The following is a 57,671-nucleotide window of genomic DNA, read 5'->3' as shown; positions in this document are numbered from 1 at the left end:
AGGTAATCTGGATGTCCCTAAAAACGGAGTTAGAATTAATTGTAAAAGACGCCTTTAAAGCGTGTGGATTTGAGGGTGATGTGGGTCATGTGACGGAATCGAAACGGGTAGATTTATGTCAATTTCAATCAAATGATTCATTTGTTGTCGCAAAGACACAACGAAAGAACCCTAAAGAAGTTGGGGAAGCTGTAGTGGATGTGTTAAATCAACATCCTAAAATTAAAGAAGCGTCATTTGCGCCTCCAGGGTTTATTAATATTACAGTAAGCGATGCGTTTTTAATTGAATGTCTCCATAATATGATCAATGATGCTTTTGTGGGTGTTCCACAAATTGGTGCTGGGGAAACAATTGTTTTAGATTATGGTGGACCCAATGTTTCAAAACCACTTCATGTTGGACATTTACGTTCTGCAGTTATTGGGGAAGCTGTAAAGCGAATTGCACGTGCATGTGGATACAATGCGATTGGGGATGTACACCTTGGTGATTGGGGACTGCCTTTGGGGCTTGTAATCTATGAACTGAAATTGCGCTATCCAGAGTGGCATTGCTTCCAAGAAGGGTTTGGCGGTGATTGTGATGAGAGTATCCAATTAACCCCTGAATTATTATATGAAGTGTATCCAACTGCAAGCACCCGTTCAAAAACAGATGCTGAATATTTAGCACAAGCACGTGAAGTAACCGCGCGATTGCAAGATGGTCACCCAGGGTATACCTTGCTTTGGAATTTGATTGTGAAGACATCGGTCAGTGATATTAAAAAAGACTATGATAAATTAGATGTATCCTTTGATTATTGGTATGGCGAAAGTGATGCGGATCACTACATCCCACAACTGATGGAAATCCTTTACGATAAGCATTTAATTCGCGAAAGTGATGGTGCGAAAGTAGTGGATGTCATCAAGGAAACAGACAAGTCACCGATGCCTCCAGTAATTGTTGAGAAATCAGACGGTTCAAGTATCTATGCAACTACGGACCTTGCTACGATTTTTCAAAGACAAAAAGACTTTAAACCCAATAAGATTTGGTATGTTGTGGATAAACGTCAAGGGCTTCACTTTGAACAAGTCTTCCGCGTTGCACGTCTTGCAAATTTAGTGCCAGAATCAACAGAATTTAAGTTTCTTGGATTTGGTACCATGAATGGACAAGATGGTAAACCCTTTAAGACACGTGATGGTGGTGTTATGAGTCTATCAAGTTTATTGAAACAGGTGGAAGATGCATCGCGTGAAAAATTGGAAGAATCGGATCGAAATGTGAATCATGAATCAGCGCTTGATATTGGTGTTGCTGCCCTTAAGTTTGGTGACCTCATCAACAATCCAAGTTCTGACTACATCTTTGATGTGGATAAGTTCTTATCCTTTGAAGGTAAAACAGGAAGTTATATCCTTTACAACAATGTCAGAATTATAGGAATCTTGAAACGCTTGAATGAAGATCCTGCATTGATTCATCCAATGGCTCAAATTGTCAGTGAACATCAACGAAACCTCGTATTAAAGCTCCTACGTAATCCTGAGCAGTTTATGGCATCAATGGATGAAGGTGCTCCAAACTATATTACCGATAATACCTATCAAATCGCAGCAGCGCTTGCGAAATTCTATGCGGAGCATAACATCATGAAAGAAGTAAATTCTGAAGTTCAAACATCATGGATTAACCTGCTAAAAGCAACGCATAAAGTAATCGAACATAATTTAAATGTGTTGGGTATCAACGCAGTACAAGAAATGTAATGGATCAGGCTGGACACATGTTTCAGCCTTTTATGTGTTGACATACCTAGACACACATAGTATATTATGGGTAGAGGTGATCGTATGAATAATAGAGAATGGTTACGAACAGGATCTCGATATATGTTACTCAGTTTGCTTTCAGAGCGTGAGATGTATGGATATGAAATCATTAAGGAACTTGAGTCTCGATCTGAACATGTCTTTGAGATGAAAGAAGGAACCTTATATCCAATTCTGCATCGTTTGGAAAAAGAAGGGTATCTTTATGCAAAAACAAAGACATCTGAGGCAGGAAAAGACCGCAAATATTATGGCTTAACGCGATTAGGACATAAACAGCTCCAAGAAGAAAAATCTGTGTGGAAAGAATTCTCAGAATCCGTTGAGAAAGTGGTCTCAAGCACACGATTCCAAAATAGTTAACCCTATGGATGCATCAAAAAGTGACATCTTCCTTGCGAAGATTACTGTTCACATTAAAGACAGTCAGGGAAAACGAATCGTTCAAAAAGAGATGAAAGGACATCTTGAAGATCGGATTGAAGATTTTATTGATGAAGGGTATACACCGCAACAAGCAGAGCTCAAAGCCATTGAAGCTTTTGGGGATCCCAAAGAAATAGGGAAAGCCTTTGATAAACTGTACAATCGTTGGACACGAAGACTTCGAAATCTCCTTGTTTTTCTCATTGTTTGGCAATGTTTATGGACAATCATGCCGTATCTTGTTGAGCGTGTTGGTGCGTTACTCAATATTTCATATAGAGACTCTGAGTATCTTATCAACAGGAACCTTGAAAACTTTAAGGTTCTTGAAGATATAAGAATAGAAGACACGTCTTTTATTGTAGGCAATGTTGAAGTGCGCGTTGAACGGGCCATCTTACTGGACAATAACAAAGTCCTTTTATTTGCACGGCAAGTGCGTGTGAGCGATTTAAATGCCTACGGTGCGAGTGTGTTTAGTGCTACAAACATCATGTACAATGAACGTCAAACCACGTTTACACGCTTCATGCCCGATGCGTTTAGTGACACGACAGATGACAATCTCACTAGTGGAAGTGGTGTTTCGCCATATTGGGTTGCAGTACTTCATCATATCGATGCCATTCCCAGTCAGGTGACCCTTCAATATGTGGATATGAATCATGACCAAATCTTTACCCTAGATTTGAAAGGAGCACCATAATGGTACGCAGATCACGCATTCTAATCTTATTGACAGTGCTCCTATGCATCACAACCTTTGTTTCATATCGCTTGTCGGGGTTTTACTTTACAAAACTACAGGCGATTCATGACGCAATACGTGCGTTAGGTCTGGATGATGCTACCATTAGGTATCAGAAGAAACAAAACCTAACATGGTTGGTACTCATTGAAACAGAAGAAGGGTTGGTACCCATCAATATCAACCAACACAACCCAATCAAGTATTCAATCAATGCCATAACCCTCGATAATTTCAGGACACCCCCACAAACAATTGAAAACTATGCGCTAAATCGATTGTTTTACGCATTCTTCGATGCAACAACACAGCGTTTTTTGATTGTTGCACCGGGTGTCGATACCATTGAAGCGATGGTGTTAAATGAAGAAACAAAACAGCTTGAACCCACAGACTCTGAGCATATGTTAAGAAAAGAATCGGATGGAGTATTTGAAACAAGCATTGAAGAGGCTAATCAATATACATATGTATTTCGAGATTCAGATGGAAACCGATTATACACAAGTAAGTTATTTGGAAACAATACTGTTGTTGTGACGCATATAAACCAAGACAAACTAGAACGCGCACGATTTGTGAACCCGTTGGTGCTCTATTCGGGTGATGAACAAACATCCATTGTAGATGATGATGTTATTTTCCATGTGAAGTATCGTAGTGATGCGCAGTCAATGCCAGTGTTCTATGAAACAATTCTTAATGTTGAACGAAACAGTCCTTATAATGATGAAGTGGAACTCTGGATTACACCTTCAATCACACAAGACTATGAACAATGGGTTTACGATGGATTGAATCCAAACTCAAATATCACTTTCACAGTGATTACTAAAACAATGCAATCAAGCGAAGATGATCCGATATTGAATGCTTACACAACCGATGTGATGTCATATTTGAAAATAATCGATACATTTAATCCCTAAAACCATACAGGTGTCTGAAACTAATTACCAATATACCTAAGATGTTTGTTTTACACATATTTTCTTGGTATTATGTTTAGGTGGTATGGAGGACTGTATGCAAAAAGTAGTATTTATTGATATAGACGGAACATTAGTTCATGGGAGTGAAATTGTCCCTGAGAGTGCAATTAAGGCGTGTAAAATCGCACGAGAAAATGGGCACAAGCTCTACTTATGTACAGGGCGGTCAAAAACAGAAATTTATGATCATATTTTAGAAGTTGGTTTTGATGGAATAATTGGTGCAGGCGGTGGATACATCGAATCCGATGGAGAAGTTGTGATGCATCAACATGTAGACATGGATACCTTAGACTATACCTTGAAATTCTTTAATGAACATGGTATTCATCACTGTGTAGAAACAAACGATGGATTATATATTAGTGAAGGGTACCGCGAACATTTGCGCGGTCTGATGAACTATGCGGATGATTTTGATTCACATCCATTTGTGAAAGCACTGCGAGATGGTCAATCATTAATGAGAAACGATGTAAATAAAGTGTGCTTTATGGGAAATCATGAACTTCCATTTAGTAAGCTTAGCGAAATGTTTGAGTCGTATTATGAAGTACATCAATCTACGGTAGCAGTGTTTGGTGAAACAAGTGGTGAACTTGCAATTAAAGGAGTTAGTAAGTCAAATGCGATTGATGTGTTATTGAACCATTTAAACATGTCAAAAGAAGATACTGTTTCTATTGGTGATGGTGATAATGATATCGATATGTTTGAATTTACAAAACTGTCAATTGCGATGGAAAACGCAACTCCGAAACTAAAAGATGTATCCGATTGGATTACAAGTTCAGTTGGTGATGACGGACTCTATAATGCGTTTAAATATGCAAAACTAATCTAAAGATGTGGATCAAACCACATCTTTTTTAAAGCAAAAAAATGCCCTCACCACGATTTCGTGATAAGAGCATTGGGCTAAGTGATATATCTTCGCTTAAAAATTATGACTTTTTCTTAGCGGCTTTTTTTCTTAATAATGAAACGGATACTAGAAGTCCTCCCAACACAACTGAACCCATCGCAATACGCAAGTATAGTTGTGATTGACCCGTGTTTGGAAGATCGACCTGTGGCTTTTCAGTATCTTTAGGGTCAACCGGATTAACAGGGTCAACAGGGTCAACGGGGTCAACAGGATCAACAGGATCAACAGGATCAACCGGGTCAACTGGATCAACGGGATCAACCGGATCAACAGGATCAACAGGATCAACAGGATCAACCGGGTCAACCGGGTCAACCGGATCAACCGGATCAACCGGATCAACAGGGTCAACCGGGTCAACTGGATCAACAGGGTCAACCGGGTCAACAGGATCAACCGGATCAACCGGGTCAACAGGGTCAACCGGGTCAACAGGATCAACCGGGTCAACAGGATCAACAGGATCAACAGGATCAACCGGGTCAACTGGATCAGGATTTTGTTCCCATACTGCAACGAATTCGGTGTTTGAAGTGATTACAAAAATATCGTTTGGTTGATATCGTGTTTCATCGATTCCATTTACAGCCCATCCTTTAAATGTATACCCTTCTCTTGCGAGGGTACCAGGATCTTTTACGACTACATTTGAATCGGATGTATAGCGGTTTGTGTCTACTGGAACATTACCCGTGGAATCTTCATGTGAGCGATAGGTAACAGTGAATGTTTCATTCTCTTCCCAAACTGCAATTAAATCGATGTTTTGTGTCATAACAATCATATCCCCAGGTTGGTACTGGATACCTGCTTCGCCACCTTCAATCCAACCTTTGAATGTATAGCCATCTCTAGAAAGATTGCCTGGACCTTTTACAGTTGCTGTTTCACCACTGAGATAGAGGTTAGCGTCAGTTGGTACATCACCTACAGAGTCCTCATGTGAATGATACGTTACGGTGTATTGTTCTTCTTCATTTTCTTCCGTTGTATCCTTAACAAGCAAGAATCGAATATCGCGTGCTGACATCGCGAATTGGCTGCTTGAATCATCTTTCCAATGAATATTCGGTCCGATTGGTGTATATAAATTAGGGTAAGTACTTTGATCGACAGTATCTCCAAGAAGATATACTGGGTTATTGTCATCATCAAGAGTATAGATATAAGCTTTGTATCCATTAGCATCTATGGATGTTTTTAAATCGCTAAAGCTACCAACGATGTTATTGATACTGAATGCACCACTTGAATCGGTATAGGTATTGTTTTTAACTTCCCCATCAGCAGTACTTTTAATATTCACTGAAATATTCTCAAGTGGCAGTGCTGAATCCCAATCAAGCTCACTTCCTTCTTGGATACGAACTTGTCCACTGATTGCAGGAGAAATCAGTGTGATGTTTGTGGGAAGTGAAACGATACGCGAAGCATTTAGATTGGCAGATATATATTTAAATCCAGATATTGGTGTAACACCATTGAGTTCATCATCGGATAAATTCTCCTCAATAAACTTTGTGCTAATATCACTGATGATATAGATTCGACTAAAGATATCAGTTTTGAGTTCTTTTGAAAACTTGATGCGCGCGATAATATGGGTGACATTTGTGTTTGTAACTGCTTCAAATGGTACATACGTTTGTCCATTATCTTCTGAGTATAAGTACTCAACATTAATTCCAGATGCCTCAAGGTCAAGTGCACCAGGATATGTGTTTTCAATCATTCCTTCGTAAAGGTATATAATATTCGGTCTGGGTTTACCAGTGATAGGGTCATCGTAATAATCTACAGGTTCGATATACATGCGTGTTGAACCATCATTTGTGATTTCAAGTTTATTCGCTGGAACTTGAATTTGAACATCCATAACTGTATTGACGGATGATACAACCGAGCCTGAATAAACAAATTGGAGCATTAATTTTTCATCTTCCATTTGTGGGAAATATCCAAGGTTTGCGTTGAATTCTGCATATTTAGGATCAAAATGAGTCATCGTATAAAGCGACTCAAATGCTACTGAATAGAACCCATTTGCGCCTTGATAGGCATTTGATTTATAGTTGATTGTTAATGATTGTTCATCTTCATCCGTGAATGTGTAATTCAAGGAGTTACTCGTTATATAGTAATTTCCTCCACGCTTTGTTAGCGACACATTTTGACCGGCTGATCCATAGTATATATCATCAGTCGTTATAGGTGCACCATATGTGTCAACATGATGAACAGTTAGTCTATGACTCTCATCGGCTTTTACTATAATCCCACTTGTAGTAAAAACTAATGAAAGACAAGCGACTAAAAAGAACTTTAGTTTCTTTACACTCATTTTCTTCCTCCCAGGGTTTTTAAAACCCAACGTTTAAATAATTGTAGCACGCGAATTATAGAATAATTCTATACACTTTTATCGGTGCTATCGTAAGGAAAGGGTAGAAAATAAAGCGAAAGTTCTATGGTTATTGAGATATATCCAGGTGTAAGGAGTCGTTAAAAAAACAGCATCACTTCACGGATGCTGTTTGCTTTTGAACCGATTAATCTGATTTGTGAATCACAAACAAGATTGGTGAACTACCCGCCACTTAGCATACGCTCGAAGTGGGGGCTTCTTGAGAACAAAGCAAACTTAATCGACATTCCTGTCGACCAGCGGTCACTTTTATTTATCAAGCTATCCCCGATGTCCCATCGGTTTATTGTTTTTCATTCTTAGGATTGATGCGAAAGTCTTAATCCTTCATCCAGGATATTGATGCTTGCATTCAAATCACGATCGTGTGTGATGTTGCAGTTGGAACATTCCCATTGACGTATCTCCAGTGGTTTCTTTCCATCATTATATCCACAGTGAGAACACAGCTGACTGGACGGATACCAGGAATCAATCTTGATTACTTTTTTCCCATACCAACCGGCTTTGTATTCGAGCTTTGCCACAAATCGTGACCACGACACATCTGCAATACTCTTTGAAACCCGCTTCGTCTTCATCATTTCTTTAACTTTTAAGGTTTCTATACAGAGCACATCATGGTTCTCGATTAGCTCCTTACTCACCTTGTTTAAGAAATCATTGCGTCGATTTGCGATCTTCTCATGGATTCGTGCGACTTTTAACTTTTGCTTTTGGTAATTCTTGGCTTCCCTCAGCGGGACACCCCGTTTCTTTGCCTCCCTTTTACGTTTTGATAACTTACGTTGTTCTCGTTTCAGTGTCTGTGCTTCTTGGTTTGTGAACCGTGGGTTTGGAATACGTCTTCCATCAGAGAGCACCGCAAAAGCAATCAATCCAAGATCAATCCCAATCTCAGACCCCGTCTTAGGTAGGTGCTCGATTGTTTCTTCGACTAAGAGTGAGACGTGATAGATTCCTGTTGTACTCCTTGATATCGTTGCGGATTTAATATCACCTTTTGGGTGACGATGCATCTTGATTCTCACAAGACTCTTAAGTTTTGGCAGTTTAAGGTATTTATGATTTTTAACGGATATTGTTCCTTTTTGATTGTTTGTGGTATAGGACTGCTCCATTTTTCTTGATTTATACTTTGGCTCACCTACCTTTGGATCTCGATAACAATTCTTAAATGCTCGGTCAAGATTCAATTGTGCATTCGCTAAGGCAAGACTGTCTACTTCCTTCAAATAAGGGTAATCTTCCTTATACTTTGCAGGTGTTGGAATTTTACCGTTTGTTGGAAGTCCGTTTCGATAATCCTCATTCATTTGAAGCCGCTCTTCAAGCATGAGGTTATACGTCTTACGAACACAACCAAACGTTTTTGCGAAAAAGATGATTTGCTCTTGGTTTGGATAAATTCTAAACCTGTAGGCACGTTTCATCGCTTTTCCCCCTGTGTCTCAATATACTGTTTCAACACTTCTAGAGGTGCACCACCAACAGAAATCAAGCAGAAACTCTTTGACCAAAAAGCATCTTTCCAAAGGGATGCTTTCACTTCTGGAAATTCTTTCTTAATCAAGCGACTGCTTGCACTTTTGTAAGCATTGATAAACTTGCTAAGTGGTGTATTTGGATGGGCTTTGAATAGAATATGAACATGGTCAACATCATGATTCCATTCAATACAGGTGATATTGTAGTTTGGAGCAATGGAAACAAAGATTTCATGAGCCCGTTTCGAAATTGAATCGTTGATGACTTTTCTGCGATATTTTGTGACAAAAACCATATGATATGTCAATAAAAACACAGAATGAGCATTATTGTCTAAAACCTGCATATTATGCACTCCCCTTACATTTCTACTGACTATATTATATCATGATTTAAGGGTTAAAGACAGCCAATTCATCCCCCACTTATAGAAGTCGGAGACTTCTGGGCATTTCTGTTAAATTAAGAATTTCTATGTTTCTTTGATCCAAAAATTAGGATTAAACCAACAATTACAGATACAACTGCAAGACCTCCGCCAACTAAAACTGTCCCCGCGCTAGGTAATTGAGCAGGTGGAGTTGGAACAGTAGGTGTTGGCACAACTGGAGTAGGCACAACTGGCGTAGGCGTAGGTGTTGGTGTTGGTGTCGGAGTAGGAGTAGGCGTTGGTGTAGGTGTAGGAGTAGGCGTTGGTGTAGGTGCCGGAGTAGGTGTAGGCGTTGGTGTAGGTGTAGGCGTTGGTGTAGGTGTAGGCGTTGGGGTAGGAGTAGGCGTTGGTGTTGGTGTAGGCGTTGGTGTTGGTGTAGGCGTTGGTGTAGGTGTAGGTGTAGGAGTAGGCGTTGGTGTAGGAGTAGGCGTTGGTGTAGGTGTAGGTGTAGGAGTTGGTGTTGGAATAACAGGCTTAACGGCATCCTTTTCCCAAACTGCGATAAACTCTACATTTTGATTGATGGTATATTTTGAATTTGGTGTGTATATCGTAGGATCATTTACCACTGACCACCCTTTAAATGTATACCCATCCCTTAAGAGGTTATTTTGTCCAAGAAGGGTTACTTCATCTTGCGGATTATAAAGATTTGAATCAATAGGTACTTTACCTGCTGTTGCACCACCATCACGATATTCCACTGTGTAGGTAACAGGAATAGGGTGTTTCACGAGCAGGAACCTTAAGTTTTGAGCCGCTAATGCGTATTGGCTGCTTGTGTTTGATTTCCATAAGATATTAGGGTAAGGTTGCAGGAATAGACTTGGAACTAGAGCGCTATCAACAGAAAATCCTTGTAGATATTGATCATTCCCCGCAGCATCTTCATAAACAATATAGGGTGTATACCCGGTTCCGTCCACTTCAATCCTAAACTCATCAAAGCTCCTCGATAAAGCATTAAATTCGAACATACCATTTGTGTCGGTTTTATCGGAATCGATCGATTGGTCCGTTTGGTTATCCACAATATCGATAGTTTGGTTTTCTATTGGTTTAGCTGCTGGCCAAGAGGGTGTTTGATCCACTTGTTCACGGACTTCACCTTTTACCGATGAGGAAAGAATATTAAATTTTGTCGTTAAGTTTACCGTTATCGATGAGAAATTTGTTGCCCTATAAGCAAATCCACTAATTTGTGATTGGTTTGCAATGGCAGTTGGGTTAAGATTAGCTTCAAAAGCGCTGACTACATAAATCTTATCTGTGTACATTGACCCACTTGTCGGAATATCAGATGCAAACGTAAGTCGAATAATAATGTCTGTGATTTCTGAAGGGTTAACATTTGAATAGAAATCATAATTAGGGTTATTTAATGTCGCGAACAGATATTCAATAGAGATACCATTAGTTGTAGGATCAAGTTTACTTTGACGTGATCCATCAAGCATATCTACGTAAATCGAATTTAAAGGAGTTGTTCCGTCCTCTTTATAAATATAGGTATCGAAATTACTATCAATATTTAAAACTCCTGAACGTGGCAATGAAATATGCACATCAATTATCTTGTCTTTTGTTGATTCTAGATTTGATGAATAAATATATTTCATCTGCATTTTTTCGTTAGGAATCGTTGGGAAATACCCAAGATCTCCATCATATTCCGCAGATCTATCATTGAATTTCGATTGAGTATGAAGTGTTTCAAAATAGATGGAATGAAAACCGTTGGCTCCCCTATAATAATTTGATGTATAGACTAGGGTATACTCTTGGTCTAATTCCGATGTATATGTATAGCTGAGATTGTGTGGTGCTTTGTAATAAACACTACTACGATCGTTTTAGAGTTACTGTATCTCCAGATAAACCATTATACGTTTCTTCATTTGCAATCGGTGCACCATATTCATCAACATGGTGAACCGTTAACGATACGGATGTTTGAGCTTTTACTGCAGAACCATTAATTAACATAAAAATACTTAATGACAAAAGCATAAAGCCTTTTATGAGCTTGTGTTTCATTCTTTACCTCCCATGGGAATATCCCATTTTCACGCTCATTGTAGCACAGATAGATATATCATAAATTTATAGGTAAACGGCATTTTACTTGATGTTCAGTTCAATTCGATACTGTATAGTAGATGAATTACAGAGTGTTGTTTATGTTGACAATAGAAACATTTGATAACTAAATAAGATAGAAAAGCTTTGTGTTCAATAGGAATCAAAATAAAATCAATTTGTGTCAATAAACCAAATTTGATAAGATTAAAAGAGATAGGGTGGGTCTTATCAAAGGAATGATATTTATGATAAGAAAAATGGAAATATTGCAAACGTTATCCGAAAACAAGAATCAATGGATCAGTTCCAAAGAGCTTTCTTATTGCATTGGCGTAAGTGATAAAACGATTCAATCGGATATCCGAAAATTAAAAGATGAGCTGAAAGACTACAAAACAGTCATTTTAGCAAAACAGGGATATGGATATAAACTTGAATTTGAAAATAGTAAACTCTATGAAAAATATATAAGTGAGCAAAATGATAATATAAAAATGTGTCGAAATTTATGTGAAGAAGACTCACGTGTTATGCATATTCTTTTTCGCTTATTTAATACCCACACTTTTATTTTGAAGGAAACATTACTACGAGAGTTATTCGTGTCAGAGTCCCGCATGACAAAGGATTTGAATCGCGTAAGAGTGGTTCTTTCAGAGTATGAACTCACCTTACGGGTAAAACCTCACTTTGGAATGATAATTGATGGTGAAGAAGCGGATAAAAGAAGATGTATTATACATGAAAACATCAACATCAATAGTTTGCTGTATGATGAACAAGAGATTGTGAAACGTGTAAGTCGCATAGTTGTTGAAGTATTTACCTATAACCGCTATATTGCATCAGATATTGTGATTCAAAATTTGATTGTTCATATATCATATACAATAAAACGTATGAATCAATTGTGCTTTTTAAGCGAAAAGGAAATTGATAATAGACTTGTTGAAGGCGCTGAATATCAAATTGCAAAGGAAATAATGAGCCGCGTTGAAATTGACTTTGATATGGTTATACCAAACGAGGAAATCTTAAGTCTTGCAATAAATATCAAGGGGAAAAGAAACTATGAACATACAACTATTAACAAGGATATTGATGGACTAACGACTTCACTATTTGAAGAAGTTTTTGAAAGGTATAAAATTGATTTAAGAAATCAAGTCGAAAATCGAATTGCATTATCGCTTCATATAGTATCCCTGATTCACCGTGCAAAGTATAACTTTAGTTTATCAAATGAGATGAACGAAGATATAAAGCTTAATTATCCGTTAGGTTATGACCTAGCAGTATTACTTGCCAAAAAAATAGAAGACAAATATGATATTAAAATTGTAGAAGATGAATTAGGTTTTATTGCAGTTCATTTAGTCAAGGCGATTGAAGACAATCATAATCTAAATAGTAATAAAAAGGTATTAATCATTGGACCGTATCAGAGTGGCGAAACACTGTTGTTGCGGCAAAATTTCTTGAACCTATTTTCCCATCTGATTAGCAAACTAGATATTACAAATCTCATAGCCATTTCTGACATTGACCTTTCGATCTATGATGCATATTTTACGACATATGATGACAAAACACCACTTCCCGTAGACGCAATAAAAATTAATTACTTTTTGGAGCCAAAAGACATCAATACAATTCGATATGCTCTTTATGATGGTGATCTTAAAGAAACAAGTTACTTTAGGGAAGAACTTTTTGTCTATTTTGATGAACGAACAACCAAGGATGATATACTAAAGAAATTGTGCAATATTACAATGGAGACTAATATGTGTGATGAAGATCTATTATCTGCATTAAAAAGAAGAGAGAGCATGGGAGATATCGTCTATGGAAATGGCATTGCATTGTATCATCCAGATCATCTCTTATCTGAGAAAACCACACTGAGTGTAGGTGTTTTAAAGTATCCATTAGAGTGGCAAAAAAATAAGCGAGTTCGATTTCTCTTTATCGTGTGTGGATCGAAACATGATGAGAAACAACTCCCCATTTTGTTTGACAAAGTCTCTTCAATCATGCGTAGTAAAGAAGCGTTAAATCAACTATTGAAAACTCCAGATTCTCAAACATTCATGAATATCTTTGAAAATTACTAGCAGCACTTCGCTGCTTTTTTACTTCCTTATTATTCTATATTGATAAGGAAATAATGAATGATGAATTCAAAATTACTCGCGATATACTATGTTTGTAATGAAGCATCATCTTTGATGATGCTTAAAGACATCAGATTTAGTGGAACAAAAAAGCTATGGTGAGGATTGGAGGTGGTATTTTGGTGGGTGTTTCACTAGATGAATAAGAATAATATGGTTTATAAGGATTAAGGGGAAGATTACGATATTACATCGTAATTAAAGAAAGGATAATTATGGAAAAATTTAGTGCATTAATCGAAAGAATATTTATGCCTATTGCTCAAAAACTCAATACAATTAAAGGACTAGTTGCGGTGAGAGATGGGTTTCTACAATTATTTCCACTAACTTTAGCAGGCTCGTTAGTTGTGATGATAAATGTAGTTTTCTTGAGTTCAGATGGATTTGTCGGACAATACCTCGTCAAAGTATTGCCGAATTTAAATAATTTACAAGCAATATTAAGCCCTATATTAAATGGGACGATTGATATCATGGCTATCTTTGCAGCGTTTCTAATCGCACGTAACATGGCAAATCAGTATAATGCTGATGGAACAAAAGCTGGAATTACAGCAATTGCTGCATTCTTTGTATTGTATCCTCCGCGCATTGATGGCAATGTACCAGGGTCATTTTTAGGAGCAAACGGAATCTTCGTTGCTATTATTGCAGGTTTATTTGTCGGATATGCATTCGCAAAGTTGACTGAAATTGATGCTTTGAAGATTAAAATGCCAGAAACAGTGCCACCAGAAGTTATGAAATCATTTATGGTTGCAATTCCAACGATTATAATTCTGATTTCAACGTCAATAATAGCTTATATTGTAGCGTTTGTTGAACCTGAAGGTATAAATGTGTTGATTTACTCTGTGCTTAAAAAACCAGTAGAAACAATTGGCGCAACAGTATGGACACCGCTGGTACTCATTTTTATTGCAATGATATTATGGTCATTTGGTATTCATGGAACGTCGACTGTGTCACCAATCTACATTTCAATCTATTCTGCAATGAATCTACAAAACATTGCCTATGCAGCTCAAGCTGGAACTACTGCAGGATCTCCATACCCGTTCACATGGTTTGTTCTTTTTGAAAACTACGGATGTATAGGAGGAACAGGAAATACATTGGCATTGATTGTCGCAATTTTGATTCTATCACGACGTAAAAATTGGGTAAGAAGTGATTATACAACGATTGCCAAACTCGCGCTCGTTCCAGGACTATTCTGTATTAATGAGCCAATCATATTTGGATTACCGATTGTTTTAAATCCGATAATGGTAATTCCATTCATACTATCTCCAATTATTTCAATGGCCTTAGGCGCATTTATGATTAGTATTGGGTTTGCATCTCCTGGAACACTTGATGTGGGATGGACAACACCACAGCCTCTAAAAGCATTCTTATCTGCTTCTGGATCGTGGCAGACTGCGCTTTCAGTATGTATCGTATTTGTAATATGTGTTGCAATTTATTTACCGTTTGTAGCAATGGCAAATAAATCAGCTCAAAAAGAATCAGTATAAAGAGAAAGAAGGTTGTATATGACAGGTAAATTTCCAAGTAATTTCTTATGGGGTGGTGCCACTGCTGCAAATCAACTAGAAGGTGGATTTGACTTAGGGGGTAAAGGAATGTCTACTGCAGATATGGTCAAGTTTGTTCCACGAACTATTAGTAAAGGTGCAAATACAGAGACCATACCCTATGAAGAAGTGCAACAGATTTTAGAGGGTAATAGAAGTGATGAAAATTATCCGAAGCGTAGAGGAGTTGATTTTTATCATCACTACAAAGAAGATATTGCATTATTTGCAGAAATGGGATTCAGCGTATTTAGAATGTCAATTAATTGGGCACGTATTTTCCCAAATGGTGATGAAAGTACACCAAATGAGTCAGGACTCAAGTTCTACGACGATGTGTTCGATGAACTACATAAATATAATATTGAACCTCTTGTAACGCTATCACATTATGAGATGCCGATCAATTTAGCTGTTAAGTATAATGGGTGGGAAAGCAGGGATCTAATAGCTATCTTTGAAAACTATGCAAAAACAGTATTCACAAGATATAAAGATAAAGTAAAGTATTGGATTCCAATTAACGAAATAAATATGATTCTTCACTTACCATATACTGGTGGTGGAATATTCATTGAGAAGTGTGAGAATGAGCTCCAAACGATATTTCAATCTTTACATCATCAGATGGTTGCGAGCGCTAAAGTTACAAAAATAGCTCGTGACATTAATCCTGAGTTTAGGATTGGCTCAATGGTTGGCATGGCATATTACTATCCGAAGAGTAATCACCCAGATGATGTGTTAGCAGCACAGAGTGGTAACAGAGTGAACTATTTCTTCTTTGACATCCTTTCAAAAGGGACTTATCCTGAATATGCTTGGGCATACTTCAAAAAGAACAATATTACCTTAGTTATCGAAGAAGATGATTTGGACATATTAAAAGAGAATACCGTTGATTTTAATTCATTCAGTTATTACTATTCATTATGCGCTGGATCGAAGGATGAAGAAAGTTCGTTAGTTGCGTTTGTTCCCGAACGCGGGTATGATGAATTTCATCCTCGGAAGGTCCGCAATGAGAACTTAAACGTAACAGATTGGGGCTTCCAAATTGATCCAGTAGGATTAAGAATTGCAATAAATGAAGTTTGGGACCGATATCACAAACCCATTATCATCTCAGAGAATGGTCTGGGAACATATGATAAATTGACCGAGGATAATAGAGTTCATGATCAATATAGAATTCAATACATCAAAGAACATCTAATGGAAATGAAACAATGTTTGGATGAAGGGGTTGATCTTATAGGATATACATCGTGGGGACCCATTGATATTGTCAGTGCAGGAACTACTGAGATGAGTAAACGGTATGGATTTATTTATGTTGATCTCGATGATTATGGTCATGGAACCTATAGACGGTATCGAAAGGATTCATTCTATTGGTACAAAGAAGTAATACGAACACAGGGGGAATCTTTGTTTCGTTAATACGTTCAAATAATATGAAAAGTAAGGTTTAGGTTTATTTAAAAATAAACGAAAGCCTTACTTTTTTATTACATTTAAGTAAATTGAAGTCTCTATATTTATATGAACATTAATTTCAAAATCACGTTGACTTTAAACTGTTTGGTGAAAAATAATGGGTCAATCACTTTTTATGTGGGATTGCCTGTGAATGACATTTGTAAAATAATAACAACTTGAATGAAAAAAGACCTTACTGTAGAATTTATTTTGCAGAATAAACAAACAGGAAGGTCCATACATGAATTATACACAGACACTAACCCAATCACAAGAACTATGTTTAAATCATTTCTTAATCCCTAATACACTCCGTGGATTTCATAACACCAACACCACAATCGAAACAACAAGATCCCAAAGAGATGCTTATTGCATGCATGGTATTTTAGAAGTTCAAGAAACAGATAAAGTATGCAGCGGTTGTGGTAAGGTGATGCATATAAACAATCGTAAACCGTGCACACTAAGGCATTTAAGTATTGGTGCAACACTGATGCATGTTCGTTTTGATAGACCCCAATTCTATTGTGTTTCTTGTAGGAATTCAAAGATGCAGAGTGTACCGTTTAAGGCTGAAAACCACTTTATTACTATTGAACTTGAAAACTATACAAGAGACCTACTCAGTATTGGAACATATACCCTCAAGCAAGTCGCTGAGATTACAGGATTAGGGAAAAACACTGTTAAAGCCATCGACCTCAAACGCTTGAAAGAACTCTATACAATTGATGGCGAGGTACTAAAGAAACCAGAGGACTACACACGATACCTAGGCATTGATGAGTTTAAACTCCATGATGGACATAAGTATGCAACCCATATTATCGATATGGAAACGGGTCACATTTTATGGATTGCACACGGAAAGAAGAAGCAAGTCGTCTATGATTTTATAGAGCATGTTGGCCTAAAGTGGATGGATCACGTTGAAGCTGTTGCATGCGATATGAACTCAAATTACCAAGAAGCGTTTGAAGAAAAATGCGAACACATCCAAGTTGTATTTGATCATTTTCATATCATCAAAAACTTTAATGATAAGGTCATCAACGAGGTTCGCAAGGATGAGCAAAATCGTTTGAAGAATGAAGGGAATATAGAGGCTGCTGCGGCACTTAAGAAGACAAGATACATCTTAATGTCATCACGAGAAACGCTCATTAGAAAAGACAATGAAGCCAGAAATGGAAAGATTATCAAGGAAGGCAGTTCTTTATTTAATATACCCAACATTACGCGTAAAGAAGGTCATGAAGTACGTTACGATGAACTATTGAAAGAGAATGCATTAATCTTCACACTGGATGTGGTAAAAGAGAAATTGCGCTACGCATACACCCTTAATGATGAGAGTAAAATGGCAGATGAAATCAGTTCAATTGTCGAAATCTGTCAAGCTACAAAAAACAAACACTTTCAATGGTTTGGACGACTCTTAGACAATCACTTTGAAGGAATCATCGCTCATGCAACTATTAAGATTTCTGCGGGTAAAATAGAAGGTATCAATAATAAAATCAAGACTCTACGAAGACAAGGTTATGGTTACCCTGATGATGAATACTTCTTCTTAAAGTTAATTGATGCAAGTAGGAAAACCTATGTTAGGAATGTGCCATCCCACAAGATTTGTGATTGAACCAAAATAATCCCAAACTTTGATGAAAATAGCCAAAAAAGTCGATTATAAGGCTTCTAAAGTATAAAAATTGTTTGCACAAGGGGATTTTCCTTACAAAATTTAAATTTTGTTAATGATGTAAACAAAACTTGAACTCATCATTTATTGTTTTAGGTCATATGAGCACTTAAAATGAAGTTGTAACAGAAATATTATTGATGAATGAGAGGCTAGATTATGTTAGGTATTTTAGTGAATGAGGCAATGATTCAGTTTGATGTTGTTGCAGATGACTGGATTGATGCAGTGAGAAAATCAGCGAAACCTTTATTGGAAGCAGGCAAAATTACGGAAGGATATATCCAAGCAATCATTGATTCCGCAATTGAGGCAGGTCCCTATTTTGTAATTGCACCCCATGTGGCATTACCGCATGCAAGGCCAGAAATGGGTGTGAAAGAAAATGCAATTGGGATTACAACCTTAAAGAATCCTGTTGAATTTGGAAACGCGTCCAATGATCCAGTGAAGTATGTTTTTACATTAAGTGCTGTTGACAACTCAAAGCATCTTGATGCATTAGCAACACTCGCTGAGTTACTTGATGATGAAGCATTCTTTAATGTTTTAGATACTGCTTCTAAGCCTCATGAAGTCATTGATTATATTAACAAGTTAAGAAAGGACTGACAAATATGTACAATGCATTAGTTTGTTGTAGAGCCGGAATGGGTTCAAGTATGCTTCTTAAGATTAAAGTTGATCAAGTCATAAAAGAAAAAGGGTATCCAATTAAGACAGAGCATGGGAATCTCGATTCTCTTGTTGGGTTTAAAGGTGATTTAGTAATAACGATGGATGATTTGACTGCTGAACTCTCGGGGAAAGTTCCGTATGCTCTTGGTATTAGAAATATCGTAAATAAAGAAGAAATAAATGAAAAATTAGAAGAATTTTTGAAAACTAAGGAATAACAATAATAGGAGGAGAGAATTATGTTAGACGCAATTCTAGCACAGACTAGAAACACGGCCCTTATCGTTGGGTTAATCGCATTTATTGGTTTAGTATTACAAAAGAAATCTGTGACAGATATCATCTCAGGAACAGCAAAAACAATTATTGGATTTATGATTTTCAGTATTGGATCAAGTGCAATCGGAACGATTGTTGGTAACTTTACGACATTGTTCAATGCTGGATTTAATATTGAAGGGGTAACAACGCAAGTAGAAATTGCAACAGCACTTGCACTTGATACCTATGGTACAGAAGTGGCATTAGTCCTTCTTGTTGGATTTGTTTCAAACTTAGTAATTGCTAAGTTTACTAAGTTTAAAGCAATCTTCTTAACAGGACAACACTTCTTATACTTTGCATGTGTTATTGCACTTGTATTAATTGCTCATGATGTGCCAACAGGCGTAGTAATTGTTGCAGGTGGTATCTTACTTGGATTCTGTGGTGCAGCATTGCCAACACTGTGTCAACCATTTATGCGTAAAATCACAGGTAGTGATGATTTAGCTATGGGACACTTTAACACAATTGGTTATGCTTTCTCAGGTATGGTTGGTAAACTCTTTGCGAAATCAAAAGAAAAATCAGATTCAAGCACAGTTGAACTTCCAAAGTTCTTCGAATTATTCAGGGACTTTATCTTCTCAATTGCACTCTTTATGGTTGTATTATTCTATATTGCGGTATTCGCATGTATGCTATCAGGCAAACCAGAAAACGTGGAACTTGTTAAACAAATCTCTGGTAATGATCTATGGTTCATTTCACCATTAATTCAAGGGCTCAACTTCGCTGCAGCTATGAGTGTGTTAATCTATGGTGTTCGTCAATTTATCGCTGAAATCACTGCTGCCTTTGTCGCAATTTCTGAAAAATACATTCCAAATTCAAAACCAGCAGTTGACTGCCCTGCTATCTTCCCATTTGCACCTAATGCTGTTGTTATCGGATTTATTGGAGCATTCTTAGGTGGACTTACTGCAACTGCATTGATGGTCGCATTTAATAGCCCTACAGTATTTATCCCAGCTGCAGGTATCTGTTTCTTCTCAGGAGGAACAAGTGGCGTATTTGGAGATGCGTATGGTGGATGGAAAGGTGCATTACTTGGATCATACCTCGTAGGAATTGCACTCTGTGCATTGCCGCTTGTACTATTCCCAGCGTTCTCACAATTAGGAATCAGCCAGGCATCATTCCCTAATATTGACTACAATATAGTGGGATCAGTACTACATTGGATTTTAAGCCTAGTAGGTCTATAAGAAACATAACAAGGGCAGAAAATCTGCCCTTATCTATTTTAAGAGAGGTACATATGAATAAAAAACATGGAATATTGGTAAAAATAGTCGATACATTCGCACTTCCGCGCATGATGAAAGATAATGGGTTCGATCTCATTTTCTATGATCTTGAACACGGTGTGTTATCTCAATCAAGAATGCATGATTTGATTATGTATGGAAACGCAATAGGATTGGATAGTTGGGTTCGTGTGTGTGAAGGAACAAAAAGTGAAATAGCGCGAATTGCAGATTGTGGGGCTTCGGGAATTATGGTACCGATGATTGAATCAAAAGAACAAGCACAAAACTTGGTTGACTATTGTAAATATGGACCAATAGGGAAACGCAGTTACGCAGGTGGTGCTAATACACAGTACGGTCCTTCGGGTAGTCATCAAAATAATATGAATGAAATTAACAAAAAAATGAATGTAATTATTCAAATTGAATCTCAAAAAGGTGTTGACAATGTCGACGAAATTTTAAGTGTACCCGGTATTGATGTAGTGATTGTTGGACCGGTTGATTTAGGAATTTCAATGGGACTTGTTGATCAAAAAGAACATCCCGATTTACTTAAAGCAATTAAAAAAGTGTCGGACGCATCTAAGAAGTATGGTCATCAATTTGGAATTATTGGAACGCCATCTCTCTGTGAGATATTCAAAAAAGAACTGGATGTTGTCGTGGATTATAATGACTTATCACTGATTCGTGACGGGCTTGTTCGCTCACACCAAAACTATATTGAAAGGATAAACAATGATGAATGATAATCAGGTAATTGAAACATACCTTAAGAAAGTTCAGGAAATGTTAAATGATTTATCATTAGGCATTGATCCTAATGAACTAGTAAAAGCAAAACAGTTGATTCTCGAAGCAGAAAAACACGGCAAAAGAGTGCATGTTACAGGAATTGGTAAACCTGGGCATGTGGCAGGATACATTGCTTCATTGCTATCCTCCACAGGAACTCCTGCATATTTTCTGGATGGAACCGAAGCAGTGCACGGGAGTTCAGGTCAAGTGTGTCAGGGCGATGTCGTGATAGCAATTTCTAACAGTGGAGAAACTCAAGAACTACAAGCAACTGTTGAAACGCTTAGACGCAATCATGCGAAAATTATCTCAGTTACGGGTGGAAAAGTATCGTGGCTTGCAAAGAATGGCGATGTATTCTTGTATGCTGGGGTACATGAAGAAGGAGATTCTTTAAATAAACCACCACGCGCATCCATCTTAGCTGAAGTATTAGTACTCCAAGCATTGAGTATCTTATTACAAGAAGAAAAGTCATTAACGCCGGATCAATACGTGAAGTGGCATCCAGGTGGAAGTTTAGGGAAAAGTATATTGGAGCAAAAACATGGTAAAAGTTGAAGGATTAATTGTAGCATTACTCACACCCTTTAATGAAGATGAAAGCATTAATTATGAAGCAACAAAACGTCACATAGATGACTTAATCGAAAAAGGGATTGAAGGGCTTTTTATTTTAGGGTCGAATGGTGAATTCCATGTATTAGAACATGAAGAAAAAATCGCATTTTCCCAGTTTGTAATAGAATATACAGCAAACCGTTGTCCTGTTTACGTAGGGATTGGATGTAATAGTACCAAAGAAACAATCAAGCTTGCACAAGCAATTGAACCCTTTGGGCCAACCGCGTTTTCTGTGATAACACCCTACTTTATGGTACCATCACAAGATGAGTTAGTGCATCACTATACCTTTGTCGCAAATTCGACAAACACCCCAATAATCCTTTATAATATTCCAAAGAACACGGGAATCAATATTGAACCAACGACATTAAAGATTCTCAGTGAGAATGAAAACATTATTGGTATAAAGGATAGCTCTGGGAATATGGATAACCTTAAAGGATACATTGACGCAACATCACATCGTGAGTTCTCAGTCCTTGTGGGTTCAGATTCAAAAATCTTGGATGCATATACTATGGGTGCGTGTGGTGCAGTTTGTGGGACTGCGAATGTCATATGCGAACATGATTTAAACCTGATACATGCCATTAAAACCAATCAACTTGAAGAAGCACAAACACTTCAAAAAGAGATTGATGTTTTGCGTAATGTATTGAAACTTGGAACAACACCATCTGTCATGAAGCGATGTGTTACCTTGATGGGTATAGATATTGGTTGGGCAAGAAAGCCAGTAAAACCAACGTCACCAAGTGATGATGAAAAGATTAAAGAAGCCTTAACGTTCTATGGTTTGCTATAAATAAGGGGAACAGTTGTTATGGATAAAGAACTCATTTCTTTGATTAAACTCATAATTGAACGATCGTATTCGACGCTAAGTGATGCAGAAAATGAATTTACTGCAACCAGACGTCAAATCACGTATCGTTTGTCAAAAGTTAATAATATCCTTGAGATTGAAGGTCTACCTAGAATTACAGTTGATGCCAATCGTGCTTTTGTTTTACCCAAATCAACAAAAACCTACCTCCTGTCCGTTATCCATGAACAGCAAGCCTCTGAACGATACATCTTTAGTCGTAAGGAACGACGTGATTATATCTACCTGATGCTGTTTATTAATCAAGAATATGTAAAATTGAATTACATTATGGATTCCTTAAAAGTAAGTCGATCAACAGTATTGGCCGATGTAAAAGACCTCATGTTTGAACTCGAAGGAACAGGGATTACACTCCACAATAACAGAGATCGAGGTTACTACTTAAGTGGTAGTGAGATGGTCATCCGTCGATTTATGATGAAACTGGTCATTATGTCACTAGCCACTGAACAACACGCAACATTTTTTGATACGTTTATTGAAGATTTTCAATTGGATACATCACTGTATTCATCACTGGTTATCAAAGAACTCGCAGAAGCATATGATATATCTTTTGTTGAGGATCGGCTTAAGGAATTCATATATATTTCTATATTCTTAAGAGCGCGAATTATAAATGCGAACCCTTTGGATTCTGAACTCCAAGAACTTATTGATACAGATATGATGAAAACCTTTAAGGAGTATAACTTTACAAAAGATTTAACACAACAATACAAATCTATGGAACGCATCTCTGATCAAGAACTGTATTACATGACTGCTTGGATTTTAGGGATTTCTGTAGGTAATGTCGAAGACGATTGCGCTGATTGTATTATCATTAGCGAAATTGTCGGGAAAATGATGAATCGATTTGAGTATGTTAGTGGTGTAAGATATAAAGGAACAGAAGAAATTTTCAGGCAACTTTATTCGCATTTTAGACCGGCATATTACAGGCTTTTATTTAAACTCCCTATATACAACCCACTATGTAGTCGTGTAAAAGAAGAATACAGTGAATTTTATGCGCTTGTTAAGGAAACAATGCGACCATTTAATGATTTGTTTGGTGAAGAGATACCAGAGGATGAAATTGCCTATCTTGCGATTCACTTTGCATCAATCTATTCTCGGAATACAGTCAGTGGGAAACTCAATAAATTAAATGCATTAATAGTCTGTTCAAATGGGATTGGTTCATCTGCATTACTATATAATGAACTTAAAAATATGTTTCAAGAACTTAATTTTTACCCACCCATAGAAATCAGTTCTGTACGTAATTTCTATAAACCAATAAATATTATTTTTTCAACCCAAATATTACCTGAACTTTATGATAAGAATGTTCCTGTTATTAAGGTAAGTCCACTTATGGATGTTCGAGAGCGATATGATGTAATTCGTGAAGTATACATGCGCTTGGATATCAGTGGGATTAGCCAGCCAAATGTGGATCACATTATGAACATTATTAATAGACACAGTGATGTAAGTGATCAAGAAGCACTGAAGTCAGAACTCACAGTTTACTTAAATTCCCAAATTATCGTTGAACCAGAATCAAGTGAGTCACACCTGCTATTATCGGATATGATTCATGAAGAGATAGTGGAATTAAATCTCGATGTTAATGATTGGGAAAGTGCGATACGGGAATCGGGAAAATTACTAGTTCAAACCCAGCGCATTAGTCAAGGATACATTGACGAGATCATACGTATAACGCGGATGACTTCTCCATACTTTGTGATTGCACCGCATATTGCCATGCCACATACAGTGCCAGAAAAAGGAGCAAAATCGTGGAGTTTGGGCATTACTTCCTTAAAACAGCCCGTGAGGTTTGGAAGTAAAGATAATGATCCTGTAAAGTATATATTTTTCTTAAGTGTTTTGGATAACGAAAGACACTTAAATGCAATGTCAATACTCCTTGAGTTAATAAACAGCCAAAGATTCTTTAAAGTCATTGATGAAGCAACTTCTCCGCATGAGATTATTCAGTATATCAAAGATTTTGAAAATGCAAATGGTAATAAATTGAGTGTTGAGTAACTTTTTGAAATGAGTCATCTTTAGTAAAACTAAGAGGACTCATTTTTTGATCACAAACAGCCGTGGATGATATCTTCAAAAAATCTGTATGATTTATGAAAAAAGGATTCATCTCAATGAATCAATCCTTAGTGTTATATCATTGTGAGTAATCCTAGATCAGGATTACTTAACGTGTCATAAGAAACGTCATTACCAATTACCACCAAATAGTTGAACCCAATAAACACTACCATTGTGGTAATAGACAGCTGCTGCATAACTTACCCATGAAGAATTCTTCATATTGTTAAGATGGCCAGGTGAGTTAATCCAAGTATCGACAGCAGCTTTTGCATCAACATCATAAGATGCGTATTGGATATTCTCTCCATGAGCTTGCTGACTAACTGTGTAAAAAAGCGTTCCATCCGGTCTAGTATGCGAGAATGATGTCGCAATTTCTTCAGCACGGATCAAAGCAGCCCGGGAGAGTTCGTCACTCCATTGCAAATCTGTGGTTCTTAAGGCGTTAACATAAGAAAGCGTATTTTGTGCTTCTGTTTTACTTGAGCGCATTGTGCCTTTTTTATATTCATTATTTGTAGCAGGAATTGTTTGAGTGTTTATGACACTGCGACTTGTTTCAACCCCATTTGTATAGGTAATCTCATATTCAACGGTTTTGCTTCCTTCAGATCCAGAAGAAATAAATTGAATCGCCCCATGGCGAAGTGTCGGATCGTCAGAATAAGAATCCTCGACTGGGTATGTTTCCACAACCTCCTTGACAACTTTTTTAGTGATTGTATCTTTTGATTGATTACTTGTATTAGTGTTTGAGTTTGAATTGTTGTTAGGATTTGAAGGTGTGTTATTATTCGAATTACTGTTGCTTGAATTGCTGTTGCTAGAGTTGCTGTTGCTTGAGTTACTGTTGTTTGAATTACTGTTGTTTGAATTACTGTTGCTTGAATTGCTGTTGTTTGAGTTACTATTGCTTGAATTACTATTGCTTGAATTACTGTTGTTTGAATTGCTGTTGCTTGAGTTAGTGTTGCTTGAATTACTGTTGCTTGAACTCTTGTTGTTGGTTGTTTTGTTGTTACTTGCATTATTCTTGGAGCTGCTATTAGTGTTTGTGTTTTGATTCGAATTTGAACTTGGTGCACTGTTTTCAGAATTTGTGCCAGTTTCTTTTACTTCAGTATTTTGTGTGTCTTTCTTTGATCCAGAATCAGGGGTGCCCTCTTTGGCATCATCGGTACTTTCTTCGACTTCTTTATCCCCTAAGGTGTCTTCCCGTGATGCTTTATCACTAGAATCCTTTGATATTTCAAGACTTTTATCTTCTTGTTTTGATGGTACATTCGTAATCTCTGGTTGATTAGATTGGTTCATGACTGAAACGAAAACCATGATTGTTCCAAATACAAAAACAGCAATAACTGCGATGATTATTTTTGATTTTTTTGATAATGTTCTCAGTTTATTCATACTGAAAATGTCCTCCCCTTTTGAATTAATTATACATTATAGGGGGAATCGTAAAAAGATATAAGATAAATATATATCGAAAACACTAAACCAAAACAATGATCTAGAGGCGTTGGTCACACCAAATTGATATCATGCGAATCACACCTTCAGAAAAGCGTGTTCTGAGAAGGTCGTGTTCACCTTCTTCAATAATTTCAAGGGTTTTATCGATGCTTGCGATTGAATCATAGAAAGTTTCACTGCTTTGAACACTGATCATCGGATCATTTTGCCCATGAATAATCAGTGTAGAAATCCGGATTGAAGAAACATTCTCCCAGATATATTCTTGAGCAGCATAGAAGGCTTGTCTTGCAAACGTGCTGGGTACTGACTTCAGTACATGTGGGGAGTCCATTTGGACTAACTGACGAATTCCTTCATCCCCCTGTGTTCCCATAATGTCCAAAAAATCAAGAATACTGAGTGTCTCACGTGTATAATTCAAGAATTTCTTAGACCCTTTTAGACCAGGTCCTAAGAGAATTTGGCCTTGCGTTTCATAAGGGTTTAATAAAGAATACAATGCTGTAATCATACCGCCTAAACTAAAGCCCATCACAAAAACAGGGAGGTCAGGGGCTTGTTGTTTTGCCCAATGAACCATTGCGCTCAAATCATCCGCAAAGATTGTGTAAGACGTGACAGAATCTAAAGGAGCTGATGATCGACCATGACCACGTATATCATATTTTAAGAGGTTATATCCATGATCGTTAAAAAGCTTGGCAATGCGTGAATAATGAGCACTATATTCCACAAAACCATGACTAAAAACCAGGGTTCCTTTTGCATTGTCTATGGGTGAGTATTGTCCAAATAATTGGAATCCATCATGTGTTTGAAGGTTAAAATTCATCGTGGTATCATCCTAACTATGCAAGTATTATACGATTTAATTGTTCTAAATCCTAGTGGGAAACTTTTGTATAAAAAATAATATTGTATTATTGTAGTAATACAATAGAAAATGTGCTATTCTATTTCTACCGATAAAGGAGACTTATTTATGTTGTGGTTAAAGGATATTAAGAAAGCATACAAAGTAGGGGATATTGTGACGGTTGCCTTAGATGGCATTACTGTTGCCTTTCGTGACCAAGAATTTGTATCTGTATTAGGGAAAAGTGGGTCTGGGAAGACCACTGCGCTGAACATCATTGGGGGTTTGGATCGCTATGATTCAGGGAATCTCATCATAAAAGGGAAACCAACCAAGGATTTTAAAGATAAAGACTGGGATGCTTATCGTAATAATTCTGTTGGATTTGTATTTCAAAGCTATAACCTCATTCATCACTTAACGATTGTGGATAATGTTGAACTGGGCATGACGTTAAGTGGTGTAAAAGGGAAAGAAAAGAAACAACGTGCACTGGATGTATTGGAACGTGTCGGACTGAAAGATCATGTTCATAAGAAACCAAATCAATTAAGTGGTGGTCAACAACAACGGGTTGCGATTGCAAGAGCCCTTGTGAATGATCCAGAAATCTTGTTGTGTGATGAACCAACAGGTGCACTTGATACCACAACATCTAAAGAGGTTATGGATATTATCCGTAATGAAGCAAAAGATCGACTCGTGATTATGGTTACCCACAATCCAGATTTAGCGCATACGTATTCCGATCGAATTATTGAATTTGAAGATGGAAAAATAATCAGTGACTCAAATCCTTATGATGAAAGCCCTGATTCGCTCAGCTTCAAACTCAAACATACGAAAATGAGTTTCTTTACAGCACTCAAATTATCATTCAATAACATTCGTACAAAATTAGGCAGAACCTTTTTAACATCTTTCGCTTCCAGTATCGGAATTATTGGGATCGCTGTGATTTTAAGTTTGTCTTCTGGATTTCAAAAGCAAATTGATGCGTTTCAAACCGATGCATTGTCTGAATATCCCATCATCATTTCTCAAAGTGCTGTGAATTTAAGCGAAGAAGCTTTGCGTGAGTCACAAGGAAATCAAAACAATGGTGAAGTAGGGGATCAATTATATGTCTTTGATGCTTCAGAGTCGACGATCGTTCACCAAAACAACTTCGATGATGCATTTTTAGATTTTGTGAGTCAAATGAGTCCAGCGGATGTTTCAAGTATTGGATATGGTTACTTGATGAACCTAAACGTCATTCGTAAGGCAACAGATGGGTATCAAACAGTATCACTTGGAAGCAGTGCTTCAGGTGGTGTAGGAGGTGGGGGCTTATCAACTTTCCCAATTCAACACAATCAAGAAACACAATCATTCTTTGAACGAAGCTATGACTTGTTGTCGGGATCATTCCCATCAACTTATACAGACATGGTCCTTGTAGTAGACAGCCAAAACCGCATTGATGTGTCATTGTTGGAATCGTTGGGATTACCAAGTGATGTTGAAACGATGGATTACGATGACATTGTTGGCCTTGAAATGACTTGGGTTCCAAATGATGCATTCTATGAAGAAACTGCAGTAGGGACATTTGTGCCAAGACAAAATCTTGAAGCAATGAGTGATGCTCAAGGTGCGATAAACCTCAGAGTTTCAGGTATTGTGCGACTTCAAGAAGGCAGTGCGATAAACCTCTTGAGCTCAGGGCTTGTTTACTCTGATGAACTCAGTAAAGTGATCCTTGAGAATTCAATGGATTCACAAATCGTTGCAGCACAAATGTCAAAAAACACCAGCGTGTTCACATTACAACCACTAACGGATGAAGAGAAAGAACAAACACTTCAGCTGATTGGGGGTTCAAATAAACCGTTTATGATTACGATTTATCCAACAGACTTCCAAGCGACGGATCGTATTTCCCAGTCCATTGATGAGTTCAATCGTGGACGCAGTCAAGATAACGTCATTGTTTATACAAATCTTGCGGATACCATCACATCCTTGACGCGTAATATCATGGATGGGATTACCATTGTTCTGATAGCCTTTGCGTCAATTTCACTTGTAGTCAGTCTGATTATGATCAGCATTATCACTTACACATCGGTATTAGAAAGAACGAAAGAAATTGGTATCTTAAAAGCATTGGGTGCGCGAAAGAAAGATATTACCCGAGTATTTGACGCAGAAACCTTTATATTAGGAGTGTTCTCAGGGGTGTTGGGAATCACCATTGCCTATCTGATTACCATTCCAGTCAATGCACTAATCTATCAAATGGCAGGCTTAAACAATGTGGCACAACTGAATCCGGTTTACGCAATCTATCTGATTATTCTAAGCACAACCCTCACAGTTTTAGGGGGACACATTCCTGCACGCATGGCCTCAAAACGGGATGCTGTTATCGCCCTTCGCAGCGAATAAAATAAACGTTAGACTTCGTGAAAAAATTAATCAAGTTGAACGATTGACCTTTGGGCTATCTTCGATATAATTGAGGTATAAGAGAATACCGGGAGAGTATGGATTTTCCATCGCCAAAGGGGCAAGGCGCGTAAACTTACAGGCAACCAAGACCGGTATTTTTATGGGGACCTCGGAGAGGTTTTTACACCGAAGAAGCAATCCATCTGGAGAAACTTTCAGGTAAAAGGACGAGGGCGCATCATTTTAGATGCGCCTTTTTATGTACAGGAGGAAATTATGGAAGCAAAGAAAACACCATTGTATGATGTTCATGTCAGAAATAATGCGAAAATGGCACCCTTTGCAGGATATGAAATGCCCATTCAATATCCCTTGGGAATCATTAAAGAACACAAAGCAGTACGAGAAGGGGTGGGGTTGTTTGATGTCTCTCATATGGGAGAAATCCGTGTACGTGGCATGGATGCAAAAGGATTTTTAAATCACTTGATTACATCAGACATCTCAAAGATTAAACCCGGTAGAATCAAGTATGGCATAGTGTGTAATGAAGCAGGGTTTGCCCTGGATGATATCTTAATATACTGCATATCAGATACAGAGTATTTGGTGGTCGTGAACGCATCCAATAAAGATAAAGATTTCAAGTGGATGGTTGATCATCAATGGGGTGATGTAACACTAGTAGACGAAAGTGATCAGACGGCATTGATTGCGGTGCAAGGTCCCCACAGTGAAGCACTGATGCGCGCGATGACCCACACAATTCCTGAGAAGTTCTATACATTTATAGAAACTAACCTGAAGGATAACATACCTTGTTTAATCTCACGAACAGGCTATACCGGAGAAGATGGGTTTGAACTTTATCTTTCAAACGATGATGCACCTTTGGTTTGGGACAAACTTGAGGCATTGGGTGCAGTTTGTTGTGGCTTAGGAGCACGCGATACATTGCGCTTAGAAGCGGCCCTCCCACTTTATGGACACGAACTCACAGAATCACTCACCCCCCTTGATGCAGGGTTAAATCGGTTTGTGACGTTGGATAAACAACCATTTATAGGGCAGGAAGCATTAGCCCAATCCACAGCAAAAACACTCATCGGCTTTGAAATTGAAGGCAGACAGATTGCACGTGAAGGCGCAAACGTGTATAAAGATGAGGTTAGGGTTGGATGTGTGACATCGGGAACCTATTCACCCATCCTTGAAAAAGGGATCGGAATGGCAATTTTAGACCCGGGTACAAACGTTGAAAACCTTTTTGTAGAAATCAGAGGGAAATTCATCGAACTAAAGACGGTAACTTTACCATTTATAAAAAAAGGAGGCAAGTAAATGGGACAAACAGTAAAATATACAAAGACACACGAGTGGGTGGAACTCCTCGAAGATGACAGTGCAAAAATCGGAATCACAGATTTTGCACAAGGTGAATTAGGCGATATCGTCTATATTGAACTTCCAGAAGTGGGACACGTCATCACACGAGGGAAAGGGATTTGTGATATCGAATCCGTAAAAGCAGTATCTGAAATCTTTGCGCCAGTGAGCGGAACAATCGTTGAAGTGAATGAAGCACTTGCAGATACACCAGAACTCATCAATGAAAAACCAATGGAAGCATGGATTGTGAGAGTTGAAGGAATCAGCGACACCGACGAATTATTGACTGAAGAAGCATATAAAGCACTTTAAAAGAGTAGGGAGGATACCGCATGGCACATTATGTTGTGAATACAAAAGCACAACAGGAGGAAATGCTAAAGGAAGTTGGACTGACATGGTCTGATTTACTCAGCACCATTCCTGAAAGTGTTCGATTGAATCGAGAATTAAACTTACCACTGGGACAAAGTGAAATGGAAGTCCTTGATAAAATGGTGGGCTTTCAAGATCAAAATACAGTGTTTAAAACTGTATTAAGAGGGGCAGGATCATACCGGCACTTTATACCCAGTGTTGTGAAACACCTCGCATCACGTGAAGAGTTTGTCACAACCTATACACCCTATCAATCTGAGTTCTCTCAAGGGGTCTTACAATCCATTTTTGAATTTCAAACCATGATTTCAAACCTCATGGGTATGGATGCTTCCAATGCATCTGTTTATGATGGTGCGACTGCCGTAGCAGAAGCTGTGAATATGACCTTGGATCGTAAACGCGTCAAAGCACTGGTTGCACAAACAATTCACCCAGAAACCTTTGAAACACTTACGACCTATACCACACACCTTTCTACAGAAGTGATCACGATTCCAAGTGTTAACGGGTGTATTGATCTAGAGTGGTTGAAAGCAAATGTGGATGATACAACCGCTTGTGTTGTAATCCAACAACCGAATTACTTTGGATGCCTTGAAGACACGGACACGATTGGTGCCTTCCTCAAGGAAAAAGGCATTCAATTTATCGTCTCTGTGAATCCAATGACACTGGGACTGCTTAAAAGACCGCGTGATTATCATGCAACCATTGCTGTTGGTGAAGCCCAACCCTTTGGCTTAAGCACCGCCTTTGGTGGCCCATACCTTGGTTTTATGACAACCACAGATAAAATGGTTCGAAAACTCCCAGGACGGATTGTTGGACAAACTGAAGATATTGATGGAAAACGTGCTTTTGCATTGACCCTTCAAGCCCGTGAACAACACATACGCCGTGAAAAATCCACAAGTAGTATCTGTTCAAACCAAGCACATTGCGCACTTACAGCCGCAATCTATATGAGTGCACTTGGACCTCAAGGTCTTGAAGAGGTTGCAAGTCTCTCCTATTCAAAGGCTCATTACTTCCAAAGTAAACTTGAAGCCTTGGGATTCACTTTAAAATATGACCAAGAATTCTTCCATGAATTTGTCACAAAAACACCAATCAAAGCATCACTGATTGAAACAAAGTGCTTAGAAAAAAACATCTTAGCGGGACTTGTGCTTGCTGAAGATGAAATGATGTGGTGTGTGACTGAAGTTATCAGTGATGACACCTTAGATCAAGTCCTTGATATTTTAGCGGAGGTGGTATCATGAGCGATAAACTAATCTTTGAACTCACGCAACCTGGAAGAAGAACTGCATCATTGCCAAAATCAAGACACAATGCATCACTTCCTGATAAGTTCAAGAAAATTGCACCCATTGATTTACCAGAAATCGCAGAAATTGACCTTGTACGTCATACCATTGGGCTCTCATTAAAAACAAACGGGGTTGATAATGTGTTTTACCCATTGGGATCTTGTACCATGAAATACAATCCAAAATTAAACGAAGAGGTTGCATCACTTTCAGGATTTACACAACTTCATCCCCTTCAACCGGAATCCACCGTTCAAGGTGCGCTCAATGCAATGGGACTGCTTCAAGATTCTTTAAGTGAAATTACAGGCATGGATGCATTTACCCTTCAACCCGCTGCAGGTGCTCAAGGGGAATTCTTAGGCATGCTGTTGATTCATCAATATCATACCCAACGTCATGATCTAAAACGAACCAAAGTAATCATTCCAGACTCAGCACATGGGACCAATCCTGCAAGTGCTGTAATGGCAGGGTTTGAAGTAGTATCCGTTCAATCCAACGCTTTAGGGGGGGTGGATCTTGATGCACTAAAAGCGTTAGTTGATGATGAAACCGCAGCATTGATGCTGACCAATCCAAACACATTGGGACTGTTTGATCCAAACATTACTGAGATTTCAAACATCGTGCATGATGCGGGCGGCTTGTTGTATTATGATGGAGCCAACCTAAATGCCATCATGGGCTTATCACGACCCGGTGATATGGGCTTTGATGTGGTTCACTTGAACTTACACAAAACCTTCTCAACACCACATGGCGGTGGCGGGCCTGGTTCAGGACCAGTAGGTGTTAAAGAACACCTCATTCCTTACCTTCCAGATGGTACCCTTGTGAAACAAGATGGGCAGTGGACCATTCAATCACAAAACCCAACTCGTGTTGGACGCATGAAAGCATTCTATGGAAACTTCTTAACCAATATGCGCGCTTTAACCTATATTCTTTCACTTGGAAGTGACGGACTCAAAGAAACATCACTCAGTGCAGTATTAAACGCAAACTACATGATGAAGAAACTTGAAGACGTATTTGAAGTCGCTTATCCAGGTATTTGCATGCATGAGTTTGTTGTGTCATTGCAACGTGAAAAAGATGAACATAACTTCACAGCGAAAGATGTATCCAAAGCACTGCTTGATTACAAGATTCATCCACCAACCATGTACTTCCCAAATATCGTTCATGAAGCACTCATGATTGAACCAAACGATACGGAAAGTAAAGAAACCATTGACCATGGTGTGCGAGTGCTTAAGGAAATCTATCAAAAAGCAGTTTCAGATCCACAATGGATCCAAAATGCACCATACACGACACCTGTAAGACGGGTAGACGATGTTCTTGCAGCACGCCATCCAATACTCATTCATAAAAAATAAGTATCTATTCGTGAATGATTGAAAGAATTATTCAAAGTCAACGATACCAGCATGATATACATCACAAATACATAAGATTACATGAAAGAATGCTCTAAACTCGATTGACATTGGAGTCTAATGACGGTAAACTTTATAAAGAATGTCCTTTAACTAAAGTCCAGAGAGGCTTGGAAGGGTTCGTCTGATCCATCTTTTCGTAGTACGATGATCAACATCCTCAGTCTCTTTGGCTGAGGATTTTTATTTGGACGGAAAAGAGGAGATGTATGGAAAACGTAATTATCGCATTGGATTTTGAAAACGAAGCACGGGTAATCTCATTTTTAGATCAATTTAGTGAACCGCTTTTTGTAAAGGTTGGGATGGAGCTATATTATCAAACAGGTTCTTCAATCATCAAAACAATCAAACAAAGAGGACATCGTATCTTTTTAGACTTAAAATGTCACGATATCCCAAATACTGTGGAGAAAACAATGCGAGGGCTTGCGAAACTTGATGTAGACCTTGTGAACTGTCATGCATCGGGTGGAAAACGGATGATGGAAGCAGCACTTCGAGGATTAGAAGCAGGTAAAGTGGGGGATGATCGACCATTGTTAATCGCAGTAACACAACTTACTTCGACATCTCAAGAAGAAATGAATCATGACCAACAAATCCCAGGATCCCTTCAAGAAAGTGTGGTTCATTACGCACAATTAACAAAAGAAGCAGGACTTGATGGGGTTGTATGTTCGCCCTTAGAATCAGTGATGATTCATGAAGCATGTGGCGATTCATTCTTAACAATTACACCTGGTGTTCGTCTGAGTGACAGCAAACAAGATGACCAAAAGCGCGTAACAACACCCGCTGATGCCAAACAATTAGGGTCTAACTTTATTGTTGTAGGGCGTCCCATCACCGAAGCACAAAACCCAGTTGAAGCATACCGTAGCATTGTAAAGGAGTTTAAAAAATGAATCCATCACAACAATTAGCACAACAATTACTCAGCATTAAAGCAGTATCCCTAAGTCCAAATGATCCTTACACATGGGCAAGTGGACTCAAGGCACCGATTTACTGTGATAATCGCGTGACACTCGCATTTCCTAACGTACGCACACTCATTACAAAATACCTCGTTGAATTAATCAAACAAAATTTCGAATCCGTGGATGTTATCGCGGGAACCGCAACTGCAGGGATTCCTCAAGCAGCCCTTGTTGCTCACGAAATGGGACTTCCAATGATTTATGTTCGTTCCAGTGCCAAAACACACGGTAAGGAAAATAAAATCGAAGGAAAACTCAATGACGGGGAAAAGGTTGTGGTTGTGGAAGATTTGATTTCTACAGGCGGTAGTTGTATCGAAGTATGTAAGAGTATTAATCTTGCAGGGGGTAATGTATTGGGTGTTGTCGCAAACTTTACCTATGAACTTGAGAAAGGGATTAAGAACTTTAGTGATGCAAACATCCCGTTTTACACGATCTCAAACTATACAGATTTAGTAACGACTGCAGCCCAAGAAGGCTATGTAACTCACGATGACATCGAAGCATTGACTCAGTGGAAAGAAAATCCTGAAGATTGGTCAAAAAAGAGAAGCTAAGCGCGTGTTGATGTGATACACTAGTTTCAAAAGGAACATAGATCATGGAACACTATACAAAAGCACAAATTCGCCGTTTCCTGGTATCCTATCATGGACTGGATACATTAGATGCATTTGGAACAAACAAAGAAGGCATCCTAAACTTCTTTGAACACATCACTTCAATCCAAAATGACCCCCTCAATGTCGTAGGCAAGAATGCAGAACTGGTCTTACATGCGCGCTTTAATGGGGATGTAAGAGGGATGTTGTATGATTTACTCTATAATGATAAGAAACTCGTGGATGGCTTTGATAAGGAATCATCGATTCACCTTATGAAGGAATGGAAGAAATACACCTATGTCAAGGATGCATTAGCAACCATGGATCTAAAGGTGCTGGAAAATCGTGGCTACCACGATGCCTTAGATGCGATGGAAGACATATACAATCAATTTATCCCAGGCTCAGAATTCACATCCAAAGATTTCAACGCAGGCAGTGGCGCAAAGCATTCGTGGTGGTCCACCAGTTATGCAAACTGCATCCTGCATCATTTATGGTGTCGTGATAAAATTGGCATATCAAGTCGCAAGAAAACAGTGCGACTTTTTGCACGTATTGAAGATGTCGTTCCGATGGAAATATTGAATGAGCCAACCCTTAGTTTCGACGAATTCTTTGAATGGTATGTTTTAAGGCGCATCAAACAACAGGGCCTTTATTGGCTGAAAAAAGGAGCAGGATGGCAAGGGTTTTATATGCGCGATATGAAAAAAGTCCAACAGGTTGTGAATCAAGCCGTAGCAGATGGACGCCTTACAGAAATCATGATTGAGGACATTCACCGCCCCTTTTATATTCACACCCAAGATTATCATCGCATGCTAGAAATCATTGATACACCCCTTGAGAAACCACAATTGCGCTTCATAGCGCCCCTTGATAACTTTATTTGGGATCGCCCTTTGATTAAATTATTGTTTGATTTTGAGTATTCATGGGAAGTCTATGTACCCAAAGATAAACGAAAATATGGATATTATGTGCTCCCAATATTGTATGGTGATACCTTTATTGGAAGGGTTGAACCCAATCAAAACAAAGCCAAAGCGTTTATCATTGAGAATCTTTGGTTTGAAGATAAAAAATATGAGACGAAGAAGATGATGAAATTAATTGAGTCAGAAATCAAGCGTCATAATCGAAACTTTAATGTGCAGTAAACACACAATGTTTATACAATTTTAAAGATGTCGACTTGGTATTTGTGGGTTTAAAAATGCTATAATACCCATGGAATTAATAAATAAAAGATGGAGGGCTTATGATAAATCGATATTCACGTGAAGAAATGGCACAGTTATTCTCAGATGAGAACCGATTCAATGCTTGGCTAAAAGTAGAACTACTTGCAGCAGAAGCATTCAGTGAAATGGGAGTGATTCCCAAGGAAGATGTTGAAGCGTTACACAAGAATGCAACCTTTAAGATTGACCGTATTTATGAAATAGAACTCCAAACACGCCATGATGTTGTGGCATTTACCCGTGCCGTATCAGAACATTGTGGTGATGAAAAGAAATGGGTTCACTATGGACTGACCAGTACCGATGTTGTGGATACAGCCTATGGGTACATGTATAAACAAGCCAACGATGTTTTACGAAAAGACCTTGAAGCATTCAGAGATGTTCTCAAAGCCAATGCACTCAAGTATAAAGATGTTCCATGCATTGGACGTACTCATGGGATTCATGCAGACATTACCAGTTTTGGATTAAAGTGGGCGTTATGGACGGACGAATTCAACCGGCATCTTAAACGTTTTGAGATGGCTTCAAAAGATATAGAAGCAGGTAAGATTAGTGGTGCTGTTGGGAATTTCGCAAATACAGATCCTTTTGTCCAAGATTATGTATGCGAGAAACTTGGCCTTCAATCAACCCATATTTCAACACAAACCTTACAACGTGACCGCCATGCATTTTATATGGCAACTCTAGCACTCATAGCATCATCCATTGAAAAGATTGGTGTAGAAATTCGTCATTTGCAACGCACTGAAGTATCAGAAGCTGAAGAAATGTTTAATAAGGGTCAAAAAGGATCCAGTGCGATGCCACATAAACGAAACCCAATCACCTCAGAAAACATGGCAGGGTGTGCACGGGTTATCCGTGGTTATATGACGCCTGCATTTGAAAATATCCCCTTATGGCATGAACGCGATATCTCACACTCATCTGCAGAACGAATCATCTTCCCAGATGCAATCATTCTATTAGACTATATGTTGAATCGTTATGCAAAGACGTTGGAAAATATCGTCGTCTATCCAGATAAAATGATGGAAAACATCAACTTAACCCATGGTGTTATCTTTGCCCAACGCGTCATGACACGTCTAATTGACGTTGCAGGTATATCACGTGAAGAGGCCTATGATCTTGTTCAACCACTCTCACAAAAATCATACAGTGAGAAGATAAGCTTCAACACACTCCTTCATGAAAATGACCGTGTTGTGGAGCTATTGGGAGAGACCGGCATTGACGCTTGCTTTGATTTAAACTTTTTCTTAAGAAATGTCGATGTCATTTATCAACGCGTCGGGATTTAAAGACTCAAACCATCGCTGTACATTAATCGGTTAGCTACTTGATTAGTGTACAGTTTTTTTTGTGGGAGAAAATAATAGAAGATCCCCATTTAGGACCATAAACACGACATGTACATTTAATAGGGGGAAATTTTCTATCAATAATTTATATAAATATACTGTTATAATCTATTGTTTGATATAATGAAATCAGTCATATGAGGGAGGAAACCAAATGATCAGTTTTTTAAGTGGATATGGACTTTATGCATTCATATTCGTGATAACGTTGGTTGTTTTGATTATTGTATTTACAGGCTATGTGAAAGCACCGCCTGATAAGGCGTTTATTATATCGGGGATGCGAAAGAATCCAAAGTTTGTAATTGGAAAAGCGAGCATAAAAATTCCATATCTAGAACGAAAAGATGAGCTTGAATTAAGTTTAGTCCAAGTTGATATTCGCACGGAATCATCCGTTCCAACCCGAGAATTTATTAATGTTCGTGTGGATGGTGTCGCAAACGTGAAAGTAAGTTCTGAACCCGATGCACTTGAGCGTGCTGCTCAAAACTTCTTGAATAAAGACAAGACGTATATCGCAACCATCGCCCAACAAGTTCTTGAGGGGAATATGCGAGAAATCATTGGACAAATGGAACTCACGCAACTCGTTCATAATCGGGATGTATTTGCGCAAAATGTTCAAGAAAGTACTGCGTATGAGCTTTCAAATATGGGGTTGAGTGTGATTAACCTGACTATTCAAAACTTTGTTGATGACAACAATGTCATTGAAAACTTAGGGATTGATAATGTCACAAAGATCCAAAAAGAGGCTGCAATTGCACGCGCAAACAGTGAACGTGATATTAAAATTGCGCAATCGAATGCGAATGCTGAAGCAAACTCTGCAGAAGTTCGTTCGCAAACGGATATCTCAGTAACACAAAATGCCCTTGCGATAAAACGTGCAAACTTGAAAGCTGAAGCTGACCGTGAACAAGCGCTCTCAGATGCTGCATATGCAATTTCTGAGCAAACAGCACGTAAACAAATTGAGATTGAAACCATTAATGCTGAGATTGCACGTACAGAGCGTCAATCAGAGCAAAAACAAATGGAAATTGAAGTGAAAGAACGTGCCTTGCGTGCAGAAATTGAAAAGCAAGCGGATGCTGAACGGTATAAAGCACAACAAGAAGCCGAAGCAGAACTCTATCGAAGAAAAGCTGAAGCCGAAGCGCGTGCGTTTGAAGTAGAACGCGAAGCAATTGCGGAAATGAAACGTGCAGAAGCGATTCGTGAAGTTGGGATTGCGGAAGCGGAAGTTATCCGACTGAAAGCACAAGCTCAAAACCAATACAATCAAGCGAGTCTATCGATGAAGCTCTTAGAACAACTCCCAGCAGTTGTAGGTGCAGCTGCAGAGCCATTGTCTAAAACCGAGAAGATCGTGATGTTTGGCGAAGGCAATGCTGAAAAACTTGTCCACGATACAGTGAACGCATCTTTGGGTGTGATTGAAGGATTAAAACACAGTACAGGCATTGATATTCCTGAGATTATCACCGAATTTGTCGGCACCAAAGCTGCAATTGATGCATCGAAGAAAGAATCATGAGAAAGGGCGAAATTGCCCTTTTTAAGTGGTGAGAATTCAAAAGTTTGATATAATAAGAAAGATTAGGAGGGTAGTTATGACTGAATTAGAAAAATATCGGGATCAAATTGATGCATTAGATGAACAGTTAATTGCGTTGTTTGAAGAACGAATGAACGTAGCACGTGGGGTTGGTGAATACAAGAAAGAACGCGGATTACCAATTCTTAATGCAGAGCGTGAAGCAATTGTAATTGAGAAAAATGTTGCGCGAGTTAAGGATGAATCCTTGAAAGAGGTTGCAAAGGTTTTCTTGCAAACAATGATGGATTTATCAAAAGAAGTACAAAAGCATCTTATGGAAGATTAACCCAAACACTGGGTTTTTCTTTTGTTATTAAAAAAATTTATGATATTTGATTTTATTCATTGATTGAGTTGACAATAGGAACAGGTATCCTATATACTAGTCGTGTATTTACAAAACCAAATTTAATACCTGTAATAAGGGCAGGTAGTTTCTACCAGAGCGCCGTAAATGCTCTGACAATCGTTTTGAAAACAATCTAGGGATCGTTTTCTACGATCTTTTTTTATTTGGTCTTGATAAATCAAGGAGGAGAGAAAAGGAATGGAGAAATTCTTTAGATTGAAAGAAAATGGTACGAATGTATCAACAGAGGTATTGGCAGGTTTAACAACATTCTTCACAATGGCTTATATATTATTTGTTAACCCAAGCATTCTGTCAGATGCAGGTCTACCAGCGGGTGGTGTTTACATCGCAACAATTTTAGCTGCTGTTGTAGGAACAACAGTCATGGGATTATTTGCGAATGTTCCTTACGCCCAAGCACCAGGGATGGGATTGAACGCATTCTTTGCGTATACTGTCGTCTTGAAATTTGGTTATACACCATACGAAGCACTTGCACTTGTATTTATCTGTGGGTTAATCAATATCTTCATTACGGTAACACGGATTCGTAAACATATCATAAAAGCGATTCCTGAAACGCTACAAAATGCAATTGGTGCAGGGATTGGACTCTTTATTGCTTATATTGGGCTTTTAAATGTTGGTCTCATTAACTTTGATGCAGGTGTACCAGCACTTGTATCCTTTAGTTCACCAAATGTTCTATTATTCTTATGCGGACTTTTAATCACAGTACTATTGATGGTTAAACGTGTTAAGGGTGCTATGTTAATTGGGATTATCCTAACAACAATCATTGGGATTCCAATGGGAGTCGTTGATCTATCCGCTGCAACTCAAGGCGTAAGCTATAGTTCAGTATTTGGTGAATTCAAAGATATCTTTGGTGTTGCACTTGGAAGCGAAGGACTTGGAAGTCTCTTTACAAATCACAGCTTCTGGTCAATCTTCCCAATCATCTTTGCATTCAGCTTAACCGATACATTTGATACAATCGGAACCTTTATTGGTACAGGACGCCGTACCGGAATCTTCTCAGAAGAAGATGAAAAATCACTTGAAGAAGGAAAAGGATTCTCTTCTAAGATGGATAAAGCAATGTTTGCAGATGCTATCGCAACATCAGTGGGTGCTATCTTTGGTACATCAAACACAACAACCTATGTTGAAAGTGCTGCAGGGATTGAAGAAGGTGGACGTACAGGTCTTACATCAATGACGGTATCCGTATTATTCTTACTCAGCATTATGGCTGCACCAATCATTGGCGTGGTACCATCAGAAGCAACAGCACCGGCACTTGTTGTTGTCGGAGTATTAATGAGTGCTGCATGTGCAGACATTCAATGGACCGATATTCGCCATGCAATTCCAGCATTCTTTACATTAATGATGACCGTACTCTCATACAGTATCTCAAATGGTTTAGCATTTGGATTTATCGCTTATGTGGTTGTGGAAGTGGCATTAGGGAACTACAAAAAAGTTCACCCAATTGTTTACATCTCAACAATACTCTTTATCATTAACTTTATATTGTCATAATTATAAGAAGACATAAAATCAATCAAAAACACTCAAGATGGAGACTTGGGTGTTTTTTTTACAAAAAACCTTTTTCAATGACGCACTTTTATCGCATTGATCAACCTGGATCAATGATGATATAATCTGGTTTATAAGAAGGTATTATAATACGGATAAGGTTAGGTGGTAATGCGATGGAATTAAGAAACATAGAGTTTATATCTAATGATCATGTTGAGGGGACCAAGGTATTGAAAGTGATACGAAATGAGATGGCTCAATGCGATCGGTTTGACTTCAGCGTGGCCTTTATTACTCAAGGCGGACTCACAATGCTTGCAAACCAACTCCTCTCCCTTCAAAACCGTAATATAAAGGGACGCATTCTCACATCAACCTATCAACACTTTAATGACCCCAAAGTCTATGAAAAATTGATGTCCTATCCAAACATCGAATGTCGCATTTATTCACTTCAAGATCACCACACCAAAGGCTATATCTTTGGCCATGGTGATGATTGTAAGGTCATCATTGGCAGTTCAAATCTAACACAAGCGGCTTTAGCGATAAATCGGGAATGGAACCTTGAAGTATCCACAAAACAAAACTCAAAACTCGTCAGTGATGTAGAGTCCGAATTTGAACGAATGTGGCACGATGCTGAGATTTTGGATACATCATGGATTGAACACTATAAAAAGGCATACCACGAATCACGCATCATTGAAACGAAACTAAAGGCACACTTTGACACTAAAGAGCCGTTTGTTGTACCCAATGTTATGCAAAGTGAAGCGTTGAGAAACTTAGATAAATTACGCAGTGAAAACGTCAACAAAGCCTTGTTGATATCCGCAACAGGGACAGGTAAAACCTACCTCTCGGCTTTTGATGTAAGAAATGCGAAAGCAGATAAAGTCTTGTTTATCATACACCGTGAACAAATTGCGCGCGATGCACAACGAACCTTTAAACATGTCCTGCCCGATAAAACCAGCGGCTTTATCACAGGAAGTAAAAAAGACTATGATAAGGACATTGTGTTCACAACCATTCAATCAATCAGTCAAGATTATAACTTACATAACTTCGCACCGGATCATTTCGATTACATCATCTATGATGAAGCTCATCGCAGTGGTGCAAACTCTTACCAGAAAGTCATGGATTACTTCACACCAAAGTTTACCTTGGGCATGAGTGCAACCCCAGAACGCTCTGATATGTTTAATATCTTTGAATTGTTCGATTATAATATTGCCTATGAAATACGCCTGAAAGATGCACTTCAGCTCAACATGTTAACGCCGTTTCATTATTTTGGTGTCAGTGATGTGACCCTTAATGGGGAAGTGATTGATGACCAAGCAAGTATTGCACAGCTTGTCAGCAAACACCGCGTTGATGCGATTATTGAGAAAACCACGTATTATGGATATTCTGGAGACCGCGTGAAAGGGCTTATTTTCTGTAGTAGAAATGAAGAGGCATCCAAGCTCAGTGCTGCCTTAAATCAACGAGGACTCAGGACGGTTGCGCTGTGTGGGGCAGATAGCCAACAATATCGTGAACATTCGATCCATCGCTTAACATCAAACGATGGAGACTTGGATTATATCATTACAGTTGACATCTTTAATGAAGGGATTGATATTCCACAAATCAATCAAATTGTGATGCTTCGTCCCACTCAGTCCGCAACCATATTTGTCCAACAATTAGGACGCGGGTTAAGAAAAAATGCATCGAAAGATTTTGTAGTTGTGATTGATTTTGTTGGGAACTATAAAAATAATTTTCTAATTCCCATTGCCTTATCCGGTGATAAAAGCATGAGCAAAAACACCTTGCGTAAGTTTGTGATGGAAGGAAGCAGTCTTATACCAGGAACATCAACCATTGATTTTGATGAGATTACCAAACAACGCATCTATAATGCAATTGATCAAACAAAGTTGTCTTCGATGCATTGGTTGAAGAAAGAATATGAAGCACTCAAAAGTCGCATTGGACGGATTCCCAATCTATTAGACTATGAACCCAATGGGTCAATTGATCCCCAAGTGATATTCAGTGGAACCCGTTATCGCTCGCATTATGAGTTTTTAAACCAAGGGATGAAAGAAGACCTTGACGTACTGAATGAACTCCAACACAAGCTGCTTGCTTTTGTGTCGATGGAACTTTCAAGTGGAAAACGATGTGCTGAGTTAAAGGTGCTTAAAACCTTATGCACACACGATTCAATCCCGATTCAATCCCTTAATCAAGCAATGACACTCAAGCAAGTACAATCCATATTGCGCGTTTTAACGCTTGAGTTTCTGACCGATGTGGAAAAGAAACCCTATCAAAACATGACACTCATTACGCTTGAAAAAGATGTTATTAAAAAAAGTCAGTGCCTCACTGAAGCATTGACTCATCCAGAATTCTCTAAACACTTTATGGATGACTTGGATTATGCATTGTTACGACACACCACGCACTTTCACAATCACGATGAAGTAGGGTTTGTTGTTGGACAACAATACACTCGAAAGGATGCCAGTTGGCTTTTGAATTGGAATACAAACCAACAATCAACCATCTATGGATATAAAGTAGATAAAGCATCAAAAACCATTCCGATTTTTGTAACCTATTCAAAATCACACGATATTGTAGATTCAATTGATTATGACGATCACTTTTTAGACCGCGAACATTTCAATTGGATGAGTCGAAATAAGCGAACCCTTGAATCACAAGAAATTCAAAGCATCATCAATGCGCAGACACTGGGTTATACCCTCTTATTATTTGTGAAACGCAGTGATGGTGAAGACAAGTATTTCTTCTATTTAGGCACTTTATCCGTTTTGGATTATGAACAAACCACGATCCATGCAAACGGAAGTGACTTACCCATCGTCCGATTTACCTTTAAGCTCAATCAAATGATTAAAGATGATTTGTATTACTACTTTATTGAAGGGTGAACAAGCGTTTGAATCAGCTTATGTGCTACTTCAATGTCTGCAGGTAACCAATCAATCAAAGACAACTGGGAAACAGTGACCCATTTCATGGCGGAGTGCTCACGCAATGTAGGCATTCCGTTTACACGTGAGCATACGTACACATGCATGGTTAAGTGAAAGCTAGGGTATTGGTAGGTAACAGTTATTAAAAGGGTTTCGGGGTGAATGTCAAAAGCCAACTCTTCAGAGATTTCTCGGATTAAGGCATCTTGATGTGATTCACCCTGTTCTATTTTTCCGCCTGGAAACTCCCACAATCCTGCAAATTCCCCAAAGCTGCGTTGCGTAATGAGCACCTTATGGTTTTCAACAACCGCTGCCGCAACAACTTCAATCTTTTTCATAATGTCACCTCACGTGCATTCATTCTATCATAAATACCCCTATCAAATAAAGATCAGGGGTATGGGTGTATTAGGATGTGAAATCACCATAAAAGAACTGAGCGGTTGCACCGCCATCGATTAAGAAATCAGACCCGGTGATGAAGGCACCTTCTTCACTCAGTAATAACGCAGCAAGGTGAGCTACTTCATCTGCAGTGCCCGGTCTACCCGCAGGACTTTTCGCAAACATCTCTTTATAAAAGTCACCTCTGGGGCCATTGAATTCATCAAGGGCTAAAGGTGTCACAATAATGCCAGGAGAGATGGCGTTGAGTCGTGCCTTTTTTTGTCCCCATTTTACCGCTTGGGCCATGACCCGTTTGCCGCTACAACGTTTCGCAAGTTGGTATGCATGTAAGGTATCCTGAATCTGATTGATTTGAAGGAGTGGAAGATCTTTGAGTTGATCTACTGGGGTTGTTGCGAGTGCTGTGTCTTCTTCTTGAGTAAGTTGAGCCATGCGATATCCAGATTGACTGGATATGGTGACGCCTGTACCATAAGGTTCAATGACATGCCCGATTTCTTCAAGTAAACATGCCGTCCCAGTTAAATCAACATCCAAAATTGTTTCGATACTGGCTTGACTGGGGGATACCCCAGCAGCATTGATAAAGGTTGTAATTGGTCCATGGTGTTGAGCGTGTTTGATAAACTGAAGGATTGATGGTTTTGATGCAAGGTCCAAGGGATATGAAATCGCATCAAACCCTGCTTCATTTAGGATTGTTTCAACATGCTTTGCATTGGATTCATTTTTATCACCAATCACAATTTTCTTTCCAGATGCAACACGGCGCGTAATCGCAAGACCAATTTGCCCGGCACCACATAATACAAGTACGTTTTTTGTCATAAGTGCTCCTTTTTTATTGTATTGATGGTATAGTTATACACCTTAGATACGACTTTAAGTCAAGTGGGTAAAGAAAAAGGTGATTTAGATCACCTTAGTATGTCGGTTGTATTCTCTTAAGACACACGCTTCAACGGTTTCTAAACCAAGTGCGTGTGCTTTTTCGAGCAGTTCATCATGAATGGTTCCGGGTTGCAACCAAACATAGGTACAGCCTTTTTGCTTCACATCCTCCAATAAATGAATGCCAATGGATGGATTGACTACAAAAACCGCAATCTCTACATCAAAAGGAATATCTTTAAGGGTTGAATAGATTGGGTGGCCATCAATTTCTGTGTATTTAGGGCTTACACCATAGACTGTTTTCCCTTTCTCTTCAAGCTTCTTAAAGATGCGATGGGCGTATTTGTCAGGGTCATTATTCATGCCAATGACAGCATAACTATTATATTTATTGAGTATTTCATATGGGTTCATCAGTGTGTACCTCCTTTTATAAAAGTTTACGCCATTTTGTGATTTTACACAACAAAAATCAACAAAACGTCCATTTCACTGAAACCGTGAAACATTGTATAAATGTTCACATGCAATCGTGTGATTAATGATAATCGTTAAATTATTTACTTTTATTGAATAATGGAAATGAAAATTCCGCTTTCATAGGTGCTTTATGGTAAAACTTCGTCATTTCTTATGGCATAATTGTACTACATGAATGGGGTGATATGATGTTAGCTGTAGTCGATAGCTTAACGGGGCAAGGGGAACGATTTGCGAAAAAACTGGGCATACCGTATGTGAATATCGCGAATTACGATGGCAACAAAGACGATATCTTGTTGTTGACACGCTCATTCAATTTTGGAGAAGTCACACAAGAAGCACAAGACTTCATGGAGCAATATGGAGCTTATGTAAAAGGGGTTGCTGTAAGTGGTAATCGAAACTGGGGAACCAACTTTGGTGCCGCTGGTGATAAGATCAGTAAAGCCTATGGTGTAGAGCTTGTCTTAAAGTATGAAGGCTCTGGATTTAGTAAAGATGTAGCGTGTGTTAAAGCATGGATTGAAAGGGAGAAGCAGGAGTTATGACAGTTCAAAATAAGGGGTCACATCAAATACCAGAATGGATTATATTAAACAATCAAATCATTGATGAGAATGGGGCTATTAAAGACCTCAATAAAGATAAAGAAGCGGTCCGCTCATATTTTCTCAATGAAATAAATAAGAAGACACAATTCTTTCATTCATTGAAAGAACAACTCGATTATTTGATTGAAAATGATTATTACGAAGAAGAATTTTTAAAAAAATATACGTTTGAAGACATTGAATCGGTGTTTAAGATTGCTTATGATGCGAAATTTAGATTCCCAACCTATATGGGAGCCTTTAAGTTCTATAACGATTATGCATTGAAGTCAAATGATGAACGCAGGGTATTTTTAGAACGCTATGAAGATCGTTTGTCAATCATTGCTTTGTATCATGCAGATGGTGATGTTGACTTAGCACGCGCACTGATTACACGTCTGATTGCCCAAGACTTCACACCCGCAACACCAACCTTGCTCAATACAGGGAAGAAAAAACGGGGTGAATTTGTATCGTGTTTCTTACTTGAAGTGGATGATTCACTCAATGACATCGCACGTGTTCAAGAGTTCGCAATGCAACTCTCTAAATTAGGGGGTGGTGTTTCCATCAACTTAACCAACTTACGGGCTAAAGGAGAATCCATTAAAGATATTCCTAACGTAGCGAAAGGGGTTGTAGGGGTTGCGAAACTCTTGGATAATGCTTTTAGATATGCTGACCAAATGGGACAACGTCAAGGTGCAGGTGCGGTTTACTTAAATGTTTTCCACAGTGATATTGAAGACTTCTTAAGTACTAAAAAGTTAAATGCGGATGATGATGTGCGAGTGAAGACCTTGTCAATGGGTGTTGTTGTACCAGATAAGATGATTGAACTTGCACGCGAAGATAAAGATATGTATGTCTTCTATCCACATACTGTGTATCAAGAATATGGCTTGCCATTCTCTGATGTCGCAATCAAGATGGATGAATACTATGATGAACTGGTCGCAAATCCAAATGTACGCAAACGCAAGATTAATCCACGACGTCTTTTGGATATGATTGCGCAACTTCAAGGAGAGTCAGGGTATCCTTACATTATGTATGCGGATAATGTAAACAGCGCAAACCCATTAGCAGATCCAATTAAATTCTCAAACCTTTGTACTGAAATCCTTCAACCATCCATCGTATCGCATTATGCAGATTATCATGAACACGATAAGGATGTGTTGGGTATGGATATTTCATGTAACCTCGCAAGTGGTCACATGGGAAATATGATGAAGCACAATTCCATCAAAGAAACGGTCTTTGCATCGATGGATGTGATGAACTCAGTATCCAATAAAACAAACATTGCACACGTACCATCTGTGGCACGTGCTAATAAAATGATGCGCAGTGTTGGATTTGGAATCATGGGTCACCATGGTTATATTGCGGAAAACTACATTGCCTTTGGAAGTAAAGAAGATATTGAACTTGTGGATGTATTCTTCAACGCCGTAAACTTCTACAGCCTTGAACATTCAATGTTGAAGGCCAAAGAAACCAATCAGACCTTCTATGGTTTCGAACGCAGTGCATATGCAGATGGTTCTTATTTCGAAAATCGCGGTGCGATCTATCCAAAACTTGAAGTTGTCCAACAACTCTTTAATGACATCACATTACCAAGTGATGAAGATTGGGCGAATCTCAAAGAGGATGTGATGAAGTATGGGTTGTATAACTCAAACCGTCTTGCAGTAGCACCCAATGGTTCCATTGCCTATGTTATGAGCGCAACACCATCCCTCACACCCATCAAGCAAGTGGTGGAAGAAAGAACCTATGGGAACTCTAAAACGTATTTCCCAATGCCAGCCAGTGATGTCGCATCCTTTATGTATGAATCAGCATACACAATGGATAAATACAAAGTAATTGATGTCATTGCGACAGCACAAAAACACGTAGATCAAGGGATTTCATTTGAGTTGTGCATTACATCTGATGAAACAACCCGTTCCCTTCAACGTTATTATTTATATGCACATTATCAAGGAATTAAAACACTCTACTATACACGAACTCAGAAACTACGCGTTGATGAATGTGTAAGTTGTGCGGTTTAGGAGGATTTATGCCAAAGACAATTCAAGCAGTAAGAGCAGATCGTGATTATACAGGGGCTAACTGGAATACTCACGAAGATAATTTTACACAAACATTTTATGACCAAAACTTAAGTCAGTTTTGGAGACCAGAGGATATTAGTTTACAACCCGACTTAAATGTCTGGAATGTACTGGATCCAAAGATTAAACGTGCGTATTCATTGAACCTTCTGGTTCTCACCTTCCTTGATACCTATCAAGGGGATATCGGAATGCCAGTTGTGGCCCGTTCAATGGATGAATCGTTTCACCAACGCAAATCCGTCCTAAACTTCATGGCAGCGATGGAAAATGCTGTGCATGCGAAAAGTTATTCAAATATCTTCATGACGTATTTGATGAATGATGAAATTGATGAACTCTTTGTATGGGGTGAGAAAAACAAAAACCTTCAAAACATCATGGCCCTTATTGTTGGGTACTATGAAAACTTGGATAAGATGACGTATCAAAAACGCTATGAACTTGCGTTTGTTGATGAACTTGAATACAAAGAAGCGCAATGGAAAGCAATGGTTGCCAGTGTATTTTTGGAAACCTGCCTTTTCTACAGTGGGTTTTACTATCCGCTATACTTCTATGGTCAAGGGAAATTGATGCAAGCTGGCGAAATCATTAACTTAATCTTAAGAGATGAAAGCATCCATGGGTTGTATGTGGGAAACCTTGCAATCGAATTGTATGAATCCTTCTCCGAAGAAAAACAAAAAGAACTCTATGCATGGCTTGAAAGCTATTTGAATGCTTTGTATGAAGAAGAGAAAGAATTGATTGAAACCATCTATGATCCAGTTGAATTGGCACATGATGTGAAGATCTTTGTACGCTACAATGCAAACAAAGCCATGATGAACTTAGGGTTTGATCCCTTCTTCGAATATGAAGAAGTAAACCCAGTGGTATTAAATGGCTTGAATACTGAAACAAAAACAATGGATAACTTCTCAATGAAAGGAAATGGTTATCAAAAGATGAAATCTGAATCCTTAAAAGACAGTGACTTCATCTTTGATCAACCTAAGGTATAAACATGTCAAAGGTAATTATGTTAACACAAAACAACTGTCCAAAATGTGTTGCCCTTAAAAGTTATTTAGAGCTTGGACTTCGCAATAAATATGAAAATCACATTGAAGTGATTCGCCGTGAAGACAATCCAAGTTTATTTATGGATTATGTGTCAAAGTATGACATCATGTCAACACCAGTATTGATTTCAGGGGAAGACGTGCTTGTTGATACACAACCATCAAAGGTGTCAACATTCTTAGAATTACAAGTTGGATAAAGGGATTTCAATCCCTTTTTTTCTTGGTATAATTGAGAAGGAATTGGAGGACGAATCATGGATGCATTTGTAATCACAGTCCAAGAGATGTTAGAGACTGTCTCATCAACACCTCAAAAAAATCACCCCAAAACTGGCGATATCCGAAAGATTGCTGCGGATTTGTTTAAAAGCTTAGATGATCAATCTAAAGCACATGTCTTTATGCTTTGTGAAACCTTGTTGATGCATAACGATTGGGCAATGGGTGTGATTGCGTATGATTTTGCGTATCGCATGAGAAAATACTACGAGATTGATGATTTTAATCGATTTGAGTCATGGCTCAACCAGTATGTTAGTGGATGGGGAGATTGTGATGATTTCTGCACACACGCATTTGGATCGCTTTTAAATCAATACCCGATATTGTTTGACAAGGTATGCCTATGGACGACCCACGATGCATTTTGGGTAAGACGTGCTGCAGCTGTGATTATGATTCCAATGATACGAAAAGGACATGTGAACTTCATTCAACCTTTTAAGATATCAGATGCCTTAATGCATGACACTGAACCCTTAGTTTTAAAAGGATATGGGTGGATGTTGAAGGTCCTTTCCACTAAACATGAAGATGCAGTATTTGAATACCTTGTGAAGCATCAAGACACAATGCCACGGGTTTCATATCGTTATGCAATGGAGAAAATGAGCCCAGAAAGAAAAGCACGTTTGATAGCGCTTTAAAAATATGTGATAATTCAGTAAATTGTTGAGAGAGTGTACCTTGACAAATTGGTCGAACTTTTCTAAACTAATAGTGTGATGTAACTATTAAATTAGGCATGAGCGAACACTTTTTGCTCATGTTTTTTTACAAATAGAAAGAGGAGAAATTATGTTTAATTTTGGAAAGAAAAAGAAATTAGAGTTGTATGCTCCAATTACTGGTAAAGCAGTTGCTTTAGAAAATGTACCTGATCCTGTATTTGCTCAGAAGATGATGGGTGAAGGCATTGCCTTTGAACCCCAAACCAATATCTATGTTGCGCCAGCTGATGGAAAAATCACCATGATTGCACCAACTAAACATGCCTTTGGGTTGACACTTAATGATGGAACTGAAATCCTAGTTCATATTGGTATGGATACTGTGAACCTAAATGGTGAAGGTTTTGAGGTGCTTGTGAAACAAGATGCTTCAGTAAAAAAAGGCACTCCAATTATAAAAGCTGATTTAGAGTTGTTTAGATCAAAAGGAATACCAACAATCACTCCGCTCATTGTTTTAAACAAAACGGATATTGAAATCGTAACCTCAGTTATCGGTGAATCCGTAACACCCGATACACTTGTCATTACTCAAAAAGGATAGGGAAGGTTACCCATAAAAACAAGAAATGCGCGCACTGCGCATTTTTTGTGTGCTTAGGAATAAGTGGATATAATCGCTCTAAACATGATTTATGGTATAATTGAGATTGAATAAGAGGTTTTACTAATGTTTCGTAAATTTATGAGAAGAATTATCTATGCATACAAAATGGTGACATCACACGAAGGTCGTCTTTTTACCTATGCATTTGCATATTCCCTAATTATTGGAATTGCTCCATTTTTAATTGTAGCGGTATTACTCGCAAGTCGCTTTTGGTTTAATGTCGATACAATTGTGAATTTCATGAGTTATTATATTCCAGAAGATTTAATCATCCCATTTGTGACCTATATAAAAACTGTTGAAACGGGGGATATTGTAGTGATTGCATCCCTTGCAGTGGTTTCACTTTGGGTCGCATCCCGTACTGTCTATTCTTTTTTACTTGAAAGCAGTCGGGTGGACTCAGTGGGGATTGAGAACTTTGTCCTAAGAGTTGCGGCCCTGCTTTACCTTGTGTTTTTTATCCTTTTAGTAGGCGCCGTCGTATTTGTCCTATCTTATTTCTCATTACCAATTATTCCAATCATAACCTATTTTGCGGTTGCTTCCATCTTGTTGATGATTTTTTATCGCATGATGTCCTTTCGATTCACAACCTTTCAAGATGTATGGATTGGCGGCGTATTTGCTGGAGGAGGTCTTCTTGCACTGGGAAAACTGTTCTTTTCATACATTAACGATTATACAAACTATCAATCAATCTATGGTCCGATGGCCTCTATCATGATTCTACTCATTTCTGTATATATGATTTCATGGATTGTTTATGCAGGGTATTGTTTAAACATTTCATTTTATCGCGGCGAGAATCGAAACGATAAGAAAAAATGGTTGGAGCGACTTGCGATTAGTGGTCGAAACTGGCTTGAAGGTATTCGTAGCCGTTGATTTTAGCGCGATAAGTTGGTATTCTATTCATGTATTATCAAGCAAAGTAGACGACATGCGTTAAGTGCTAGTGGATGGGATGTTGCCGCTGGACGAAGCTTTAAGTGCGATATGTCGATTGCATCCGTTGCATTATTTCTTTCTATATGCTTGCTAATTTAGAAAGAGGACATACTATGAAGACGAAGACTCTAGTATATATGGCGCTTTTTATAGCGCTCAGTATCGTTTTTACGCGGTTTTTACGCATTACGCCATCACAATCAATGCGTATCAGCATGACATTTGTTGTCTATGCTGTATGTGGAATGATGTTTGGACCAGGGGTTAGTGCAAGTGTAGCCATGATAGCAGACGTTTTAGGATTTATGCTATTCCCTGAAGCAGCACAATTTAATATCGGTTTTACGTTATCTGAAGGTGTAACAGGCTTTCTATTTGGTATGATGAAAGGTCATCCAGGAGATTGGTTACGACTTTCAGTTATTTTATTATCGATCACTGTTATTGTTGGAATGGGAATGACGACATATTGGTTAACACTCCTTTATGAACAACCATTTGGGGTAATGTTAATCAGTCGATTACCAGGAATCTTTGTTAACCTTGCGGTGCGCATTGTGATTCTGATTCCACTAATGAAGGCATTTGAACAAGGGGTATTTAAGCAGGAGGGCTATTAATGGAACTTAAACCGATTCAAGAAATTGCGAAATCCTTACAGATTCAAGAATCGCAGATGGATTTGTATGGGAAATACAAAGCAAAACTCGACTTGTCTTTAATTGATGACAATCCAAAAGGAAACTTAGTATTGATCAGCGCTGTAAGCCCAACACCTGCAGGTGAAGGAAAAACAACCACTAATGTTGGGCTATCGATGGCTTTAAACAAATTGGGGTTTAAGGCAATATCTGCACTGAGAGAACCATCCTTAGGACCAAACTTTGGCATGAAGGGTGGTGCTACAGGGGGTGGAAAAGCTCAAGTATTACCGATGGATGATATTAACTTACATTTCACCGGTGATTTACATGCGATTACAAGCGCAAACAATTTACTTTCCGCAATCATCGACAATCATATTTGGCATGGGAATGCTTTAAACATCGATCCGAATAATATTGTGTGGCGTCGTGCGGTTGATATGAATGATCGTGCATTGAGAAATATCACCATCAATCAAGATGATAAAAAGGCACCCGAACATAAAGAATCCTTTGATATCACAGTAGCATCTGAAGTTATGGCTGTATTTTGCCTTGCCAGTGATCTTAAGGATTTAGAAACACGCCTTGGCAACATGCTTGTTGCATACAGTCTGGATGGTACACCAATTCATGCAAAAGATCTTGAAGTGGTGGGTGCGATGATGGCCTTACTCAAGGATGCATTTAAACCAAACTTAGTACAAACAACAGAATACACGCCAGCGATTATACATGGGGGTCCATTTGCGAATATCGCCCATGGGTGTAACTCAGTGGTCGCAACCAAAATGGCCTTAAGCATCAGTGATTATGTACTCACAGAAGCAGGTTTTGGTTCAGACTTGGGTGCTGAAAAATTCATGAACATTAAGACACGCCAAGCAGGACTTACACCGAAATTAGCAGTCTTAGTCGCAACCATTCGCTCGTTGAAGTATCAAGGTGGAATTAAAGTACGTGAGCTTAACGAAGAGAACATTGAAGCGATGATTGCAGGTTTTCCAAATCTAAAACGTCACATTGACGGGTTATCAAGTTTTGGAATGCCAGTGCTTGTTGCACTCAATCGATTCCCAACGGATACCGACCAAGAAATCGAAGCCTTAACGACACACCTTGCACAACATGGCATTGAACTGGTGGTCAGTGAAGTGTTTTCCAAAGGGGGCGAAGGTGCATTAGAACTGGGACGCAAAGTCGTAGAATACTGTGCAAAAGATTCAACCATTGTGAGAACCTATCATGATGATGATTCAATTCTTGATAAACTCACAAAGATTGTGCAAACAATCTATGGTGGACGCAATGTTGTACTGAGTGAGCGTGCTTCAAAACAACTTGAATCAATTCAAAAGAATTATGGAACCTTACAGGTTTGTGTTGCGAAAACGCAATACTCATTCACAGATGATGCGAAAGCACTCTGTGCCCCGACAGACTTTGATATTACGATTAAGGAATTCAGAGTGTCAGAAGGAGCAGGATTTATTGTCGCTTTAAGTGGAACGATTATGACAATGCCTGGATTACCAAAAGATCCACATGCACGTTATATTGGACTCGAAGATGATGGATCAATATTTGGAATTAAAGGATAGAGGATTTTATGAACAATGATATAGTAAGTCAATTAGCCAGTGAATACCCAGCGTTAAAACGAAACCATATTGAACAAACCTTGAGCTTATTGTTTGAGGACAATACCATTCCGTTTATTGCACGCTACCGTAAAGAAATGACGGGAAGTATGGATGAAGTCATGATCAAAGATATCTTTGATCGCTATTCAACCATTGAATCAGTGATGAATCGAAAAGAAGAGGTGACACGTCTAATTGAACAACAAGGGATGCTAACACAAGCGCTTGTTGATGACATTTCAAAAGCAACAACCTTGCGTGAGTTGGAAGATATCTATCGTCCATACCGTCCTAAACGCCGTACTAAGGCTACAATTGCGAAGGAACAAGGACTTGAACCGCTGGCACAAGCAATTTTAAGCTTCCCTAAAGAAGGAACACTTGATACTCTCGCTACTGCTTATCTAGATGATGAAAAAGGCGTCACAACTATCGAAGAAGCACTACAAGGTGCGCATGAAATCATTGCGGAAACAATCTCAGATGATGCCGCAATTCGTACATGGGTACGTGCAGAAACATTTAAAAATGGTGTTCTTGTATCAAGTGTCAAGGACAAAGCGTTGGATGATAAAGGCATTTATGAGATGTACTACGAATTTAACCAACCGGTTAAGTCAGTCGCACCCCATCGAGTGCTAGCAATCAATCGTGGGGAACAACAAAAAATCCTCAATGTATCCATCGAGATTGATCCCAATCAAATCTATGTGTATCTTGGCAAACGAATTATCGGAACCAACTTCCAATCTTTTGTTATGGAAATGGTAGTGAATGCTTATGAAGATGCATACAAACGATTTATTAAACCAGCAATTGAGCGTGAGCTTCGTAAAGAACTGACTGAAAAAGCGCACGAACAAGCGATTAATATCTTTGGTGAAAACCTAAGAAACCTATTACTTCAACCCCCACTTAAAGGGAAAACAGTATTAGGATTTGACCCTGCATACCGTACCGGATGCAAGCTTGCGATTGTAGATGCAACAGGAAAGGTATTGGGTATTGATGTCATTTACCCACACCCTCCAGCTCCAAAACACAAACAAGAAGAAGCCAAATCACACTTCAAGAAACTCATTGAACATTACAATGTAGACCTTGTTGCAATTGGAAATGGTACCGCAAGTCGTGAATCAGAACTCTTTGTATCTGAAATACTCAAAACAGTTAAAGAAACTGTATACTATGTCATTGTGAATGAAGCAGGGGCATCTGTTTACTCAGCATCAGAAGTTGCCCGTAAAGAATTCCCAGACTTTGAAGTAGAACAACGCTCTGCAGTAAGTATTGCACGACGTGTTCAAGACCCACTCGCAGAACTTGTGAAGATTGATCCTAAGTCTGTAGGAGTCGGTCAATATCAACACGATGTTGGACAAAAAGAATTAGAATCTAGATTAGGGTTTGTTGTGGAAACTGCAGTAAACCAAGTCGGTGTAAACCTGAACACAGCCAGTCCTGAACTTTTATCACATGTATCGGGCTTAAATAAAACACTCGCTCAAAACGTCGTAAATTATCGTAATGAAAATGGTGTCTTTAAAACCCGTACAACACTGAAAAAAGTACCTCGCTTAGGGGATAAAGCCTTCCAACAAGCAGCTGGATTCTTACGCGTTATGGAATCAAAAAACATCTTAGACAAAACAGGGATTCACCCAGAAAGCTATGATGTAACCTTAAACCTTCTCAAACGCATCAACGTTAGCTTAGAAGATCTTGGATCAGAAAGTGCAACAGAAGCACTCAACACCATCAAGCTTCATGAGATGGCAACATCCCTTGAAATTGGTAAAGAAACGCTCATCGATATCATCGATATCCTAAAACAACCAGCACGGGATTATCGTGATACTCTAGACGCGCCAATCTTAAGACAAGACGTCTTATCGATGGAAGATCTAAAACCAGGCATGGAACTCAGTGGAACTGTGCGTAATGTTGTGGATTTTGGAGCCTTTGTAGACATTGGCGTGAAACAAGATGGCCTTGTTCACATCTCTAAGCTCAGCAACCAATTTGTTAAACATCCAACAGATGTTGTATCAGTGGGCGATATCGTTAAGGTATGGGTTCTAGATGTAGACCAAAGAAAACAGCGCATTCAACTATCGATGATTGAAGGCAAACAATAATAACAAAAGGACAGTTTATTTCGAACTGTCTTTTCTTGTATTTAAAAACCCTCAGAAATACCGAGGGTTTGATTGTTTGTAAGCTTAGTGCAGGA

At 38.5% G+C, this 57,671-nt stretch carries 49 protein-coding genes and 3 riboswitches; of the genes, 39 read left to right on the top strand and 10 right to left on the bottom strand.

Features of this window, described 5'->3' with window-relative positions; translation table 11 throughout:
- The first annotated feature begins 11 nt into the window (after positions 1 to 11).
- The 5 genes from argS (at position 12) to AOC36_RS10365 (ending at position 4,833) form a co-directional block, all read left to right on the top strand.
- Positions 12 to 1,760: an arginine--tRNA ligase gene (gene argS, locus AOC36_RS10385; RefSeq protein ID WP_067634007.1), complete on the top strand. Its 1,749-nt coding sequence runs from the start codon at positions 12 to 14 to the stop codon at positions 1,758 to 1,760.
- Positions 1,761 to 1,844: 84 nt separating this feature from the next.
- Positions 1,845 to 2,186: a PadR family transcriptional regulator gene (locus AOC36_RS10380; protein ID WP_067634005.1), complete on the top strand. Its 342-nt coding sequence runs from the start codon at positions 1,845 to 1,847 to the stop codon at positions 2,184 to 2,186.
- A 4-nt stretch (positions 2,187 to 2,190) separates the two neighbouring features.
- Complete coding sequence (locus tag AOC36_RS10375; RefSeq protein WP_067634003.1) at positions 2,191 to 2,955, top strand: permease prefix domain 1-containing protein; 765 nt, start codon at positions 2,191 to 2,193, stop codon at positions 2,953 to 2,955.
- Positions 2,955 to 3,926, top strand: coding sequence for a hypothetical protein (locus AOC36_RS10370; RefSeq protein WP_067634000.1), 972 nt, complete (start codon positions 2,955 to 2,957; stop codon positions 3,924 to 3,926). Before AOC36_RS10375 ends, AOC36_RS10370 begins: the two co-directional genes overlap by 1 nt.
- 97 nt (positions 3,927 to 4,023) lie before the next feature.
- Entirely contained in the window at positions 4,024 to 4,833 is an 810-nt protein-coding gene (locus tag AOC36_RS10365) for a Cof-type HAD-IIB family hydrolase (RefSeq protein ID WP_067633998.1), read from the top strand.
- A 100-nt stretch (positions 4,834 to 4,933) separates the two neighbouring features.
- Here AOC36_RS10365 and AOC36_RS12015 read toward each other — a convergent pair whose 3' ends face one another.
- From AOC36_RS12015 to AOC36_RS10340, 5 genes are all read right to left on the bottom strand, one after another.
- Positions 4,934 to 7,258 (bottom strand): InlB B-repeat-containing protein, encoded by a 2,325-nt coding sequence (locus tag AOC36_RS12015; protein WP_078055157.1) that lies wholly within the window; start codon positions 7,256 to 7,258, stop codon positions 4,934 to 4,936.
- A 383-nt stretch (positions 7,259 to 7,641) separates the two neighbouring features.
- On the bottom strand, positions 7,642 to 8,775 hold the full coding sequence (tnpB, locus tag AOC36_RS10355; protein WP_067633995.1) for an IS200/IS605 family element RNA-guided endonuclease TnpB: 1,134 nt from the start codon (positions 8,773 to 8,775) through the stop codon (positions 7,642 to 7,644).
- Positions 8,772 to 9,176, bottom strand: a complete 405-nt coding sequence (tnpA, locus tag AOC36_RS10350) for an IS200/IS605 family transposase (protein WP_067633993.1) — start codon at positions 9,174 to 9,176, stop codon at positions 8,772 to 8,774. Before tnpA ends, tnpB begins: the two co-directional genes overlap by 4 nt.
- Before the next feature lie 116 nt (positions 9,177 to 9,292).
- Positions 9,293 to 10,879, bottom strand: coding sequence for an InlB B-repeat-containing protein (locus AOC36_RS10345; RefSeq protein WP_157777184.1), 1,587 nt, complete (start codon positions 10,877 to 10,879; stop codon positions 9,293 to 9,295).
- 223 nt (positions 10,880 to 11,102) lie between these two features.
- Entirely contained in the window at positions 11,103 to 11,297 is a 195-nt protein-coding gene (locus tag AOC36_RS10340) for a hypothetical protein (protein ID WP_067633989.1), read from the bottom strand.
- A gap of 290 nt (positions 11,298 to 11,587) precedes the next feature.
- On the opposite strand from AOC36_RS10340, the gene AOC36_RS10335 reads away from it, so the two are divergent.
- From AOC36_RS10335 to AOC36_RS10285, 11 genes are all read left to right on the top strand, one after another.
- Positions 11,588 to 13,459 carry a BglG family transcription antiterminator gene (locus tag AOC36_RS10335; RefSeq protein ID WP_198401177.1) on the top strand — a complete coding sequence of 624 codons (1,872 nt, stop codon included), beginning with the start codon at positions 11,588 to 11,590 and terminating at the stop codon, positions 13,457 to 13,459.
- Positions 13,460 to 13,734: 275 nt separating this feature from the next.
- The gene (locus AOC36_RS10330; RefSeq protein WP_067633985.1) at positions 13,735 to 15,042 is read left to right on the top strand and encodes a PTS sugar transporter subunit IIC; all 1,308 of its coding nucleotides are present in this window, start codon (positions 13,735 to 13,737) and stop codon (positions 15,040 to 15,042) included.
- 18 nt (positions 15,043 to 15,060) lie between these two features.
- The gene (locus AOC36_RS10325) at positions 15,061 to 16,545 is read left to right on the top strand and encodes a glycoside hydrolase family 1 protein (RefSeq protein WP_067633983.1); all 1,485 of its coding nucleotides are present in this window, start codon (positions 15,061 to 15,063) and stop codon (positions 16,543 to 16,545) included.
- 280 nt (positions 16,546 to 16,825) lie between these two features.
- Entirely contained in the window at positions 16,826 to 18,229 is a 1,404-nt protein-coding gene (locus tag AOC36_RS10320) for an ISL3 family transposase (protein ID WP_078055020.1), read from the top strand.
- A 219-nt stretch (positions 18,230 to 18,448) separates the two neighbouring features.
- A complete protein-coding gene (locus AOC36_RS10315) occupies positions 18,449 to 18,901 on the top strand; it encodes a PTS sugar transporter subunit IIA (protein ID WP_067633981.1) in 453 nt (150 codons plus the stop codon).
- A 5-nt stretch (positions 18,902 to 18,906) separates the two neighbouring features.
- Positions 18,907 to 19,185 carry a PTS sugar transporter subunit IIB gene (locus tag AOC36_RS10310; RefSeq protein WP_067633979.1) on the top strand — a complete coding sequence of 93 codons (279 nt, stop codon included), beginning with the start codon at positions 18,907 to 18,909 and terminating at the stop codon, positions 19,183 to 19,185.
- A 21-nt stretch (positions 19,186 to 19,206) separates the two neighbouring features.
- Complete coding sequence (locus tag AOC36_RS10305) at positions 19,207 to 20,496, top strand: PTS ascorbate transporter subunit IIC (protein ID WP_067633977.1); 1,290 nt, start codon at positions 19,207 to 19,209, stop codon at positions 20,494 to 20,496.
- A 53-nt stretch (positions 20,497 to 20,549) separates the two neighbouring features.
- Positions 20,550 to 21,293: an HpcH/HpaI aldolase family protein gene (locus AOC36_RS10300; RefSeq protein WP_067633974.1), complete on the top strand. Its 744-nt coding sequence runs from the start codon at positions 20,550 to 20,552 to the stop codon at positions 21,291 to 21,293.
- Positions 21,286 to 21,903, top strand: a complete 618-nt coding sequence (locus AOC36_RS10295; protein WP_099091546.1) for an SIS domain-containing protein — start codon at positions 21,286 to 21,288, stop codon at positions 21,901 to 21,903. Before AOC36_RS10300 ends, AOC36_RS10295 begins: the two co-directional genes overlap by 8 nt.
- Complete coding sequence (gene dapA, locus AOC36_RS10290; protein WP_067633972.1) at positions 21,890 to 22,774, top strand: 4-hydroxy-tetrahydrodipicolinate synthase; 885 nt, start codon at positions 21,890 to 21,892, stop codon at positions 22,772 to 22,774. The genes AOC36_RS10295 and dapA overlap by 14 nt, the downstream gene beginning before the upstream one ends.
- Before the next feature lie 18 nt (positions 22,775 to 22,792).
- The gene (locus AOC36_RS10285; RefSeq protein ID WP_067633970.1) at positions 22,793 to 24,904 is read left to right on the top strand and encodes a BglG family transcription antiterminator; all 2,112 of its coding nucleotides are present in this window, start codon (positions 22,793 to 22,795) and stop codon (positions 24,902 to 24,904) included.
- A gap of 192 nt (positions 24,905 to 25,096) precedes the next feature.
- Here the strand turns inward: AOC36_RS10285 and AOC36_RS10280 are convergent, their stop codons facing one another.
- Both AOC36_RS10280 and AOC36_RS10275 read right to left on the bottom strand, forming a co-directional pair.
- Positions 25,097 to 26,380, bottom strand: a complete 1,284-nt coding sequence (locus AOC36_RS10280; RefSeq protein WP_067633968.1) for a G5 domain-containing protein — start codon at positions 26,378 to 26,380, stop codon at positions 25,097 to 25,099.
- Positions 26,381 to 26,483: 103 nt separating this feature from the next.
- On the bottom strand, positions 26,484 to 27,281 hold the full coding sequence (locus tag AOC36_RS10275; RefSeq protein ID WP_067633965.1) for an alpha/beta fold hydrolase: 798 nt from the start codon (positions 27,279 to 27,281) through the stop codon (positions 26,484 to 26,486).
- Between the two features lie 150 nt (positions 27,282 to 27,431).
- Between AOC36_RS10275 and AOC36_RS10270 the strand changes: the two genes are divergently transcribed.
- The 13 genes from AOC36_RS10270 to AOC36_RS10210 all read left to right on the top strand — a co-directional run bounded on the left by AOC36_RS10270 (position 27,432) and on the right by AOC36_RS10210 (position 44,952).
- On the top strand, positions 27,432 to 29,738 hold the full coding sequence (locus tag AOC36_RS10270) for an ABC transporter ATP-binding protein/permease (RefSeq protein WP_067633962.1): 2,307 nt from the start codon (positions 27,432 to 27,434) through the stop codon (positions 29,736 to 29,738).
- Between the two features lie 162 nt (positions 29,739 to 29,900).
- Positions 29,901 to 29,982, top strand: a riboswitch (glycine riboswitch).
- 35 nt (positions 29,983 to 30,017) lie between these two features.
- Positions 30,018 to 31,082, top strand: coding sequence for a glycine cleavage system aminomethyltransferase GcvT (gene gcvT / locus AOC36_RS10265; RefSeq protein ID WP_067633960.1), 1,065 nt, complete (start codon positions 30,018 to 30,020; stop codon positions 31,080 to 31,082).
- On the top strand, positions 31,083 to 31,442 hold the full coding sequence (gene gcvH, locus AOC36_RS12095) for a glycine cleavage system protein GcvH (protein ID WP_067633958.1): 360 nt from the start codon (positions 31,083 to 31,085) through the stop codon (positions 31,440 to 31,442). It begins immediately after the preceding gene.
- 20 nt (positions 31,443 to 31,462) lie between these two features.
- Positions 31,463 to 32,776 carry an aminomethyl-transferring glycine dehydrogenase subunit GcvPA gene (gene gcvPA, locus AOC36_RS10255; RefSeq protein WP_067633955.1) on the top strand — a complete coding sequence of 438 codons (1,314 nt, stop codon included), beginning with the start codon at positions 31,463 to 31,465 and terminating at the stop codon, positions 32,774 to 32,776.
- Positions 32,773 to 34,209 (top strand): aminomethyl-transferring glycine dehydrogenase subunit GcvPB, encoded by a 1,437-nt coding sequence (gene gcvPB / locus AOC36_RS10250; RefSeq protein ID WP_067633953.1) that lies wholly within the window; start codon positions 32,773 to 32,775, stop codon positions 34,207 to 34,209. The genes gcvPA and gcvPB overlap by 4 nt, the downstream gene beginning before the upstream one ends.
- 269 nt (positions 34,210 to 34,478) lie before the next feature.
- Positions 34,479 to 35,177 carry an orotidine-5'-phosphate decarboxylase gene (gene pyrF, locus AOC36_RS10245; RefSeq protein ID WP_067633951.1) on the top strand — a complete coding sequence of 233 codons (699 nt, stop codon included), beginning with the start codon at positions 34,479 to 34,481 and terminating at the stop codon, positions 35,175 to 35,177.
- On the top strand, positions 35,174 to 35,812 hold the full coding sequence (gene pyrE / locus AOC36_RS10240) for an orotate phosphoribosyltransferase (protein WP_067633948.1): 639 nt from the start codon (positions 35,174 to 35,176) through the stop codon (positions 35,810 to 35,812). Before pyrF ends, pyrE begins: the two co-directional genes overlap by 4 nt.
- A gap of 44 nt (positions 35,813 to 35,856) precedes the next feature.
- Positions 35,857 to 37,023: a DNA glycosylase AlkZ-like family protein gene (locus tag AOC36_RS10235; protein WP_067633946.1), complete on the top strand. Its 1,167-nt coding sequence runs from the start codon at positions 35,857 to 35,859 to the stop codon at positions 37,021 to 37,023.
- 101 nt (positions 37,024 to 37,124) lie between these two features.
- Positions 37,125 to 38,420 (top strand): adenylosuccinate lyase, encoded by a 1,296-nt coding sequence (gene purB / locus AOC36_RS10230; RefSeq protein WP_067633944.1) that lies wholly within the window; start codon positions 37,125 to 37,127, stop codon positions 38,418 to 38,420.
- A 214-nt stretch (positions 38,421 to 38,634) separates the two neighbouring features.
- Positions 38,635 to 40,023 carry a flotillin family protein gene (locus tag AOC36_RS10225; protein WP_067633941.1) on the top strand — a complete coding sequence of 463 codons (1,389 nt, stop codon included), beginning with the start codon at positions 38,635 to 38,637 and terminating at the stop codon, positions 40,021 to 40,023.
- A gap of 76 nt (positions 40,024 to 40,099) precedes the next feature.
- A complete protein-coding gene (locus AOC36_RS10220; RefSeq protein WP_067633939.1) occupies positions 40,100 to 40,372 on the top strand; it encodes a chorismate mutase in 273 nt (90 codons plus the stop codon).
- A gap of 98 nt (positions 40,373 to 40,470) precedes the next feature.
- A riboswitch (purine riboswitch) is annotated at positions 40,471 to 40,570 on the top strand.
- Positions 40,571 to 40,633: 63 nt separating this feature from the next.
- A complete protein-coding gene (locus AOC36_RS10215) occupies positions 40,634 to 41,986 on the top strand; it encodes an NCS2 family permease (RefSeq protein WP_067633936.1) in 1,353 nt (450 codons plus the stop codon).
- A gap of 176 nt (positions 41,987 to 42,162) precedes the next feature.
- Positions 42,163 to 44,952 carry a DEAD/DEAH box helicase gene (locus AOC36_RS10210; protein ID WP_067633934.1) on the top strand — a complete coding sequence of 930 codons (2,790 nt, stop codon included), beginning with the start codon at positions 42,163 to 42,165 and terminating at the stop codon, positions 44,950 to 44,952.
- Here the strand turns inward: AOC36_RS10210 and AOC36_RS10205 are convergent.
- The 3 genes from AOC36_RS10205 to AOC36_RS10195 form a co-directional block, all read right to left on the bottom strand.
- A complete protein-coding gene (locus AOC36_RS10205; protein ID WP_067633932.1) occupies positions 44,934 to 45,338 on the bottom strand; it encodes a (deoxy)nucleoside triphosphate pyrophosphohydrolase in 405 nt (134 codons plus the stop codon). The two genes, AOC36_RS10210 and AOC36_RS10205, sit on opposite strands and share 19 nt — an antisense overlap.
- 70 nt (positions 45,339 to 45,408) lie before the next feature.
- Entirely contained in the window at positions 45,409 to 46,236 is an 828-nt protein-coding gene (locus tag AOC36_RS10200; RefSeq protein WP_067633929.1) for an SDR family oxidoreductase, read from the bottom strand.
- Positions 46,237 to 46,320: 84 nt separating this feature from the next.
- A complete protein-coding gene (locus AOC36_RS10195) occupies positions 46,321 to 46,716 on the bottom strand; it encodes a CoA-binding protein (protein WP_232505368.1) in 396 nt (131 codons plus the stop codon).
- Between the two features lie 251 nt (positions 46,717 to 46,967).
- On the opposite strand from AOC36_RS10195, the gene nrdI reads away from it, so the two are divergent.
- The 10 genes from nrdI to AOC36_RS10145 all read left to right on the top strand — a co-directional run bounded on the left by nrdI (position 46,968) and on the right by AOC36_RS10145 (position 57,576).
- Positions 46,968 to 47,333, top strand: coding sequence for a class Ib ribonucleoside-diphosphate reductase assembly flavoprotein NrdI (gene nrdI, locus AOC36_RS10190; RefSeq protein ID WP_232505367.1), 366 nt, complete (start codon positions 46,968 to 46,970; stop codon positions 47,331 to 47,333).
- Entirely contained in the window at positions 47,330 to 49,447 is a 2,118-nt protein-coding gene (nrdE, locus tag AOC36_RS10185; protein WP_067633922.1) for a class 1b ribonucleoside-diphosphate reductase subunit alpha, read from the top strand. Before nrdI ends, nrdE begins: the two co-directional genes overlap by 4 nt.
- Positions 49,448 to 49,455: 8 nt before the next feature.
- On the top strand, positions 49,456 to 50,517 hold the full coding sequence (gene nrdF, locus AOC36_RS10180; RefSeq protein ID WP_067633920.1) for a class 1b ribonucleoside-diphosphate reductase subunit beta: 1,062 nt from the start codon (positions 49,456 to 49,458) through the stop codon (positions 50,515 to 50,517).
- 2 nt (positions 50,518 to 50,519) lie between these two features.
- Positions 50,520 to 50,777, top strand: a complete 258-nt coding sequence (locus AOC36_RS10175) for a glutaredoxin family protein (RefSeq protein ID WP_067633917.1) — start codon at positions 50,520 to 50,522, stop codon at positions 50,775 to 50,777.
- A 57-nt stretch (positions 50,778 to 50,834) separates the two neighbouring features.
- Complete coding sequence (locus AOC36_RS10170; protein ID WP_078055155.1) at positions 50,835 to 51,506, top strand: DNA alkylation repair protein; 672 nt, start codon at positions 50,835 to 50,837, stop codon at positions 51,504 to 51,506.
- A 151-nt stretch (positions 51,507 to 51,657) separates the two neighbouring features.
- Positions 51,658 to 52,134 (top strand): PTS sugar transporter subunit IIA, encoded by a 477-nt coding sequence (locus AOC36_RS10165; protein ID WP_067633914.1) that lies wholly within the window; start codon positions 51,658 to 51,660, stop codon positions 52,132 to 52,134.
- A gap of 126 nt (positions 52,135 to 52,260) precedes the next feature.
- The gene (locus tag AOC36_RS10160; protein WP_067633911.1) at positions 52,261 to 53,088 is read left to right on the top strand and encodes a YihY/virulence factor BrkB family protein; all 828 of its coding nucleotides are present in this window, start codon (positions 52,261 to 52,263) and stop codon (positions 53,086 to 53,088) included.
- Between the two features lie 40 nt (positions 53,089 to 53,128).
- Positions 53,129 to 53,220: riboswitch (THF riboswitch) on the top strand.
- A gap of 44 nt (positions 53,221 to 53,264) precedes the next feature.
- On the top strand, positions 53,265 to 53,771 hold the full coding sequence (locus AOC36_RS10155; protein WP_067633908.1) for a folate family ECF transporter S component: 507 nt from the start codon (positions 53,265 to 53,267) through the stop codon (positions 53,769 to 53,771).
- The gene (locus AOC36_RS10150; protein WP_067633906.1) at positions 53,771 to 55,396 is read left to right on the top strand and encodes a formate--tetrahydrofolate ligase; all 1,626 of its coding nucleotides are present in this window, start codon (positions 53,771 to 53,773) and stop codon (positions 55,394 to 55,396) included. The genes AOC36_RS10155 and AOC36_RS10150 overlap by 1 nt, the downstream gene beginning before the upstream one ends.
- Positions 55,397 to 55,404: 8 nt before the next feature.
- Positions 55,405 to 57,576, top strand: coding sequence for a Tex family protein (locus tag AOC36_RS10145; protein WP_067633904.1), 2,172 nt, complete (start codon positions 55,405 to 55,407; stop codon positions 57,574 to 57,576).
- The last annotated feature ends 95 nt before the right edge of the window (positions 57,577 to 57,671 follow it).

This window comes from Erysipelothrix larvae (assembly GCF_001545095.1).
Taxonomy (GTDB): domain Bacteria; phylum Bacillota_I; class Bacilli_A; order Erysipelotrichales; family Erysipelotrichaceae; genus Erysipelothrix; species Erysipelothrix larvae.
The sequence above is the reverse complement of the archived record's forward strand: the minus strand, read 5'-3'. Positions and strand labels throughout refer to the sequence as shown.

Bases quoted from the DNA above. Each gene is read 5' to 3' on its own strand.
- AOC36_RS10270 (WP_067633962.1), top strand. From the start codon at position 27,432: ATGTTGTGGTTAAAGGATATTAAGAAAGCATACAAAGTAGGGGATATT.
- tnpA (WP_067633993.1), bottom strand. From the start codon at position 9,176: ATGCAGGTTTTAGACAATAATGCTCATTCTGTGTTTTTATTGACATAT.
- AOC36_RS10210 (WP_067633934.1), top strand. From the start codon at position 42,163: ATGGAATTAAGAAACATAGAGTTTATATCTAATGATCATGTTGAGGGG.
- AOC36_RS10325 (WP_067633983.1), top strand. From the start codon at position 15,061: ATGACAGGTAAATTTCCAAGTAATTTCTTATGGGGTGGTGCCACTGCT.
- AOC36_RS10315 (WP_067633981.1), top strand. From the start codon at position 18,449: ATGTTAGGTATTTTAGTGAATGAGGCAATGATTCAGTTTGATGTTGTT.
- AOC36_RS10310 (WP_067633979.1), top strand. From the start codon at position 18,907: ATGTACAATGCATTAGTTTGTTGTAGAGCCGGAATGGGTTCAAGTATG.
- gcvT (WP_067633960.1), top strand. From the start codon at position 30,018: ATGGAAGCAAAGAAAACACCATTGTATGATGTTCATGTCAGAAATAAT.
- AOC36_RS10155 (WP_067633908.1), top strand. From the start codon at position 53,265: ATGAAGACGAAGACTCTAGTATATATGGCGCTTTTTATAGCGCTCAGT.
- AOC36_RS10320 (WP_078055020.1), top strand. From the start codon at position 16,826: ATGAATTATACACAGACACTAACCCAATCACAAGAACTATGTTTAAAT.
- pyrF (WP_067633951.1), top strand. From the start codon at position 34,479: ATGGAAAACGTAATTATCGCATTGGATTTTGAAAACGAAGCACGGGTA.
- AOC36_RS10285 (WP_067633970.1), top strand. From the start codon at position 22,793: ATGGATAAAGAACTCATTTCTTTGATTAAACTCATAATTGAACGATCG.
- AOC36_RS10335 (WP_198401177.1), top strand. From the start codon at position 11,588: ATGATAAGAAAAATGGAAATATTGCAAACGTTATCCGAAAACAAGAAT.
- gcvH (WP_067633958.1), top strand. From the start codon at position 31,083: ATGGGACAAACAGTAAAATATACAAAGACACACGAGTGGGTGGAACTC.
- AOC36_RS10305 (WP_067633977.1), top strand. From the start codon at position 19,207: ATGTTAGACGCAATTCTAGCACAGACTAGAAACACGGCCCTTATCGTT.
- AOC36_RS10220 (WP_067633939.1), top strand. From the start codon at position 40,100: ATGACTGAATTAGAAAAATATCGGGATCAAATTGATGCATTAGATGAA.
- AOC36_RS10280 (WP_067633968.1), bottom strand. From the start codon at position 26,380: ATGAATAAACTGAGAACATTATCAAAAAAATCAAAAATAATCATCGCA.
- AOC36_RS10225 (WP_067633941.1), top strand. From the start codon at position 38,635: ATGATCAGTTTTTTAAGTGGATATGGACTTTATGCATTCATATTCGTG.
- AOC36_RS10345 (WP_157777184.1), bottom strand. From the start codon at position 10,879: ATGAAATATATTTATTCATCAAATCTAGAATCAACAAAAGACAAGATA.
- AOC36_RS12015 (WP_078055157.1), bottom strand. From the start codon at position 7,258: ATGAGTGTAAAGAAACTAAAGTTCTTTTTAGTCGCTTGTCTTTCATTA.
- purB (WP_067633944.1), top strand. From the start codon at position 37,125: ATGATAAATCGATATTCACGTGAAGAAATGGCACAGTTATTCTCAGAT.
- AOC36_RS10160 (WP_067633911.1), top strand. From the start codon at position 52,261: ATGTTTCGTAAATTTATGAGAAGAATTATCTATGCATACAAAATGGTG.
- tnpB (WP_067633995.1), bottom strand. From the start codon at position 8,775: ATGAAACGTGCCTACAGGTTTAGAATTTATCCAAACCAAGAGCAAATC.
- AOC36_RS10170 (WP_078055155.1), top strand. From the start codon at position 50,835: ATGGATGCATTTGTAATCACAGTCCAAGAGATGTTAGAGACTGTCTCA.
- AOC36_RS10215 (WP_067633936.1), top strand. From the start codon at position 40,634: ATGGAGAAATTCTTTAGATTGAAAGAAAATGGTACGAATGTATCAACA.
- AOC36_RS10300 (WP_067633974.1), top strand. From the start codon at position 20,550: ATGAATAAAAAACATGGAATATTGGTAAAAATAGTCGATACATTCGCA.
- AOC36_RS10165 (WP_067633914.1), top strand. From the start codon at position 51,658: ATGTTTAATTTTGGAAAGAAAAAGAAATTAGAGTTGTATGCTCCAATT.
- AOC36_RS10150 (WP_067633906.1), top strand. From the start codon at position 53,771: ATGGAACTTAAACCGATTCAAGAAATTGCGAAATCCTTACAGATTCAA.
- AOC36_RS10145 (WP_067633904.1), top strand. From the start codon at position 55,405: ATGAACAATGATATAGTAAGTCAATTAGCCAGTGAATACCCAGCGTTA.
- nrdF (WP_067633920.1), top strand. From the start codon at position 49,456: ATGCCAAAGACAATTCAAGCAGTAAGAGCAGATCGTGATTATACAGGG.
- AOC36_RS10295 (WP_099091546.1), top strand. From the start codon at position 21,286: ATGAATGATAATCAGGTAATTGAAACATACCTTAAGAAAGTTCAGGAA.
- gcvPB (WP_067633953.1), top strand. From the start codon at position 32,773: ATGAGCGATAAACTAATCTTTGAACTCACGCAACCTGGAAGAAGAACT.
- nrdI (WP_232505367.1), top strand. From the start codon at position 46,968: ATGATGTTAGCTGTAGTCGATAGCTTAACGGGGCAAGGGGAACGATTT.
- AOC36_RS10380 (WP_067634005.1), top strand. From the start codon at position 1,845: ATGAATAATAGAGAATGGTTACGAACAGGATCTCGATATATGTTACTC.
- AOC36_RS10195 (WP_232505368.1), bottom strand. From the start codon at position 46,716: ATGAACCCATATGAAATACTCAATAAATATAATAGTTATGCTGTCATT.
- gcvPA (WP_067633955.1), top strand. From the start codon at position 31,463: ATGGCACATTATGTTGTGAATACAAAAGCACAACAGGAGGAAATGCTA.
- AOC36_RS10205 (WP_067633932.1), bottom strand. From the start codon at position 45,338: ATGAAAAAGATTGAAGTTGTTGCGGCAGCGGTTGTTGAAAACCATAAG.
- dapA (WP_067633972.1), top strand. From the start codon at position 21,890: ATGGTAAAAGTTGAAGGATTAATTGTAGCATTACTCACACCCTTTAAT.
- AOC36_RS10340 (WP_067633989.1), bottom strand. From the start codon at position 11,297: ATGAAACACAAGCTCATAAAAGGCTTTATGCTTTTGTCATTAAGTATT.
- AOC36_RS10235 (WP_067633946.1), top strand. From the start codon at position 35,857: ATGGAACACTATACAAAAGCACAAATTCGCCGTTTCCTGGTATCCTAT.
- AOC36_RS10375 (WP_067634003.1), top strand. From the start codon at position 2,191: ATGGATGCATCAAAAAGTGACATCTTCCTTGCGAAGATTACTGTTCAC.
- AOC36_RS10175 (WP_067633917.1), top strand. From the start codon at position 50,520: ATGTCAAAGGTAATTATGTTAACACAAAACAACTGTCCAAAATGTGTT.
- AOC36_RS10200 (WP_067633929.1), bottom strand. From the start codon at position 46,236: ATGACAAAAAACGTACTTGTATTATGTGGTGCCGGGCAAATTGGTCTT.
- pyrE (WP_067633948.1), top strand. From the start codon at position 35,174: ATGAATCCATCACAACAATTAGCACAACAATTACTCAGCATTAAAGCA.
- argS (WP_067634007.1), top strand. From the start codon at position 12: ATGTCCCTAAAAACGGAGTTAGAATTAATTGTAAAAGACGCCTTTAAA.
- nrdE (WP_067633922.1), top strand. From the start codon at position 47,330: ATGACAGTTCAAAATAAGGGGTCACATCAAATACCAGAATGGATTATA.
- AOC36_RS10275 (WP_067633965.1), bottom strand. From the start codon at position 27,281: ATGAATTTTAACCTTCAAACACATGATGGATTCCAATTATTTGGACAA.
- AOC36_RS10370 (WP_067634000.1), top strand. From the start codon at position 2,955: ATGGTACGCAGATCACGCATTCTAATCTTATTGACAGTGCTCCTATGC.
- AOC36_RS10330 (WP_067633985.1), top strand. From the start codon at position 13,735: ATGGAAAAATTTAGTGCATTAATCGAAAGAATATTTATGCCTATTGCT.
- AOC36_RS10365 (WP_067633998.1), top strand. From the start codon at position 4,024: ATGCAAAAAGTAGTATTTATTGATATAGACGGAACATTAGTTCATGGG.